Genomic DNA, 52,705 nt, shown 5'->3' with positions numbered 1-52,705 from the left:
GCGGCCGGCGAAGCCGGCGCGGCAGAGCGAGGTACGCGCGAAGCGTTGAAGCACAACGAGGCATTACGTCCTGTCGGCACCAATTCTCTCGTGCGTGCTAGCGTTGCCGCGCCGGCTTCGCCGGCCGCGGCATGCCGGTCGCGCGTGCCACTACCGCTCCATACTCGCCCCCGACCCAAGACATAGTCTTGGGTCGGTGCCTTAGTTCCCGTACTTGCCGATCAGCTTGTTCGTGATCGCGTTCGAGCGGGCGGCCTCGCGGAACGGGAACGCACCGCGGCGCCGCTTCCGAGCGCCGGTGGCCGGGTTGTACGAGAAGAGACCGAACTTCGGATAGTAGCCGCTCGACCACTCGAAGTTGTCGGTGAGCGACCAGTGATAGTAGCCGCGCACGTCGGCGACGCCGTCGGCGATCGCCTGCTGCAGCACGGCCAGGTGGTCGTACGTGTACTGCGCACGCTTCTCGTCGGTCGCATCGGCGATGCCGTTCTCGGTGATGTAGATCGGCACGCCGAGCGTACCGGCATACGTCAGAAGCTCGCGAAGGCCCTGCGGGTAGATCTCCCAGCCGAAGTCCGTGCACGTCGTGGGACAGGGGGAACCGCCGGGGTTCTGCGGTGTCTGGTACGAGAGGATCGGAATGAAATCGAACAGCGGCACGAGCGGCGTCAGGGGGAATCCCGTCCCCAGGACCTGGGCACGCAGATAGTAGTTGATGCCGAGGAAGTCGCAGCGCCCGACCAGATCCGGCCGCGCGGCTTCGCCCGGATCGGCCGTGTCGCCGTCGAGGTTCGCGTCGAAGTTTCCGGAGACGACCGCGTTCGGGAAGATGCGATTGAAGAGGTAGTCCGCGTGTGCAGCGCCCGTCACGTCCTTCGCGGCGGGGCTCACGGGCGCGAACGCCACCATGTTGTGAACGACGCCGACGCGCGCCGCGACGCCGTCGCCGTCGGCGTCGATCGTGTCGTAGGCGTGCACCGCGTCGTACCCGCGTGCGTGCGCCTCGACGAGGTTCGGGATCACCTGCAGAGTGGCCGCGAAATTGAATACGCCGGGCGGGAAGTTGCCGCCGACGCCCGCTGCGTTCACGTAGCCGCTCACGATCACGACCAGGGGCTCGTTGAGCGTCACCCAGACGTCGACCAGGTCGCCGAACTTCCAGGCCGCGAAGGCGCAGAACTTCGCGAACTCGTCGACGGTCGACGGGTCGAGCCATCCAGCGGCCGCGAGGCCCGGCGGCACCGGCCCGGTGAACGGGTCCACGGACAGGAAGGCGTCGCGCACCGCCGGCGCGTCGTGGATCCAGGTCGGCAGGCTGAAGTGGTTGAGGGTCACCATGGGCTCGAGCTTCTGCGCCCACAGCGCGGTGAAGACCTCGCGGTAATGCGCCACCGCATCCTGGTCGGCGAGCGCGTCGAGCTGCGCCAGGACCGCGGGCGTGATGCCGCCGGAGATGTCGACCGAGGCGGTCGACGCCGGGAAGATACGGCTCCACTCGATCCCCATGCGGAAGGCGTTGCCGCGCAGCTTGCGCCGCACGAGCTTCGCGTCCTTCGCGAACAGCCGCCAGAATCCCGGTCCGTTCTCCGGGACGTCGCCGCTCACGCGATGGTCGGCGACGTTCTGCGCGTCGTGGGCCCACACCCACCAGTCCGTGTTGGGATCGTTCGGCGCACCGACGCCCATGTCGCTCTGGAACCCGGCGATGGCCGTCCCCCACCGGAACCCGTCCGGAAACGGCAGGCCGGAGGCCCGCGCGGGAGCGACGGCGACCACGCACAGCGCAAGTAGCGAGAGCGACACGCGACGCGTCATGGGCTCGTCGTACGCGCCGCGGCGCGGGGCTGTCAACGTCAAACGACGACGGCGCCGCGCCGCGGGCTCAGCCTTCGAAGCGGCGCATCACCATCGAGGCGTTGGCGCCCCCGAAACCGAACGAGTTCGTGAGCAGCAGTCGCACGTCCGCCTTCCGGGCCTCGTGCGGCACGTAGTCGAGATCACACTCCGGATCGGGATCGTCGAGGTTCGTCGTAGGGGTGATGACGCCGGTCTCGAGCGTCTTGGCGGCGAGCAGCGCTTCCACCGCGCCCGAGGCGCCCACGAGATGCCCGGTCATCGACTTCGGGGCCGTGACGGCGAGCTTCTTCGCGTGGGGGCCGAAGACGCGCTTGATCCCCTGCGTTTCGTTGACGTCACCGGCGGGCGTCGACGTGGCGTGCGCGCTCACGCAGTCGATCTCCTCGGGCCGGACGCCCGCGCTCGCGAGCGCAGCCTCCATGCACGCGGCGACGCCGAGGCCGTCGGGCAGCGGCGCGGCGATGTGAAACGCCTCGCTGCCGGTCGCGTAGCCGAGGATCTCGGCGTAGATCTTCGCGCCGCGCGCCTGCGCGTGGTCGAGCGACTCGACGACGCAGATCGCGGCGCCCTCGGAGAGCACGAAGCCGTCGCGCCCGCGATCGAACGGCCGGCTCGCGCGCGTCGGCTCCTCGTTGCGGCACGAGACGGCGCGCGAGTTCGCGAACCCCGCGATCTCGGTCGGATCGATCAGGGCGTCCGTGCCGCCCGCCAGCACCGCGTCGCACGTGCCCTCACGGATGAGGCGCCAGGCTTCGCCGAGACCGTTCAAGCCCGACGCGCAGGCGTTGCCGATGGTGAAGTTGGGCCCTCGCACGCCGAGGCGGATCGCCACCTGCCCCGCACCGAGGCTGGTCGTGATGGCGGTGATGTAGAACGGGGAGACGGAATCGGGGCCTTCGGCGACGTACTTGGCCACGGTGCGGAAGATCGTCCGCGCGCCGCCGTTGTTGTTGCCGAGCATGACGCCGATCCGCCGCCCCTGCTCCTCGTCGAGCGGCAGGCCGGCGTCGTCGACCGCCATGACCGACGCCGCGACCGCGTAGCGCGCGAAGTCGTCCATGCGCTTCAAGTGCTTGGCGGGGATCCAGCGCTCGGGCGTGAAGCCCCGCACCTCGCCGGCGATGCGGCACTTCTGCTGCGACACGTCGAACATCGTGATCGGGCCGATCCCAGAGCGACCGGCGCAGGCCGACGCCCAGATGTCCTCCACGCCGATCCCGATCGGCGTGACGCCGCCGAGCCCCGTGATCACGACGCGCTTCATCGTCTCGACCTCCTCGCCCGTCTACACGTCGACGTCGTCGACCTTGGGAGCACGCTCCATGATGAGCTGGAATCGCGGCGCCACGTCGCGGCCCATGAGCGTCTGGATCGTCTGCTCGGTCGCGTCGGCGTCGGCGATCCCGACCCGGAGGAGCGAGCGGCTCGCCGGAGCGAGGGTCGTCTCTTTCAGGGTCTGGGGGTTCATCTCGCCGAGGCCCTTGAAGCGCTGCACCTGGACCTTGTCGCGCTTTCCGTTGAGTGAGGCAAGAATGCGTTCCCGCTCCGCGTCATCGCGCGCCCACCGCGTGTCCTTGCCGATGTCGAGGCGGTAGAGCGGCGGCTGCGCGATGTAGACGTAGCCCTGCCGGATCAGCTCCGGGAGGTGGCGATAGAAGAACGTCAGCAGGAGCGTGCAGATGTGGTTGCCGTCCGAATCGGCGTCCATCAGGAGACAGATCTTGTGATAGCGGAGCTTGCCCGGATCGAAATCCTTTCCTGCGCCGCAGCCGAGCGCCGAGACGATGTCGGCGAGCTCCTTGTTCGTGAGCACCTTGGCCGTGGACGCCTGCTCGGTGTTGAGCACCTTGCCGCGCAGCGGCAGGATCGCCTGGAAGGCGCGATCGCGTCCCTGCTTCGCCGATCCGCCGGCGGAGTCGCCCTCGACCAGGAACAGCTCGCACTCCGACGGATCGGTCGAGCTGCAGTCGGCGAGCTTGCCCGGCAGGTTGAGGCGGTGCGACACCGCCCCCTTGCGCTGCACCTGCTGCGCCGCCGCGCGCGAGGCCGTGCGCGCCTTCGCGGCCAGGATCACGCGCTGCGCGATCGCGTCGCCGGCGCTGCGGTTCGCGTTCAGCATGTTCTCGAGCGCCGTCCGCACGATGCCGTCGATCACGGGCGTGACCTCGGCGTTGTTGAGACGCTCCTTGGTCTGGCCCTGGAACTGCGGCTGCGCGATCTTGAGCGCGAGCAGCGCCACCAGCCCCTCGCGGATGTCCTCGACCGCCACGGTGAGACCGCGCGGTACGAGGTTGTGCATCGTGAGGTAGTTCCGGACCGCCTTGGCGATCCCGCCGCGGAAGCCGTTCTCGTGCGCGCCGCCCGACGTGGTCGGGATGCCGTTCACGTACGACTGCATCCGCTCGCTCGTGTCCTCGGTCCACGCCAGCGCGCACTCGAGGTGCAGGTCGTCCTGCTGCTTGTGGATCGTGAACAGGTCGCCGCCGATCGGCAGCTGCTTCGCGTCGTTCACGATCTTGGCGAGGTAGGCCTTGAGACCATCCTCGTAGTGCCAGGTCGACGTCGTCCCCGCCGCCTCGTCGACGAACTCGATCGTGAGACCACCGTGCAAGTAGGCACGGGCTTCCAGGCGCTCGGCGATGAGCTTCGGATCGAACGTGGTGTGCGGGAAGATCTGGGGGTCGGGCTTGAAGTAGATGGACGTCCCGGTGCCGCGCGCCGGACCGATCTTCTTCAAGGCGCCGGTCGCCTTGCCGCGCGCGAAGCTCTGCTCCCACTCGGCGCCGTCGCGCTTCACCCGCGCCGTCAGCTTCTCGGCGAGCGCGTTCACGACCGAGGCGCCGACGCCGTGCAGACCGCCCGAGTGGTAGTAGTTCTTGGCCTCGAACTTGCCGCCGGCGTGGAGCGTCGTGAGGATCAGCTCGAGCGCGGGCTTCTTGTGCTGCTTGTGCTTGTCGATCGGGATGCCCCGCCCGTTGTCGACGACGGTGCACGCGGTGCCGCCCTTGTGCAGCGTTACGCGGATGCGATCGGCATGGCCGTTCATGGCCTCGTCGACCGAGTTGTCGACGATCTCCCACAGGAGATGGTGGAGGCCCGCCGCGTCGACCCCGCCGATGTACATGCCCGGTCGCCGGCGCACCGGCTCGAGGCCCTCCAGGACCAGGATGTCCTTCGCGGTATACGTCGCCGCCATGTCTACTCCTCCACCCGCTTCACCGCGGCCACCCCACCGCGCTTCACGACCTTCTGGCCCTTCCCCGCCCGGCGTCCGGCCGGAACGTCCGTCACGGCGAACCTCCGCTCGTTGCCCTCGGGCGTGACGGCGAGGAAGTCGTCCTTCTCCGCGAGCGCGAGTGCGCCGACGACGCGCGCATCGCTGCCGGGCTTGAGGAGCGTCACGCCGCGGCCGGGCCCGGAGAGCTCCGCCACGTCGACCAGGGGGAAGCGCAGCATCTTGCCGCTCGACGCGGCCACCACGACGACCTTGCCCGCGACCGGCTCGACCGAGACGATCTCGTCGCCGTCGCCGACGCGCGCGACCCGCCGCCCCGAGCGCGTCGTCTCCGAGAGATCGGGCGTCGCGCGGAAGCCGAAGCCGCGCGCCGTCGCGACCAGGATCGGACCCGGCGCCGCCGCGCCGCCCAGACCGGGCAGAAGGGCCTGGCCGCTCGTCGCCTCCGCCGCCGCGACGTCGCGCTTCAGCTGCGCCGCCACCACCCGCTCGCCGTCGCCGAACTTGAGCAGCGACTGCACGGGCTCGCCGTAGCCGGTCGTCGCCGGGACGTCGGCGACGCGCAGCACGTAGACCGACCCGTGGGTCGAGTAGAGCACGAGGTGGTCGCGCGTCGTGCCGGCGAGCACGGCTTGCACCGCGTCGCCCTCGCGCAGGCGCGCCGACGATGGATCCTTCAGCTCGCGCACGCGCCGCAGCCACCCGTCGCGCGACAGGAGCACGGTCGTCTCCTCGTGCACGATGTAGGCCTCGGCGTTGTATTCGAGCTCCTCGGCGCGGCCGACCTGCGTGCGGCGCTTGTCGCCGAACTTCTCGGCGATGCGCTCGAGGTCCTCGCGGATCACCTTCCAGCGCGCCTTCGGGCTCTTGAGGAGCGCTTCGATCTCCTTCAGCCGGGCGCGCTTGGCGCCGCGCTCTTCGAGGATCTTCGAGATCTCGAGGCGCGCGAGCTGGTAGAGCCGGATCTCGAGGATCGCGTCGGCCTGCACCTGGTCGAGATCGAAGCCCTTCATCAGGGCCTGCGCGGCGTCCTGGCGCGACTCGGCCTTGCGGATCATGCGAATGGCGCGGTCGAGGTCGTCGTAGATCCTGGCGAGGGCGTCCAGGATGTGCAGGCGCTCCAGGAGCTTCTTGCGCTCGTGCTCGAGGCGCCGCGTGACGACGACCATGCGATGGTCGAGGAAGTGACGGCAGAGGTCGCGCAGCGTGACGCGCGCCGGCTGCCCGACGGCCGGGTTCGTGCTGGGGAGCAGGCACGTGAGGTTCACGTTGAAGTTCGTCTGCAGGGCGGTGTGCTTGTAGAGGTAGGCCATCGCGGCTTCGGGTGACGCCTCGGCCTTCAGCTCGAGCACGATGCGCACGTCGCCTGTCGACTCGTCGCGCACGTCCGTCACGAGGGGGAGCTTGCGCGCCACGATCTCGTTCGCGATCGCCTCGACGAGCTCGGCCTTGTTCACCGTGTACGGGATCGAGGTGACGACGATCTGGCGCCGGCCGCGCGCGAGGCTCTCGATCTTGTACTCGCCGCGCAGCCGGATCGGCCCCTGGCCGCTCTCGTAGATTTCGCGCAGCTCGCGCTTGGTGTTCAGCACCTCGCCGCCGGTCGGAAAGTCGGGCGCCTTCACGTGCTTCAGGAGGTCCTTCACGGCGATGTCCGGCTCGTCGATCATGGCCGTGAGCGCGGCCACCACCTCGCGCAGGTTGTGCGGCGGGATGTTCGTCGCCATGCCCACGGCGATGCCCGTCGAGCCGTTCATGAGGAGCTGCGGGATGGCCGACGGCAGCACGATCGGCTCGTCCAACATCGCGTCGAACGTGGCGCGGAAGGGGACGGTGTCGGCCCCGAGGTCCTCGAGGAGCTCCTCGGCGAGGGCGGTGAGGCGCGCCTCGGTGTAGCGGTAGGCGGCCGCGCCGTCGCCGTCGAGCGAGCCGAAGTTCCCCTCGCCATGCACGAGCGGGTAGCGGAGCGAGAAGTCCTGTGCCATGCGGACCATGGCCTCGTAGGCGGCCTGATCCCCGTGCGGGTGGTACTTGCCGAGCACCTCCCCGACGATGGCGGCCGACTTGCGCGGCCGCGCGCCCGCCGTCAGGCGCAGGTTCTGCCACATCGCATAGAGGATGCGGCGTTGAACCGGCTTCAGGCCGTCGCGCACGTCGGGGAGCGCCCGCGACGTGATGACCGACAGCGCGTAGCTGAGATACCGCTCCTCGGCGGCCGCACGAAGATCTGTCTCGAGAGGTGCTGCGATACCCATCGTCCCCTCCACCCCGCAAAAATCGCGCGCATCTTAGCAATTGCCGCAGCGAACGCGAGCCGGTGCGGGGCGATTTCGCACGAGCCTGCCCGGGCGGGCAGCGCTGCACGAAACATCGGGGACGAATTCGGCGTGGACTCTGGATTTTCGCAGGTCGCCGTGGCACCCCCCTTGCTCCCGACACGGGCGTGCAGAACGGGGATACGCCCGTGACGGTCACCGTCCTCCTCCTCGCCGCCGGCCAGAGGGACTCCTCCCGCGCCTCCGTGTCGTCGTCGATCGCCGTCCCGACGGGCGTCCCGCATTGGCAAGACTGGCTCGTCGATGCCGTGACGAGCCGTGCCCGGGAAGGTGCCGTGCGCCTCGGGGCGCAGCTCGCCCCGCAGGGGGCTCTCTCGGACCACCGCTTCGTTCCGCTCGCGGCGGTGATTCCGACGGCGCACGTCACGCACTGACCCGCGCCACGAGTGGCCGCGCCGGACGCGTCGCGCATGCGCGTCCGGCGCGGCTCCTGAGGCGCGTCAGTCCGGCTCGCGCAGCAAGCGCAGGAACGCTTCGCCGTAGCGCGCGAGCTTCGCGGGTCCGACGCCGGGAATCGCGAGCAGGCTCGCGTCGTCGGTCGGACGCGCGGCCGCCATCCGCGTCAGCACGGCGTCGCTGAACACGATGTACGCCGGCACGCCCTCGCCGTCGGCGAGCTGGCGTCGAAGGGCGCGCAGGCGCTGGAAGAGCGCGTCGTCGATCGCCTCGGCGGACGGCGCCGCGGGCCGCAGCGGCAGCTTCGCCGGCCGCACGAGGTCGAGGAACCCCTCGCCCGAGCACGCGTCGCACGCCGTCCCGCACGGCTCGATCGTCTCGTCGAAGTACGCGACCAGCCGCCGCCACCGGCATCCCGCGGCGTCGGCCAGCTCGAACGTCGCGACGCTCCGATCGCGTGCGCTCCGCCGGACCTGCGCGTCCTCGATGCTCTCCTGGAAGCGCTGGTGGCTCACCACGTCGGCCCAGGAATAGAGCAGGATGCAGTCGCTCGGCAGGCCATCGCGTCCGGCGCGCCCCACCTCCTGATAGTAGCTCTCGATCGAGCGCGGCAGCTCGCGGTGGATCACGTAGCGCACGTTCGACTTGTCGATCCCCATGCCGAAGGCGATCGTCGCCACGACCACGTCGACTTCGTCGCGCGCGAACGCGTCCTGGTTGCGGGTGCGGACGTCGTCGTCGAGACCCGCGTGGTACGGCGCCGCCCGCACGCCGGCCGTCCGCAGAAAGTCGGTGAGCGACTCCACGTTGCGCCGGCTGAGCGTGTAGATGATGCCGCTCTCGCCCGCGGCGGCGCGCCGCCGCACGTACGCGAGGAGGTCCTTGCGCGAGCCGCGACCGTCGCCCTTCTTGTGCGCGATCAAGCGGAGGTTCGAGCGGAAGAAGGACCCCTTGAAGCCGTCGGGCTTCACCATGCCGAGCTGGCGGATGATGTCGCCGACGACCCGGCGCGTGGCGGTGGCCGTGAGCGCCAGTATCGGCACGCCGCCGAGCTCGTTCTTGAGCGATGCGAGCCGCCGGTAGGCGGGACGAAAGTCGTGCCCCCACTCCGAGATGCAGTGCGCCTCGTCGACGGCGACCAGCGAGATCCGGACGTCCGCGAGCGCGCCGCGCAGGCTGCCCTCCAGCCCCTCGGGCGCGACGTACACGAGCTCGTACTCGCCGGCGCGGAGCTGTCGCAGGCGATCGCGCCGCGTCTCCCAGTCGAGCGTCGAGTTGAGCACCGTCGCGCGGAAGCCGCTGCGCACGAGCGCATCGACCTGGTCCTTCATGAGCGAGATGAGCGGGCTCACGACCAGCACCGTGCCGGGCAGGATGCGGGCCGGAATCTGGTACGTGAGCGACTTGCCGGCGCCGGTCGGCATGACGCCGATGCAATCGCGTCCCGCGAGCACGGTCGCGATGATCTTCTCCTGACCCGGACGGAAGTCGGTGTAGCCGAAAACGCCGACGAGAACGTCGCGGGGCGTGGCGCGGGGGCTGAGCGGGAGCTGGTCGATCGCGGCCCTATAGCAGCCCGCCGGCCGCGATCCAGTCCCGGTCCGCTACCGCTACGCGGCCGCGCGCGGCCGGGCGCCGCGCACGTTCGCGAGCTGCCAGCGCGCCATGGTCACGACGTCGCCGAAGCTCTCGCCGAGCTTGCGGACGACCGACGGCTCGAATCCCGAGTGCATCTTGCAGTTGTGGCAGCGCACGTCCTCGCGACGCTCCCAGTAGTCCCAGTCGACGCCGGCGAAGAACTCCTTCCAGGACCCGTAGTACCTGTCGCCGATGAGATAGCAGGGCCCCTTCCAGCCGTTCGGCGTGAACGTGGGGTTGCCCCACGGCGTGCACGGGTAGTCGCGCCGGCCGGCGGCGAACTCGAGGAAGAGCGGCGTCGAGGAGATCTTCGGGTACACCCGCGCCAGCTCGAGCACGCGCTGGAACTTCTGATGGATCTCGTCCCGAAACAGGAAGTGCTCGTCGCCTTGGATCGCCTCGTAGTGATAGCCGGGCGAGAGCAGGATGCCGTCGACGTCGAGGTCGGTCAGCAGCGCGCACATGGCGTCGAGCTCGTCGACCGACGTCTCCCGATAGACGGTCGTGTTCGTCTGCACGGCGTAGCCGAGGCGCTTCCCTTCCTTGATCATGTCGATCGCCCGGTCGAAGGTCCCCGGCCGGTCGACGACCTTGTCGTGCGTCTCGCGCATGCCGTCCAGGTGGACGTTCACGGTGAGACGCTTGTGCGGGCGGGCCTTCTTGTAGAAGCGGTCGAGCAGGATCGCGTTCGTGCACATGATGACGTGCTTCTTGCGCGCGACGATGCCGTCGACCAGCTCGACGATCTCGGGATAGACGGTCGGCTCGCCGCCGCACACGGAGACCACGGGCGCGCCGCAGGCGTCCACCGCTTCGAAGCACTTCGTCAGCGGGAGGCGGTTCCGGAGATCGCCCGAGTAGCGCTCCGGCGAGCAGCCGATGCACGCGAGGTTGCAGGTGTGCAGCGGCTCGAGCATGAGCACGATCGGCACGCGCGTCTGGCCCCACCACCAGTTGGTGAGCTGCCACTTCATCATGTCGGTCGCGATGTGGAGCGGAAACCGCATCCGTCCCTCCCTGGGGTTCTCCGTGAGATCACCCGGTCTGCGCCGAAGCCGACCGGCCGGCGGCCGGGGGCACGAGCCCGAATGCTTCGAGGCCGGCGCTGAACAGCAGCGCCACGAACTCGCGCAGCCGGCGCTCGGCCACGCGCTGCTGCCGCGCGAGGCGCAGCGCTGCCGGCCAGTAGTGCGGGCGCGGGGCGATCGTGGCCAGCGCGCGCGGCACGTCGAGGTCACCGGTCGCGGCGTCGATCAGGTTGCCGCCCGGCAGCGCGACGTCGTCGCCGGACTCGTCGAGGATCACCTTCACGAGGGCGCCCCGGATGCCGCGCGCCTGCGCGACCGCGGCGACCCCCGCGCTCTCCATCTCGACGGCGAGCGCGCCGCCACGTCCCGCCCTCGTGCGAAGGTCGCGCGTGCCGAGCACGACCGGGCTCGACGCGACGGGACCGGAGCGGACCGCGATGCCCCGTGCCGCCGCCCAGGCGAGGATCGCCCGCCCCTCCACCGCGAGCTCGCCGCCGACGCGGCCGGCGGAATCGAGCACGACCACGCTCTCGCCGATCACGACGTCGCCGGCGTGCAGGCCACCGGCGAGCGCACCCGCGCATCCGATCGAGAGGAAGAGGTCCGCCCCCGGCGCGCGCTCGGCGGCGAGCCTGGCGCGCTCGGGTCCCATGCCCACCTGCAGGACGGTGACCGAGGCGCCGTCGCCGAGATAGCCCCGCCAGCGACGCGGCTCCGAAGGCTCCACGCCCTGCAGCCCGTCCAGTACCGCCCGCGCCTCCCATGAGAGGGCGGCGAAAACGACCACATCCTCCATTCCGTGCGGCTGACCGGATACTCTAAACCGTTCGGTCAGGCAATCGCCGTTCGCGACTTTCATTGCGTGGCGAACCGCCGGCGGCTACAGGCAACAGCCTGTGTCACGCGAACGCCGCCCCGCCTGGATCATCTGCGTCCTCGCCATGATCGGCGTCGCCGCGATGTCGCTCGCGGCCTGGGTGAGCGGCCTCCCCGTCGTCGTCCCCTCGCTCGGCGCGACGCTCGTCGCGGCCGCCGTCGCGCCCGACGCGCCCGAGAATGCCCCGCTGACGATCGTTGCCGGTCACGCGATCGCCGTCGCGGGTGCTCTCGCCGCGCTGGCGGTCTGCGGGCTCATGGGTCAGCCCTCGGCGCTCGTGGTCGGCGTCACCGCGGCCCGGATGCTGGCCCTTCCGTTTGCGCTCGGCCTCACCCTCTTGGGGATGCTGCTCTCGCGGCGGGTGCACACGCCCGCAGGAGCGACCGCGCTCCTCGTCGCCCTCGGCATCCTCCGGCCGGGGAGCGACGTCGTGGTGCTCCTCCTCGCCGTCGTCTACGTCGCCGCCGTGATCGCGGCGTTCCCGCGCATCGCCGAGCGCCTTTCGGCCGGCGCGCGCGTCACTCCGCGAAGGCGCGCCCGAGCGTCCGCTCGATGAGCGACGCGGTCGCGCGGTCTCCCGCCGCGCGCCGACTCGAGGCGATCGCGCGCAGCGCCATGTCGACGGTCGGGAGCCCCGGCGCGATCGCGTAGGCGCGCAGGTAGGCCGTCGTCTCGTCCTGCGGCCGGCCGGCGAGCAGCGCCATCTGCGCCGTCAGCAGGAGCGCGCGCAGCTCGGCGGACGCGCTGGCACCGGCAATCGGGCCGGGTCCGGGATCGAGGCGCGCCGCCACCCAGGCGAGGTCCTCCCGCGCCAGCTCGTGCTGCCGGAAGTAGGCGGCCGGTGCGGTGAGGTCGAGCCGCGGCCGATCGTCGCTGATCGGCAGGGCGTCGGCGGTCGCGGTCGCGAGCCGGCGGCCGTCGGTCACGTACAGGACCGCGAGATCGCGCGGGCCCACGAGCCCCACCTCGCGCAGCGCGGGCGCGAGCGCCGGATCGCTCATGCGCGCCGCGAGCGCCGTCGCGTCGACGGCCACCGGCTCCCGCCGCCCGACCAGGCCCACGAGCGGCGTCGACGTCCGGTAATAGGCCGACCACAGCTCGACGTCCGGGAACGCACGCACGAACGTCGCCACCACGGCTTCGAGATCGCCGACCGCGAGCTGGTGCAGCGGCAGCCACTGGCAGACGAGGCCACCCGGCGCGAGATGGTTCTCGGCGAGCGCGTAGAACTCGCGCGAGTAGAGCGCGCTCGCGCCCGCCGTCCAGGGCAGGAAGAGATCGGCGACGATCACGTCGTAGCGACGATCCGTGCGCAGGAGAAAGCTCCGCACGTCGTCGGCGACGAGGTGTGCGCGCGGGTTCGCGAGCAGGTCGCCGTTGGTCGCCGCGAAGGCCTGCGCGGCGGTGAGCACCTCGGGCAGGAGCTCGACGCCGTCCGCCTCGACGCCGGGGTGCGCGAGCTCGGCGCCCATCGTGTCGCCCGTGCCGACGCCGACGTGCAGCACGGTGCGCGGATGCGGATGCAGCAGCATGGGTACGTGCGCCTCGCGCTCCTCCAGGAGCAGCCCATCCGTGCCGCCGAGCGAGTAGCGACCGTTGACGCGCAGCCGCCGCGCCCCGTTCGCGTCCTCGCCGACGGTGACCGTCGCCGCGGCACCTTCGCGCTCGAGCACGATGCGCTCGCTCGGCGGAACGCCCGAGCGCCAGGGGGCGAAGGTCGCCGTGTCGGCGACGATCGTGGTCGCGACGGCGAGGCCGAGCGCCGCCCAGCGCATCCGCCGCCGGGCGGCGAGCGCCGACGCGAGGAAGGCGAGCGGCGCCAGGCGCCAGAGGCTTCGCTCGAGACCCAGACGCGGCAGGAAGACGAAGGCGGCCGCGATCGATCCCGCCATGCCGCCCAGCGTATTCGCGGCCAGGACGCGTCCCATGGCGGCGCTCGCCGTCCCGCCACGCACGAGCGCGAGCGTCGCCGGGAACACCGTGCCGAGCAGGATCGCCGACGCGAGCACGACGCTCGTCGCGAGCGCGACCTCGCCCGCGAGCCCGCCGCCGAGGCTCGTGGCGGGGCGAGCACCGAGCGCGGCGCCGACGGCGCCCAGCGGCTCGACCGAGCACGCGACCGCGACGCCGAGCGCGGCGAACGTCCACGCGAGCACCGGCTCGGCCGGCCATCGCGACAGGAGGCGCGTCGCGATCGCCGCACCCGCGACGATCCCCAGCAGCACGACCGCCAGCACGATCGCGAAGCTGTAGACGCTGTTCGAGAGGCTGCCGGCGAGCGCACGCGTCCACAGCACCTCGCCGGCGAGGCCGACGAAGCCGGCCATCGCCGCGAGAACGGCAGGGCGCCACGCGCCGGATGCGGACACTGCGGTCGCCGGCGCCGAACGGTGGGCGTCTGGCACACCTCGTCCGAGCCAGCCTGCGACACCGGCCACCGCCGCGTCCACGGCGGCGATCGCGACGTAGCTGCCGCGCATGCCGAGCGTGCCCAGGAGGACGAACGGCACGGCGAGCGCGCCGGCCGCACCGCCGAGCGTGTTCCAGGCGTAGAGCGCGCCCAGGCCGCGCGCGTCGCGTACGTCGCGGGTGGCGGCGACGACCGGCATGGTCGCGCCGGCGAGCAGCGTCGGCGCGAGCAGCACGGCGAGCGGACATCCGACCCGCACGAGCATGCGCCAGGGCTCCGGCGCCCCCGCCTCGAGTCCGACGACGAGCGGCGCGAGCGACGGACGCAGCACGACGTAGCCGACGAGCGCCAGCGCGAGTCCGGCTTCGATGCGGGCATAGGCCGCGAGGCCGCCGCGCAGGCGGCCGCCGATCGCGGCGCCGGCGGCGAGGCCGCCGAAGGTCGCGGCCAGGACCACCGCGGTCCCCTCGGCCGTCGAGCCGAGGACGAGCGCCCAGTCGCGCGCCCACAGCACCTCCGCCGCGACCAGCGCCGCACCCGAGGCGGCGACGAGCACGGCCAGCACGAGGCGCCGCGCCTGGGCCTACGCCACCTGGCTCGGGCGGCGCTGGCGCTCGGGCCGCACCGGGCCGTGGCGCTCGCCGCGCTCGACCCCGGCGATCCTGCACAGCTCATCGAAGCTCTCGCCGAGGCACTCGACGATCCGCTCGCCGTCGCGCAGCAGCGCCGGATCGAGCGTCACGCCGATCGTGAGCGTGTCGGCGTAGGACAGCATCGCGAACGCGAGCCCGATCCCCTGCGCGAGGGGTACGAGCGGCACCATCGACTCGAGACGCACGCCTTGCGCGTACAGCACCACCGGCGGCCCGGGGACGTTGGTGCAGATCGTGTTCACCGGTGACGACTGCACCTGCAGCCAGCCGATCGCGGTCTGCAGCGCGGGCGGCAGCAACGTCATCAGATCGAGGATGCGCGTCATCCGCGCCGACTCCCCGCTCGCCTTGATCTGCGCCATCGCCGCGCGCACCTGCCGGTAGCGCTCGTGCGGGTCGTAGATCCCGACCGGCAGCGGCGCCACCATCATCGAGATGCGGTTGCCGAGCGCCAGGTGCTCGTCGGCCGTGCGCACGTTCACGGGGCACATGGCCTTCAGCTCGACGCGATCGGGGTTGTGGCCATGCCCCTCGAGGTAGCGGCGGAGCGCACCCGAGATGGTCGCCAGCACGGCGTCGTTCACGGTGCCGCCGAGGCGGTTCTTGATGCTCTTCAGCTCGTGGAGCGGCACCGTGCGCCAGAGCACGCGGCGCAGGATGCTCACGTGGCCGTTGAACGGCGTCGGCGGGACGCGTTCCAGCAGCACGCGCAGCATCTCGCCCACCGCCTCGCTGGTCCGCCCGAGCTCGACCATCGCCTCCTCGGGTTTCGAGAGCAGCGTGCCCAGGACGCGCGCATGGGCCGCGATCGTGCGCGTCCCGTCGCGCAGGCCGCGCCAGAGCTGGCGCGTCGCCGACGGCAACGGCGGCGTCGGCTCGGCCGGCGGCGCCGGGGGAGCAGGCGCGGGCTTCGGGCTGGGATCGAAGAGCACGCCCATCAGCTGCACGCCGGAGACGCCGTCGATCATGCAGTGATGGACCTTACCGAAGAGTGCGCTGCGGTTGCCCTCGAGACCGTCGATCTGGTGCAGCTCCCACAGCGGCCGCTCGCGGTCGAGCGGGCGCGCGAACAGGCGCGAGACGAGCTTGCCGAGCTGCTCGCGATCGCCGGGCGGGCGGAGCTGGTGACGAAAGACGTGCTGGCGGACGTCGAAGCGCGGCGCCGGCTCCCACGTCGGCAGCGCCAGACTGAACGGCACCGGAACGACCCGCTGTGTGTAGCGCGGGATCAGGTGCAGCCGCGAGGCGACGTCGTCGACGAGGCGCGCGAAGTCGAGCGGGCGCTCGGTGATCGACACCGATCCGACGTGCAGGAGCTGTCCCGTGCGCTCGAGGTTGAAGAACGCCGCGTCGAGCGCGGTCATGCGATCGCCGGCCTTCACGTGCCCTCGAGTACGAAGGTGACGAGCAGCGTCGTCCGGTACTCCGCGACCTTGCCGTTCTCCACTGCCGCGTTCTCCTTCAGGACCTCTATGCCGGTGATGTTGCGCAGGGTCTTGTTCGCGCGCTCGAGGGCGTTGCGGACGGCGTCCTCCCAGCTGTGCGGGGACGCGCCGATGATCTGTGTCTGCCGTGCGACCGCCATGATCCGATCCTCTACTCGTCGAGCAGGAAGATGAGCTTCATCTCGACCCGGTATTCGGTGATGAGCCCGCGCTCGACCTTCACGCGCTTGCCCGTGACCTCGAGCCCGGTAATGTTGCGCAGCGTGCGGGCCGCCCGCGCGACCCCGGCCTCGACCGCCTCACGGAACCCGTCGGGGGACGACGTGATCAGCTCGGTCACCCGCGCGATGGCCACACCCAGGCGGCTACCAGAGCTGGCCCGGGGCATTCAAGCCGGCCATACTCGCGCGTCGTGAGAGCGGTCCTGCTGCTGGCCTGGCGCGAGCTGCGGCGCCATCCCATGCGCAGCGCGCTCACCGCCGGCGGGGTCGCCTGCGGCGTGGCCCTCGTGGTCGCGATCCAGGCCGTCAACGCGACGACCCTGGCGGCGTTCACCGACGCCATCGACGACCTTGCCGGAACGGCGGCATTGCAGGTGCGCGGTCAGGGATCGTTCGACGAGGCGGTCGCCGACCGCATCCGCGACGTGCCCGGCGTCGACCACGCCGTCCCCATCCTCACCGAGACGTTCTTCGCCGTGGATCCGCCCGCGGCCGGTGAGGCGCTCGCCGTGTTCGCCGCCGACGTGAGCGACGGCCACGCCATCAAGACACTCCATCTCGTGAGGTCGGGCGATCGGGTGGTCGAGGACCCCCTCGGCTTCCTCGTCGATCCATACAGCATCGTGGTGACCGACACGTTCGCCGCCCGTACGGGGCTGAAAGACGGCGCGCCCCTGCGCCTGCGCACGCCGGTCGGCATCAAGACGTTCGTCGTGCGCGGCGTCCTGCCGCCGGGCGGCGTCGGGCGCGCCTTCGGCGGCAACCTCATCCTCATGGACGTCATCGGCGCGGAGACGGTGCTCGGCCGCGAGCGCCGCATCGACCAGGTCGACGTGACGCTGCGCCCCGGCGTCTCGGCCGACGAAGCGGTGCGGCGCATCGCCGCCGTGCTGGATCCGGGTCTCGAGGCACTGCCGCCGGCGCGGCGCGGCGAGCAGATCGAGCGCTACCTCCGATCGTATCGCACGCTCCTCTCCGGCATCTCGGGGCTGGCCCTCCTGGCCGCGGTGTTCGTCGTCGGCAGCACGGTCGCCACCGCCGTCGCGGCGCGCCGCCGCGAGCTCGGGCTCGCGCGCTCGGTCGGCGCCGCCCGCGCGCAGATCCTGCGCCTCGTGGTCGGCGAGTCCGTGCTCGCGGGCGCGGTCGGGACGGCGCTCGGCATCCCGCTCGGCCTCGTGCTGGCGCGCGCCCTCATCGATCTCGCCAACGAGAGCACGTCGCTCATCTTCGCCATGACGACGTTCACGCGCGGCCTCGACGTGACGGCCGGGACGCTCGCTCTGGGTGCCGTCGCTGGTCTCGGCGCCGCGCTGGTCGCGGGGTGGGCACCCGGACGCGGCGCCGCGGCCGTCTCGCCGCTCGCCGCGGTCCGGCCGCCCGACGCGACAGCCGAACGGCGCTGGCCGGCGCCGCTCGTCGTGGCGGCGCTCGCGGTCGTCACCGCCGTGGCGCTCGCGCTCACCATCCGCACGGACTCCGCGTGGAGCGGCAACGTCGCGGCGATCGCGCTCGACGCCCTCCTCGTCTGTCTCTTCATGCGCGGCGCGGCGCACGTGGCGCGCGGCGTGCTCGGGCCGCTCCGCGAGCGGGTCGGGTTCGCGAGCCGTCTCGCGGTCGATCGCCTGGCGCGCCTGCCGAGCGCGCTCGCGCTCGCGGCCGCCGTGCTCGCGCTCGGCCTCGGGATCATGATCATGGCCGGCACCCTGGCGCGCAGCTTCGAGGAGTCGGTTCTCGACTTCATCCGCCACCAGGTGCGCGCCGACCTCGTGGTCGCATCGACCGCCACCACCGGATGGATCGAATCCCCGGTCGACGAGTCGCTCGCGGCCGAGCTCGCCGCCCTCCCCGGCATCGCGCGCGTCGAGCTGCTGCGATTGGCCGAGCACCGCTTCCGGGGCGAGCGGATCAGCGTCGACTCCCTCGAGCTCGCGGCGTTCGACCCGGGACGCCGGGACGACTTCGTGTTCTCGGCCGGCGATCCCACCGCCGCGCTCGCCGCGGTGCGGGCGGGCACGGGCGTGCTCGTGTCACGCAACTTCGCGCGCCAGTTCGGCGTCGGCGTCGGCAGCACCCTCGACGTCGAGACACCGCACGGCCCGCTCTCGACCTCGGTCGCCGGCGTCGTCGTCGACTACGTCTCGCCCCGCGGCAGCATCGTGATGGCGCGCCCGACGTACCAGCGCTGGTGGGACGACCACACGGCGAATCGCTTCCACGTGTGGCTCGCGCCGGGCGCGAGCCTCGAAACGGTGCGGCGCGCGGTCGCCGCGGGGCCGGGCGGCCGGCTCGGTCTCAAGGTGCTGACGCAGCGCGAGCTCTACGCCTACCACCAGGACGCGGTGCGCCGCGCCTTCCGCTTCACCAAGGCCCTCGAGGTGCTGCCGCTCGTCGTCGCCGCGCTCGGCCTGGCCGAGGCGCTGCTCGCCGTCTCGCTCGACCGGCGTCGCGAGCTGGCGTTGCTGCGCGCGAGCGGCGCGACGCGCGCACAGGTGGCGCGCTCGGTCGTCGCCGAGGCCGCCGGCGTCGGCGTGCTCGGCTGGATCGGCGGCGTCCTCATGGGTCTCGTCCTGTCCCTGCTGTGGGTGCGCGTGAACTTCACCGTACAGCTCGGCTGGGACCTCGACTTCCACTTCGCGACGGCGTCGCTGCCGATCGCGGCGCTGGCGGCCCTCGCCGTGAGCGTGCCGGCGGGGCTCCTCCCCGCCCGCCGGGTGGCCCGGCTGCCCGTCGTCGAAGCGCTGCGCGGCGAGTAACCGCCGCGTGCGGCACGCCGCGGCTCAGCCGTGGTCGAGGTTCGAGACGCTGAACATCGTGTCGCCGACGCCGTGGTCGTACTTCACCTCACGGAAGGCGAAGACGGTCCGCGTGTCGTAGGGCAGCGTCTCGATCTCGGCCTCCATGGCGGTCGCGTACGCCCCGATGCGCTCGTACTTGCGCGGTCGCACGCGCTTGAAGACTTTGCCGTCCTGGTCGAACACGTCGACGCGCCACAGGAGGGAATCGTCTTTCCCGAACCAGAGCACGTACTTCGAGTAGTTCGGGAACTCCTCGTTCTTCGGCACCAGCGTCACGACGTTGCACGCCTTGCCGTCGAGCGTCTCCTCCTTGTCGAAGGTCGCCGTCGCCTCGGCGTCGTTCCACTGCTGGATGCGCACCAGCAGCTCGAGGTCGCGATACGAGAGGTCGGCGCCGAAGAAGTTCTCGTCGCGCTGCGACTCCGCGAGCCGTCGCACGCGGCGCGACGCGGGCGTGAAGATCCACTGCTGGTCGCCGGTGCCGCGCGGCGACAGATGCAGGAAGCGCGTCCCCTGCACGTCCGAGGGACTGGTGAACGAGATGAAGGTCCGATGCTCGCCGCGCGGATCGGTGGTCTCGGTGATCTCCATGACCCGCGTACGCGTCGGCGCCTTGCCTGCGAACGTGTCCATGGTGGCGTCGAGCGTGCGATCCTTCCACGTCGAGAAGCCGTTCTTCTGCTGGGCGGTGTCGATCACCTCGCGACCCGTCACGGCCCACGCGGGTGCGACGGCGAGGAGCGCGAGGGCGAGGACGTACGTGCGCTTCATTCGGCGAACTCCTGGTAGTTGGTGACGCGGAAGCCGTCGGGCTCGCGCCGGACGGTGACGAGCCAGCGACGTTCGAGGCCGTCGGCGTTCTCGACCGTGATCTTGCCCTGATAGAGATACTTCACGCCGCCGTCGGCGTCGGCCTGCTCTTCGAGCAGCGCGTACCGGACGATCGGCTTCATCGTGCTGTCGTCGATCGAAACGCCCTTCACGAGCTCCAGCTCCTGCTCGACCTTCTTGCGAGCGACGCCGCTCGTGAACGGAAGCGCCGCATGGAGGTCGATCGCGACGTAGTGCGCGTCGAGAAACGATTCGGCGGTGCCGCGCGACGTCGACGGATCGGGACGGCACGCGCCGCTCGTCGCGAGTGCGAGCAGGAGTCCAATCGTGGCAAATGTGCGCGGTGTTCTCACCTTGTTCGATCCGGGCGCCGTGATAGCATCGCCGTCATCATGCCGACAAGGACGGCGCGCGCAACGGCCGACGCCGTGGAGGCGTGGGCGTCGTATCTGCGCACGGAGCGCGCGGCGTCGCTGCACACGCTGCGCGCATATCTCGGCGACGTGCGACAGTTTCTCGCGGTCGCGGGTGCGAGCGGTGTGGGCGCGGTGGGCGCTGCCGACGTCCGCCACTGGCTGCGCACGCTCGACGGCGAGGCCGAGCGTACGTCGATCGCGCGGAAGCTCGCCGCGGTGCGCGGCTTCTTCCACTTCCTCGTCACGTCCGGACGCCTGCGCAAGGATCCCACCGCCGGCATCGTGACGCCGAAGACGCGCCGCAAGCTGCCGGCGCATCTCTCCCTCGACGAAGTGGATCGACTCCTCTCGACGCCGGCGGCCGATGCCTTCGGGGGCCTGCGTGATCGCGCGATCCTGGAGCTGCTGTACTCCTCGGGGCTGCGCGTGAGCGAGCTCACCGGGCTCGACTGGACGTCGGTCGACACCGACGCCGAGACCGTGCGCGTGCTCGGCAAGGGCCGCAAGGAGCGGATCGTCCCCGTCGGCCGTCCGGCGCTGCGCGCCCTCGCCGCCTATCGCGCGGCGTGCACGGGCCGCGGCTGGCCGGTGCGCAGTGGCCCCGTCTTCCGCAACGCGCGTGGCGGCCGGCTCACGTCGCGCAGCGTCGCCCGCAGCATGGAGCGGTACGTCGTCGCCAGCGGCACGACCACGAAGGCGACGCCGCACGCGCTCCGCCACACCTTCGCGACGCACCTGCTCGGCGGCGGCGCCGACCTGCGCGCCATCCAGGAGCTGCTCGGCCACGCGAGCCTCTCCACGACGCAACGCTACACGCACGTCGACCTGCGACGCCTGATGGATGCGTATGACCGAGCACATCCCCGTGCCTAGGCTCCGCTCGACCACGATCCTCGCGGTGCGCCACGCGGGCCGCGTCGTCCTCGGCGGCGACGGCCAGGTGACGCTCGGACAGACGGTGGTCAAGCACAACGCCAACAAGGTCCGCCGGCTCTACCAGGATCGCGTCATCGCCGGCTTCGCCGGCGCGGGCGCGGACGCGATCACGCTCTTCGAGCGCTTCGAGCAGAAGCTCGAGAAGGTGAATGGCAACCTGCGGCGCGCCGCCGTCGAGCTGGCGAAGGACTGGCGCACCGACCGCATGCTGCGACGGCTGGAAGCGCTCATGATCGTCGCGGACCGCGACGCGCTGCTCATCGTGTCGGGCACGGGCGACGTGATCGAGCCGGAAGACGGCGTCGCCGCGATCGGCTCGGGCGGCAACTTCGCGCTCGCCGCCGCGCGCGCGCTGGTCCGGCACTCCTCCCTCGGCCCCCGGCAGATCGTCGAGGAGGCCTTGCGCATCGCCGCCGCGATCTGCGTGTACACGAACGACCAGTTGACGATCGAGGAACTGGCCGCGTCGTGAGCACGTCGACCTTCACGCCGCGCGAGATCGTCTCCGAGCTGGACCGCTACATCGTCGGCCAGCGGGCGGCCAAGCGGGCGGTCGCGATCGCTCTCCGCAACCGCTGGCGGCGCATGCAGGTGCCGGAACCGCTGCGCGACGAGATCGCGCCCAAGAACATCATCATGATCGGCCCGACCGGGGTCGGAAAGACCGAGATCTCGCGGCGCCTCGCCAAGCTCGCGCAGGCGCCCTTCATCAAGGTCGAGGCCTCGAAGTTCACCGAGGTCGGGTACGTCGGCCGCGACGTCGAGTCGATCATCCGCGACCTGACGGAGCTCGCGATCAACATGGTGCGCGAGGAGGAGCGCGAGAAGGTGCGCGTGCGGGCGCGCGAGCTCGCCGAGGAGCGCCTGCTCGATCTGCTGCTGCCGCCGCCGCCGTCGATGGCCGTCACGAGCGCGAGCAACGACCACGCCGACACGCGCGAGAAGTTGCGTCAGCTCCTGCGCGACGGCAAGCTCGACGACCGTACCGTCGAGGTGGAGGTGACGAAGGTGGCCGGCGGCCCCGCGATCGAGGTCATGACGCCGCAGGGCCTCGAGGAAATCGAATCGTCGCTGCGCGACATGCTGCAGAACCTCATGCCGAAGCGCTCGAAGAAGACGAAGGTGCCGGTCCGCGAGGCGCGCGAGCTGCTGGCGCAGGAAGAGGCGACGCGGCTCATCGACATGGAGGCCGCGACGAAGGAGGCGCTGCGCCGCGTTGAGCAGTCGGGCATCGTCTTCCTCGACGAGATCGACAAGATCGCGGGGCGCGAGGGGCTGCACGGGCCCGACGTCTCGCGCGAGGGCGTGCAGCGCGACCTGCTGCCGATCGTCGAGGGATCGACGGTGACGACGAAGCACGGCCCGGTGCGTACCGACCACATTCTCTTCATCGCGTCGGGTGCGTTCCACATCGCCAAGCCGTCGGACCTGATCCCCGAGTTCCAGGGGCGCTTCCCGATCCGCGTCGAGCTCGAAGCGCTCACCAAGAACGACTTCGTCCGGATCCTGACCGAGCCCGAGAACGCCCTCACCAAGCAATACGTCGCCCTGCTCGCGACCGAGAACCTGACGCTCACCTTCACCGCCGACGCGGTCGCCGAGATCGCCCGCATCGCAGCCGAGGTGAACGACCGCATGGAGAACATCGGCGCGCGCCGTCTCCACACGGTGCTCGAGCGACTGCTCGATCAGACCTCCTTCGACGCCCCGGAGCTGGGCGGGCGCGAGATCGTCGTCGACGCACCCATGGTGCGCGAGCGGCTCGACGCCATCCTGCAGGATCAGGACCTCAGCCGCTTCATCCTCTGATGCAGGGAAGGAGCACGGTCGCCCGGTGACGCGGGGCGCGGCCTTCCGGCCGTGCTCACGCTGCGCTTCGGTTGACGCCTCAGGATGTCGCGTGTCAGATCCGCATCAGGCCTTGAGCTCATGGCCACCCCTCCTTCCCGCGAAAGTCAGCGTCGTTACGCGACGGTCATGTTCGCCGACGTCTCGGGGTTCACCGCCCTGTCGGGGAAGCTCGATCCCGAGGACGTCACCGACCTGATGAACGAGTGCTTCGGGCTCCTCGAGGAATGCGTGACGAAGCACGGCGGCCACGTCGACAAGTACATCGGCGACTGCATCATGGCGCTCTTCGGCGTCCCGCAGGCGCTCGAACACGCGGCGCGGCAGGCCGTCAACGCGGCGATCGAGATGCGCAACCGCATCGCCCACTTCAACGAGACCGAGCGGCCGCCGGCGGCGATCGGCATCCACATCGGCATCAACTCGGGGCTCGTGCTGGCCGGCGACGTCGGCGGGCAGCACAAGCGCGACTTCACCGTCATGGGCGACACGGTGAACCTCGCCTCGCGCTTGAAGGACGCCTCACCCACCGGCGAGATCTGGGTCGGGCCCCAGACGTACAGCGACGCGCGTCTCGACATCGACTTCGCGCCCGTGAAGGCGATCAGCTTGAAGGGCATCGAGCAGCCCGTGCGGCCGTATCGCGTCACCTCCGTCCGCGCGCGGCGCTACGGTGCCCGGTCCGCGAGCGCGGAGCGAGGGCTCTTCTCGGACCTCGTCGGCCGCGACGCCGAGGTCGGCGAGCTGCAGGCGCGGCTCGCGGCGCTCGCGCAGGGCCGCGGCTGGATCATGAGCGTGGTCGGCGAAGCGGGGCTCGGAAAGTCGCGCCTCGTCCACGAGGCGATCGGACCCGGCCCGCGCAGCGACCTCACGCTGCTCGAGGGCCGCGCGCTCGCGATGGGCGCCAACCTCCGCTTCCACCCGTTCGTCGACCTGCTGCATCAATGGGCCGACATCGCCGAGGAGGACACGCCGGACGATGCGGCGGAGAAGCTCGAGCGCGCGGTGACGGCGGCGCTCGGCGATGGGAGCGCCGACGCGTTCCCGTTCATCGCGACGCTCGCCGGCGTGCGCCTCGACGGGGCGCACGCGGCGCGCTTGAAGGACATCGAGGGCGACGCGCTCGAGCGGCTCATCGCGAAGCACCTGCGCGATCTCCTGGTGGCGCTCGCCGCGGTGCGGCCTTGCGTCGTCGTGATGGAGGACCTGCACTGGGCCGATCAGTCCTCGACCAAGCTCCTGCTCTCCCTGCTCCCCCTCGCCCGCGAGCGACCCATCGTCTTCGTGCTGGCGTATCGTCCCGACTACGCGCGCACGTCCGGCGCCGTCCAGCAGGAGATCACCGGCCGCCTCGCGAGCGAGCACACGATGCTGCGCCTGGCGCCGCTCGACGGCCGCCAGTGCGTCCAGCTCCTGCACAACCTCCTCTCGAGCCAGGACCAGCCGCACCCGGCATGGACGCGCATCCTCGCCAAGGCCGACGGCAACCCGTTCTTCATCGAGGAGGTCATCCGCTCCCTCATCGATCAGGAGGCGATCGTCCGCACGCCCCAGGGCTACCAGGTCACCGACCGGATCGAGAGCGTCGTCGTCCCCGCGACGATCCAGGAAGTCATCATGGCGCGCGTCGACCGGCTGCCCGACAACGCGCGGCAGATCCTGCAGCTCGCCTCCGTGATCGGGCGGCAGGCGCCGTACCGCATTCTCCAGGCCGTCGCGTCGGAAAGCGAGCAGCTCGCGTTCGGCCTCGCCTACTTGCAGCGCTCGCAGCTCCTGGAAGAGGACCGCAGCGGCGACGAGGTCGTGTGGGCCTTCACGCACGCGCTCGCACAGGAGACCGTCTACGAGTCGATCCTGCTGCGCACCCGCAAGGCCGCGCACCTGAAGGTCGCGGAGGCGATCGAGGTCCTCTTCGCGCAGCGCCTCGGCGACGTGCACGGGCAGCTCGCGTATCACTACAGCCGCGGCGAGCATCTGGAGAAGGCGGAGGAGTACTTGTTCAAGGCCGGCGAGGACGCGGCACGCTCGGCCGCGTCCGAGGAGGCGCTGACGCTCTTCCGCGAGGCGTCGCGGATGTTCATCGCCCGTCACGGCGACGGTGGCGACCCGCGGAAGAAGGCCCTGCTCGAGAAGAACATCGCGCTCGCGCTCTTGAACCGCGGCGATCTGAGCGAGTCGATCGCGCACTTCGACCGGGCGCTCGAGTACTTCGGCGAGCGCGTGCCGAAGACGACCGCGCAGTCCTACTCGCGCTTCGTCATGGACTTCATCGCCGTCATCGGGCAGCTCTACCTCGGCCTCAAGCGCCCCCGGCGGGTCGACGACTGGGACCGCGAGCGCCACGTGTGGCAGGTGCTCTTCAACCGGGGCCGGGCCCAGATCACGAGCGACCCGACGCGCCTCTTCTTCGACACGGTGGCCGGCTTCCGGCAGTTGAACCGCATCGACGCTTCGCGGATCGACCAGGCGGGGGCGTTGTACGCGTCGTGCGCGAGCATGTTCTGCTACTCGGGCATCTCGTTCGCCGTCAGCCGGCGGGCGCTCGCCATCGCCCAGGGGCTGATCCGCCCCGACAGCGTGCAGGACCGCTTCACGTGCGCCGCGATGGAGTTCACGCAGGACTACCTCGAGGGGAAGTGGGAGCACGGGCACGTCGTCGACGATGCGCTCGTCGACGAAGCGCTCCGCTACGGGCAGCTCTGGGACGCGAACACGTACCTCGGGCTGCGCTGCGATCAGAGGCTGCGCCGCGGCGAGTTCGCCGAGGCCGGCGCCCTCCTCGATCGGCTGGGCCATCTGCGCGACGACTACGGCTACGCGTTCGCGGGCGCGAACCTCGAGGGCATGCAGGCCGTCCTCTGCGCCGAAGCGCGCCAGCTTCCCGAGGCGCTCGCCGCGATCGAGAGCTATCTCGCCGGACGCCATGAGGACGCGCTGCGCACCTTCGGCCTCGGCACGAAGGCGAAGATCCAGACGCTGCTCGGCGATCTCGACGGCGCCGCGCAGAGTCTCGTGGCGGCCGCCACGATCGTCGGCCGCTCGCGCGAGGTACCGCCGTGGCACCGCAGCGCCTACGCCGCGGCGCGCCTGCGCCACCTCGCGATGCGTGCCGAGGCGGGCGATCCTGCGGCCGCCGCGCAAGCCAAGCAAGCCGTGCGCTACGCCGAGCGGGTCGCCGCCATGGTCGCGCTCCAGCGCACCGAGATCCACCAGCTGGTGGGGCGGCTCCACATGGCGCTCGGACGTCGCCGGGCGGCACTCGCCGCCTTCCGGCGCAGCCTCGACGTCGGCACGGCGCTCGGCGCGGAGCCCGAGATGGCGCGCACCTACGCCGAGCTCGCCCGCGACCTCGGGAGCGACCGTCTGGGGGATCTCGACGCCGCCGCGTGCCGCGCGAAGGCGCAGACCCTGTTCGAGCGGCTCGCGCTCGCCTGGGACGCGACGCGGCTCCGGGACGTCGATCGCGCCGCCTGAGCGCGAGGCGCATTGCGGGCCGCGCGCGGACCATGGTAGCGCCTTCGCATCGGGAAATGACCACCGAGGTGACCGCGCCCGCGAAGCATCCGGTGCTGCACCACCTCGCCCGCTTCATCCTGCGTCCGATGTTCCGCACGTACTTCCGGATGCGCGGTGAAGGGCTCGTGAACCTGCCACGACGTGGACCGTTCCTCCTCGCGCCGAACCACGTCTCGATGCTCGACTGGGCGTTCGTCAGCTACTTCCTGCCCCGTCTCATCCGCTTCGTCGTCGACCACAGCTTCTACGACCTGCCCGTTCTCGGCTTCGGTCTGCGCGTGAACGGCGCGATCCCGATCCGCACGGGACGGCCGGACGCACGCGCGATGCGGATCGCGCACGCCGTGCTCGCGGCCGGCGAGCCGCTCATCGTGTTCCCCGAGGGAGCGATCTCGCGGACCGGCCGCCCGCAGCGCGCCCAGCCGGGGGTCATCAGCCTCGCCGCGGCGACGCGTGCGCCGATCGTGCCGGTCGCGGTGCGCGGGGCGTTCGAAGCCTTCCCGCGCTCGCGGCGCCTGCCGCGGCCGGGGCGCGTGTCCGTCACCTTCGGACGGCCGCTCCCGCCGCCGCCCGTCGCGGGCGACCGCCACGAGCGCCAGGCGCAGGCCGATCGCCTGATGGCGCACATCGCCGACCTCCTCGACCGCCGCGAGCCGGTGAGCCCCTGGTGATGGCGACGGACCTCCGCACCGCCGTCGCGGCCATCCCGCCGGAGTGCTACGCGCGCCCCGCCTGGAAGGGTCTCGCGTACCTCGGGCGCGACCTCGGCATGTACCTGGCGGCGACGGTGCTCCTCGCGGTCACGGATCATCCGGCGCTCGTCCTCCCCCTGTGGCTCCTCGCCGGGCTCGGCACGAGCGCCCTCTTCGTCGTCGGACACGACGCCGCACACGGGGCGCTGTTCGCGAGCCCGCGCCTCTGCGACGTCGTTGCACGCATGGCATTCCTCCCGAGCCTGCACGGGCTCGCGCCGTGGCGGCTCGGCCACAATCGCGTCCACCACGGATTCACGGGACGTGCGGGGATCGACTTCGTGTGGCATCCGCTGACGCCCACGGCCTTCGCCACGCTGTCGCGCCCGGCGCGATGGCTCCACCGGCTCGAGTGGTCGGCCTGGGGTGCCGGCCTCTACTATCTTCGCGCGGTGTGGTGGGCGCGCATGACGCGACTCGTGCCGCCGCGTCGCTTCCGGCGCGAGTTCCATCGCGATCGCGCGCTGGTGGCCGTCGCGGCCGGCGCCGCGAGCCTCCTGGCGCTCGCATGGGGCTGGACGCACACCGGCACCGCCGCCGGCGCTTGCTGGACGTTGGTCAAGACGCTCGTCGTCCCGTGGCTGGTCTTCAACTGGATCATCGGCGTCACGGTCTACGTGCATCACATCGGCCCCGAGATCCCGTGGTACACGGCCGCGACGTGGTCGCGCGGGCGGGGCCAGGTCGACGCGACGGCCGCCTACCGGATTCCGCGCTGGCTCAACTTCTTCTGGCACAACGTGTACGTGCACACGCCGCACCACGTCGATCCGCGCATCCCCTTCTACCACCTGCCGCGCGCGGCGCGGGCGCTCGAGGCCCTCGGCGACGATGCGTTCGCCCCCCGGCCGCTCGCCCTGCGCGACTACGTCGCGATCACGCGGCGCTGCAAGCTCTACGACTTCGATCGCCAGGCGTGGCTCGACTACGCCGCGGCCGGCTGAGCAACCTCACGGGCGGCGGAAGGCGTCGGCCAGCTTCGGATCGAGCCGGACCGCCTCGGCATACGCGGCCATGGCCTCCTCGCGGCGGCCCTGGCGGCCGAGGGCGATGCCGAGATTCAAGTACGCCGCCGCGTCGCGCGGCGCGCGCGCGATCGCCGCACGATAGAGGCGCTCGGCTTCCGCCGAGTCGCCCGCCGCGAGCCGGAGGTTCCCGAGGTCGTACCAGACCCGCGCCGCCGGCGGATCGTAGCGCAGCGTGTGCGCGAAGAGCGTCGCTTCGTCGCGCCAGTCCCGGTTCCGCGCGACGACGAGCGGGGTCCAGACGGCGAGGCACAGGAGCGTCCCCGCGGCGCCGGCGCGCGCCGGCAGGCGGCGCGCGGCGACGGCGGCGACGAGCGGCACGAGGCCGCAGAGCGGGAGATAGAGGAAGTGCTCCGCGGCGAAGAGCGCCCGATCGGCGATGGCCGGATACACGGGCACGATACCCGACACGGGCGCGTAGGTCGCGGCGGCGAGCGCCAGCAGCACCCATCCGCCCGGGGCGCCGCGCGCGGCGAGCGCGAGCGCCAGCGCGACGGCAATGACGGCAGCCCACATCCCGATGGCGACGCCCGCGGACCAGCCGGCCACCGGAACGAAGCGCTCGAGGTGCAGGTCGCTCGGCCACACGAGCAGGCGCAGGTAGTCGAGTGCGGTCGCCGCGATGGCCGGGAGCCGAGCGGCGACGCCGGCGAGGTGCACGCCCGGCCCACCGCCGCCCATCCACAGGACGAGCCACAGCGTCGCGATGCCGAGCGGTACGATCGGTCTCGGCGGCTGCGGGTTCGGGTGCGCTCCGGGTACGAGCAGGACGAGCGGCGCCAGCACCGCCGCCTCCTTGCACCCGAGCGCGAGGGCCACGAGCACGCCGGTCGCGACGGCCCAGCCGTCGAGCATCGTACGCGCACGCCGCCAAGCGAGCAACGCGGCGAGCAGGAACACCGCGCACAAGACGTCCGTGCGCCCCGAGACGTAGGCGACCGCATCGGCCTGCACCGGGTGCGCGACGAACAGGAGCGAGGCCGCCAGCGCGCCCCCCTCCCCGATGGCCATGGCGACCGCGAGCTCCCCCACGAGCACGCCGGTGAGCGCGTGCATCACCAGGTTCGTCGCGTGGAAGCCGGCCGGCGTCGTCCCCCACAGCGCCCGGTCGGCCGCGAAGGACAGCATGACGACCGGACGATAGTAGTCGCCGGTGCGCCGCGTGAGGATCGCGTCCAGCCCGGCCGGCGCGATCGCCGTCAGACGATCGTCCCAGACGAAGTCGTTGCGGAGCGTGTTCCCGTAGCAGGCGGCGGCGAGCGCCAGGGTCGCGGCCGCGCGCCGCCACCCGCTGCGGGTCACTGAATCTTCCGGTCCTGCGGTTTCGCGTCGGACCCGTCGAGGACGCCGTCGTCGTCGGTGTCCGCGTCGGTGGGATCGCTGCCCGCCAGGTACTCGCCGAGCAGCGTGAGGCCGTCCCCGTCGTCGTCCGAGGACGCAGCGTGCGTGGTGTCGCCGAAGTACCAGCGCTCGTAGGCGTCGAGCACGCCGTCACCGTCCGCGTCGCCCGACCCGCCGCCGGTGAGATCCTGGCTCACGTGCAGGATCGGCACGAAGCGCCAGTCGCGCCAGATGGGCTGCAGGCTGGTGAAGTTCGGGTCGATCGTGTCCACCGCGGCGATCGTCCCGGTGATGAGGCCGCTCTGACCGAGCGGGAACATGAACTCGCCGTTCACCGTCGGTCCGACGTCGATGATCTGCTCGTACGTGCCGCGGTTGCCCTGGGGCGTCGGCTCGAACACGAGGCTCGGGAACAAGGCGACCAGCGGATGGCGGTAGTTGCTGTTCGGGCGCGGGCCGTCGGCGGGGATGCCGGCGGTGGCCGCGGTCGAGAACGCGTCGCGGACCGTGACCTCCCAGCCCTGGAGCGTGTCACCGGCGACGAACGCCGGCACGCACGCCTCGTCCTCGCGAACGGTGTCGAGCTGCCCGGCACCGAAGTCGTTGGCGGTGTTGATGCGGCCGACGACCTTCTGGTGCGGCGGCTGGCCGTTCGCCCGGCGCACCCGGTAGCACATGAGGTGCTGCGCCTGGTTGCCGACGGCGCTGCCGTCCTTCGACGCCGCGAGGCAGAGCCGCGAGGGCCGCTTCACGTCGTAGGTGCGCGAGTCGAACTCGCTCGCCACCGTGAGCTGCGTGCCGGGCAGGAGGCCGACCGTCTGCGGCGTCGTGCGGACCTTGTAGCACTTGAAGTCGGCGATGCCGCTCGTCGCCGCCGACGCGGGGGCGTCGAGCGTGACGCCGGTCGGCAAGAGCAGGCGATCGGGCTTCAGCGTGTCGAGCGAGAGCGTCCCGAAGCGATCGCTCACCACGAGCGTCTGGCGGACGTGGGACGGCTGTCCCGGCGACGACGAGGCCCGGTAGCTCTCGAGCCGGGTCGCGGGATCGACCGTCGTCCCGCCGTTGACGCCGCCGGGGCTGCACAGGGCCTTCGGCTTCGTGGCGTCGGAGAGCCGGGTCTCGATCCGATCCGCGAGCGAGATGCCCGCGACGGGCGTGAAGCGAGCCGTGTGCTTCGTCGTCCGCGCCTGGTAGCACAAGAAGGCGTCGAGCGCGCCCTTCCCGTTGAAGTAGTCGCCGCCGTACGCCTGCTGGTACGCGCCGGGCAGATCACCCTCTTTCGAGTCGATGGCGTGCTGGACGAGGTTGAAGCCCCGCCCGCCCGACGGCGTCGGGAGCGCGCCCGCGTACTCGTCGCCGTAGATCGCCGTCGAGAGCTGGTTGATGAGCGAGTTCATGAACGGGACTTCGCCCGCCACCGTCGTCGCCAGCACGGGATCGATGAAGTTGCGCCCGGTCTCGGGCGGCGCATTGTGCGCCTCGAGCGCGGCCAGCACCGAGTCGACGGCGCCGTTGCCGCCGTTGCCGACGCGGTCGACCGCTTCGCGGATGCGCGGCAGCAGGTAGCGGCCGAGCTTGCCCTTGCCGTCGAAGCCGGCGACGTCCTTGTTGAGCTGCCGGCACTTGTTGCGATCCCACGCGTTCTCGGCGCGGAGCTGCTCCAGGATGAACGCGTGCCGGAACTCGCGCCCGAAGCCGTCGCCCGGATCGGCCGTCGCCGCCTTGTTGTTCCAGTTGGAGACGTAGCCCTCGTTGGGGTTGATGGCCTCGGGAATGGCGATGATCTCCTGCACCTCGAAGGTGTCGCCGGGCGCGGGCGTCACGCCCCAGTCGTACTCGATCGTGAGGCCGTTGTTCGTGTTGCTGGCGATCCGGCGCGTCTGCTTGTAGCCCGTGCCGCCGGTGATGATGACGATGAACTCGCTGCCGAGCTGGGTCGGGTTGTGGTAGCGGAAGTTGAGCGACGGCGGCGCGTAGCTCTGGCCCATGAACGGTGCGCCGGCCGCGGTGAGGCCGTTCGGCGACGCCGACGCCACCGTGCCGGTCGCGACCGCGAGCGGGCTCGGCCCGGTGCCGTCGAGCGGGAGGCGCAGATCCTCGCCGCCCTGCCGCTTGCGGGAGAAGCCGGACGACCAGTAGCCGATGTTGCCGGCCGTGCCCGACATGAGGCCGACGCCGTTCCAGGCGAGGTTGTCGGCCCCGAAGAAGTTGTGCGTGGTCGGCATGATCCGGGCGCCGGCGCGGATGTCGAAGATCGACTCGGCGCGCTGGAACTGCGCGAAGCCGAGGACGGTGGTCGTCTCCTCGAGCCACGCGGCGCTGTCGACCGCGGCGGCGGCGATCTGGTGGCCCGGCCGCACCGCGACGTAGACCGAGCTGTTGTTCGGCGCCGTCGTCCACGGCGACGCGACGCTGAGCGTGTTGGCGTTCGGCACGGCGCCGATCTGCCGGATCTGGCCCGTGCCCTGGCCGTCGACGATCGCGACGTAGCCGGAGACGAACGAGGCGTCGAACATGCCGGCGTCGACGAGGGTCGTGAGGGTGCCGCTGTCCGCCGTGCCCTCCTTGTCGCCCAGGAAGTCGATGACGGCGCGCGATCCGTGGTTGCCCCCGCGATCGTGCGAGCGCCAGAACCTGCGGCTGGTGCTGCCGATCGTCCCTTCGAAGATCTCCGTGCGCACGTTGAGCGGGGCGGTCGTCCCCTCGTCGTCGTAGTGGATGACGTCGCTCGACTCGCTCACGATCTGCTCGAGGAACGTGTCGACGATCGGCAGCTGCGCGGTCGTCGTCGTGAACGCGACCGTGTCGGTCTGTCCGATCAGGATCAGCGGCGCGCCGGCGAACTCCATGCTGAGGCCGTGGATCCGATGGTCGCTGCCCTCGGTGCTGCGGTTCTCGGCGAAGTGCATGATGGACGGCACCTGGATGCCGGTCTGCGGGAAGCCGCCGAGCCACGGGTAGCCCGTCGACGACTTGCCGGGGGCGATGATCCAGGCGTAGCTCCCGAGCTTCGGCCAGGCACCGAGCGCCGCCGCCTGCTCGGCGCGCGCCAGGTGCGCGGCCGCGCGCTCCTTCATCGCCGTGACGTAGTCGTAGTGCGGATACTTGTCGGCGACGGCGGCGAGGTGGGTCGGCGTCGCGGAGAGGCTCGCCACCGGGCCGCCGTAGCCCGGCGTCGTCGGATCGGGGACCGACACGGGCGCCAGCGGATCGGTGACGAAGTTCAAGTCGGACCAGATCTCGGTGCCGGCGCTGACGCCGTGCTTGGCGATGAGCGCCTGCAGCTCGCCGAGGCGCGTGTTCTCGTCGAACCCGCCGAGGCCGAAGTTCCGGACCTCGAGGATACCGATGGACACCGCCAGCTCGGGCGTGAACTGGAAGCCCGCGTTCGGCCACTCGCCGCCGGGTGGCGCGTAGAAGGGATCGACCTGATCGGAGAGGTTGTTCTTGTTGCCGAAGAGGTTGTCGCCGATCCCGAGGAAGCTGCGCAGGATGTTCACCTCGATCGGCTCGGGGAGCGTTCCCGCGTAGACCGCGTCGATCGTGTCGTTCACGCCCTTGCAGTACTCGAGGATGGCGTCGCGCTCGCGCGCCGGCAGCTTCTGGAACATGCCGTTCAACTCGGACGACGTGTAGGCGGTCTGGCGCGCCTCGATGTCGCCGTTGAGCGTGGTCGGGTCGAGGAGCGAGAAGGCCTGGTAGAGCGTCCCGCGGCCCACGCGCGCCAGCAGGATCAGCTGCGTCAGGCGATCCTTCGCGATCTCGCGACCGTTCTCCCGCGCCAGCTCGGCGTCGGTGTCGGCGAAGATGTGCGGCAGCCCGTAGGCGGGCTCCCGCACCGTCACCGCGGCGCCGTGGGCGAGGCTCGTAACTCCGATCACCAAGGACATGGCGAGCAGTCGACGTGCCATGGTCGGTTCCCCCTCGGTGCGGAGCTTTCCAAGCCGGGAACCAGGCTGTCAAGGAAAAAGGATCGCCAGCACCCACGACGCGGCGTGCGGGGGGTGGGGCCGAGGGCGCGCTTGCCCGCCGCCATGCGGGGCGCGCGGCCCGGCGCCGCCTTGAGCCACCGGCCGTCGCACGGCATAAGACGCTGGTGACACCCATCGAGAAAGCCGACGTGCTGATCGAGGCGCTGCCCTTCATCCAGCGCTTCGCCGGCAAGGTGCTCGTCATCAAGTACGGCGGGCACGCGATGGAAAACGACGAGCTGAAGGACTCGTTCGCGCAGGACGTGGCCCTCTTGAAGTGCGTGGGGATGCGGCCGGTGATCGTCCACGGCGGGGGGCCGGTGATCGACGCAGCCGTGAAGCAGGCGGGCATCACGCCGCAGTTCGTGCGCGGGCTGCGCGTGACCGACCCGGAGACCATGACGATCGTCGAGCAGGTGCTGGTCGGTAAGATCAACAAGGAGATCGTGGCGCTGCTCAACCGCCACGGCGCACCGGCGGTCGGGCTCTCGGGCAAGGACGGCGAGCTGATCGTTGCGCGCAAGCGCAAGGCCGACGTCGACCTCGGGCTCGTCGGCGACGTCGTCGGCGTCAACCCGAAGGTCATCGAGTCGATCGGCGACTTCGTGCCGGTCGTGGCGCCGACCGCCGCCGATCGGGAAGGGCAGACCTACAACATCAACGCCGACGTCGTAGCGGGCGAGATCGCGGAGGCGCTGCGCGCCGAGAAGCTCATGCTGCTCACCGACGTCGAGGGCGTGAGGGGCCGCGATGGGGACCTCGTCGAGGAGCTGGCGACGGGTGACGCGCGCGCCCTCATCGCCGACGGCACCATCGCGGCGGGCATGATCCCGAAGATCGAGTGCTGCATCGCCGCGCTCGCCGGTGGCGTGCGCCAGGCGCACGTGATCGACGGGCGCGTCCGGCACGCGCTGCTGCTCGAGGTCCTGACCAACCGCGGCGTCGGCACCGAGGTCGTCCGAAGCCCCGCGCCGAAGACCGCGCGACGGCGGCTCGCCCGCGCATGACCAGCGCGGAGATCTTCGCCCGCAACGCCGCCTACGAGATCCAGCTCTACGCACGGCAGGCAGTGGCGATGGCGCGTGCGCAGGGCTGCGTCGTGTGGGACGCCGACGGGAAGCGCTACCTCGACTTCTTCGCCGGCGTCGCCGTGAACAACCTCGGCCACTGCCATCCCGCGGTCGTGGAGGCCATCCGGCGGCAGGCCGGCGAGCTGCTGCACGTCTCCAACCACTACCACACGGCGGTCGAGGGCGAGCTGGCGGAGCTCCTGTGCCGGCACTCGTTCGCCGAGCGCGTGTTCCTGTGCAACAGCGGCGCCGAAGCGAACGAGGCGGCCATGAAGCTCGCGCGACGCTGGGGCGCCGAGCGCGGCGGCGGCCGATTCGAGATCCTGTCGACGCACGGCTCGTTCCACGGGCGGACCTTCGCCACCGTGACGGCGACCGGCCAGGAGAAGTACCATCAGGGCTTCTTCCCGCTCCTGCCCGGCGTGCGCCTCGTGCCGTTCGACGACCTCGCGGCGATGGAGGCGGCAGTCGGCCGGGAGACGATCGCGATCCTGGTCGAGCCGATCCAGGGCGAGGGCGGCGTGGTCGTGCCGCGCCCGGGCTACCTGCGCGGCCTGCGCGAGCTCTGCGATCGCCGGGAGCTCGTCCTCATCCTCGACGAGATACAGACGGGCTTCGGCCGCACGGGACCTCTCTTCGCCTACCAGCGCGAGGACGTGCGTCCCGACATCATGACGCTCGCCAAGGCGCTCGGCGGCGGCGTGCCGATCGGCGCCATGCTGACCACGCAGCGCTTCGCCGACGCGTTCGCGCCCGGCTCGCACGGCACGACCTTCGGCGGCAACCCGCTCGCGTGCGCGGCCGCCGTCGCGGCCGTCCGCACGATCGCCGAGCCGAAGCTCCTCGCCCACGCGACGGAGGTGGGCGCGCTGCTCCGGGCACGGCTCGACGCAATCGCGGCGCGCCACCGGCGCATCCAGGCCGTGCGAGGCGTGGGCCTCATGCAGGGGCTCCTGCTCGACGGCCCGGGCGCCGCCGTCGTCGGCCGCTGTCGCGAGGCCGGCCTCCTCGTCAACTGCACCGCGGATCGGGTGCTCCGCGTGACGCCCCCGCTCGTCGTGACGGCCACCGAGATCGACGAGGGCACGGGCATTCTGGATGCGGCGCTGGAGGCTGCGTGAGCAGCCGACGGGGCACCAAGCGCGACCTTCTGCGCGTGAGCGATCTCACCGGCGCCGAGATCGGTGCCGTCCTCGATCTCGCGGCGCGGCTCAAGAGCGAGCTCAAGGCGGGCAAGGCACATCCGCTCCTCGCCGGGCGCACGCTCGCGATGATCTTCGAGAAGCCGAGCCTGCGCACGCGGGTGACCTTCGAGGTCGGGATGGTGCAGCTCGGCGGCGCGGCCGTCAACCTCGCCGCGGGCGACATCAAGTTCGGCGAGCGCGAGCCGACGCGCGACATCGCGCGCAACCTCGACCGCTGGGTCGACGTCATCCTGGCGCGGACGTTCCTGCACCAGAGCGTGACCGACCTCGCGACCTGGGCTCGGGTTCCGGTCGTGAACGGCCTCTCGGATCTGCACCACCCGTGTCAGGTCCTCGCCGACTGTCTCACGCTGCGCGAGCAACTGGGACGCATCGCCGGCCTGCGCGTCGTCTTCATCGGCGACGGCAACAACATGGTGCACTCGTGGATCGACGCCGCCGCGCGGCTCGACTTCGACGTCGTGGTCGCGTGCCCGGCGGGCTACGAGCCGGATCCCGCGATCACGGCCGAGGCCGGCGCGCGGGTCACGATCACGCACGACGTGGCGGCCGCCGCCAAGGGCGCCGACGTCCTCTATACGGACGTCTGGACGAGCATGGGGCAGGAGGCCGAGGCCGAAGCGCGCCGCCGCGTCTTCAAGAGCTTCCAGATCAACGACGCGCTCATCGCGCTCGCCAAGCCGACGGCGCTCGTCATGCACTGCCTGCCGGCGCACCGCGGCGAGGAGATCACCGACTCCGCCATCGAAGGCCCGCGCTCGGTCGTCTTCGACCAGGCCGAGAACCGCCTCCACGTACAGAAGGCCATTCTCGTCTGGCTCCTGGGCGCTGCCTGACGGCAATAGCACACGACCCCGCGCGTACCTCGCCGGCCGCGTCGGCTTGACCGGCCGCGGCATACCGGTCGGGCGTACCACGAACGCCACACGCTCGGTTTCGCCCCCGACCCGAGATGCATCTCGGGTCGGCAAGACTAGTGCAGCGATTCGATCTCGCCGACGACGGCGATGCCGCCGTTCTCGAAGCGGACGCGGAAGTTGACGTCGGCCGCGTAGGTCGGACCGAGCTGCGCCCGCAGCTCGATCACCGCGGCGGCGGCCCAGAAGCTCGGCGCGGCAGTCGACACGAACCCCGGATCGCGTCCGGGCACGGCCACGCCGAGGCCGTCGTTGGCCGGCGTCACCAGCGCGTGCGACCACGGCACGAAGACGCGGCCGCGGCGGCCGCGGACGTCGATGCCCGCCGGCTGCAGGACGCAGGCGTTGGCGCGCCCGGCGAGCCAGGCCCCGAGCCGCTCGCCCGCTGCGATCCCGACGGCGAGCGCGATGCCGATCCAGCCGGGCACGAGCCCCGCGGCGATCGCCGCGGGCGCGTACGCCCACCACACGAGGCTCGCGAGCGGCGGATCCGCGTGCGGCACGAGCCGCACGACGCCGCCCTCGAGGCGCTCCCACAGCTCGGAGGCGAGCTGCGGCACGACGCGCGCGAGCACCGGCCCCCAGGCCGCGGTGTCGAGGAGCGGGCGGAGCGGAAGAGCCACGGTCCGACCCTCGCCGGCCAGTACGAGCGCGTGGCGCTCCTGCGTGACGCGCTCGATCTGCGACCACGTGATGCGCTTCACGTGCCACCACGGGCCGATCGCCATCACCTCGCTGTCGTCGAGGTGGTAACGGCGCAGGCATTCGAGCGGCGGCGACATGCGGCGCGCGAGGAACCATCCCGCTGTCAAAATCCCGACCACCGCGCCGGCCGGGCCCAGCAGGGGCGCGATCCCGAAGGCGGCCGCCGCCGCGACGCCGATCCACGCCGCCCAGGCGAACGCGAGCCCCGCCCGCGCGCCGCGCATGGTGGCCCACAGCGGTGCCACGGGATTGGTCGAATTCTGATCGTTCATCGGCACGGGAGGAGCGTCACATTCATTGTCGGCGCTTCCCCGCCCGTCCTTGAATGCGACCGATCCTGTGCTAGGGGTGCCGCCCATGGCCGCTCCGGTCCGTCGCATCGTGCTCGCCTACTCGGGCGGGCTCGACACGTCGGTGATCCTGCGATGGTTGAAGGACCGCTACGACGCCGAGGTGATCGCCTACTGCGCCGACCTGGGGCAGGAGGAGGAGCTCGACGGCCTCCCGGAGAAGGCGCGCGCCACGGGCGCCGTCGACTGCGTCATCGAGGACCTGCGCGAGGAGTTCGCCCGCGACTTCGTCTTTCCCATGCTGCGCGGCGGCGCCGTGTACGAGACGAACTACCTCCTCGGGACGTCGATCGCGCGGCCGCTCATCGCGAAGCGCCAGGTGGAGATCGCCCGTGCCCGGCAGGCCGACGCGGTCGCGCACGGCGCCACCGGCAAGGGCAACGACCAGGTGCGCTTCGAGCTGACGTTCGCCGCGCTCGGCCCCGAGCTCACCGTGCTCGCGCCGTGGCGCGATCCGGCGTGGACGTTCCAGGGCCGCACCGACATGATCCAGTACTGCAACACGCACGGGATCCCGGTGACCGCGACGGCCGAGAAGCCCTACTCGACCGATCGCAACCTGCTCCACGTGAGCTACGAGACCGGTATCCTCGAAGATCCCTGGCGCGCGCCGTACGACGACATGTTCCAGCTGACGGTCGCGCCCGAGAAGGCGCCGGACGAGGCCGAGGACGTCCTCGTCGACGTCGAGGGCGGCACGCCCGTCGCCGTGAACGGCGAGCGGCTGTCGCCGGCCGCGCTCCTGAAGAAGCTCAACCTGATGGCGGGCGCGCACGGCATCGGCCGGGTGGACATCGTCGAGAACCGCTACGTCGGCATGAAGTCGCGCGGCGTCTACGAGACGCCCGGCGGCACGGTCCTGCGCGCCGCGATCAACGCCGTCGAGCAGCTCACGATGGACCGCGAGGTGATGCACCTGCGCGACTCGCTCGTGCCGCGCTACGCCGAGATGATCTACTACGGCTACTGGTTCGCGCCCGAGCGCGAGATGCTGCAGGCCGCGCTCGACGAGGCCTCGCGGCCCGTCACCGGTACGGCGCGACTGCGGATGTATCGCGGCAGCGTGCGCGTGACCGGTCGCAAGGCGCCGAAGTCGCTCTACGACCCGAAGATCGCGAGCTTCGACGAGGCCGGCGGCTATCGGCAGGAGGACGCGACCGGCTTCATCCGCCTCTCGGGGCTTCGCCTCCGCATCCGCGCGCTCGTCGAGCGCGGGCGATGAAGGCGTCGCGACCCAAGCGGCGACGCGCGCCGACGAAGGCCTGGGCGGGCCGCTTCGAAGCCCCCACGGCCGACATCGTCGAGCGCTTCACCACCTCGCTCCCGGTCGATCGCCGGCTCTATCCGCACGACATCGCCGGCAGCGTGGCGCACGTGCGTGGCCTCGTGCGCGCGCGGCTCCTCCGCGCGCGCGAGGGACGGCGGCTCCTCGCCGGCCTCGCCACCGTGGGGCGCGAGCTCGACGCGGGGCGCTTTCGCTTCCGCGCCTCCGACGAGGACATCCACATGGCGATCGAGCGCCGGCTGACCGAGCTCGTCGGACCGCTCGGCGGCAAGCTGCATACGGGCCGCAGCCGCAACGATCAGGTGGCGACCGATCTCCGGTTGTGGCTGCGCGCGGAATGCCGGGCGATCGACGCGGGGCTCGCGCGGCTGCAGGGCGCGCTGCGCCAGGTGGCGACCCGCCACCTGGACACGATCCTACCCGGCTACACGCACCTGCAACGCGCGCAACCGGTCCTGCTCGCGCACCACCTGCTCGCCTACCACGAGATGCTCGCGCGCGACCGGGGCCGATTCCGCGACGCCCGTGTGCGTGCCGACGAGCTCCCGCTCGGCGCGGGCGCGCTCGCCGGTGCCGGCTTTCCGATCGACCGCGCCTACGTCGCGCGGCTGCTGGGGTTCCGGCGCGTGACTGCCAACAGCCTCGACGCCGTCGGCGACCGCGACGGCGTCGCCGAATTCCTGGCGGCCGCCGCGATCACGGCCGTCCACCTCTCGCGCCTGGCCGAGGAGCTCGTGCTGTGGTCGAGCGACGAGTTCGGCTTCGTGCGACTGCCCGACGCCTTCGCGACCGGCAGCTCCATGATGCCGCAGAAGAAGAACCCGGACGTGGCGGAGCTGGTGCGCGGCAAGACGGGCCGCGTGGTGGGCGCACTCGTGGCGCTGCTGATGACGCTGAAGGGCCTGCCGCTCGCGTACAATCGCGACCTGCAGGAGGACAAGCCCGCCCTCTTCGACGCGGCGGTGACCGTACGGGACGCGCTCGACGTGCTCGCGGCGATGCTCCCGGCCCTGCGCTTCGACACCCAGCGCATGGCGGGAGCGGCCGACGGCCTCCTGCTCGCGACCGACGTGGCCGACCTCCTGGTCGAGCGCCGGGGTATGCCGTTTCGCCAGGCGCACGAGGTCGTGGGGGTGCTCGTCCGCCATTGCGTCGCCACCGGCGCCGACCTCCGCACGATCGACGCCGCCACGCTGCACCGCTTCTCCAAGGAGCTGACGCCCGACCTCGTGCGCGGGCTCACGCCGTCGCGGTCGGTCGCGCGGCGCGACCTCGTCGGCGGCACGGCGCCGCGCCAGGTGCGCCGGCAGCTCGCCCGCGCCGCGCGCGAGGACGTGCGATGATCCGCGTCGCGCTCGCTGCGGGCGCCCTCGCGCTCGCCGCCGCCTGCGGCGCCAAGGGTCGGACGTATCCACCCGAGCTCGTGCAGCCGAAGCCGCCGACCGATCTGGTCGGGAAGTCGACCGTCGACGGCCTGCGGCTCATGTGGAAGCGTCCTACGTCGTATTCCGGCGGCCAGCGCATGCGGGACCTGGGCGGCTTCGACGTCGAGCGCGCGACGGGCGCCGACGGGATCGACTTCACCAAAGTCGGCACTGTCGAGCTGAACGACCAGACCCGCTTCCGTCAGGAGCGGACCATCGAGTGGGTCGACACGTCGGCGCAGATCGGCACGACCTACCGCTATCGCGTCGTCGCCTACACGCTCGACGGCTACCGCAGCGCGCCCGCAGGACCGCTCACGATTGCGCGCGGTCCGCCGCCGGCCCCGGCTCCGCCCGCAGCGAGCCCCTGAGACCGTCGGCGAGCGCCTCCATGCCGTCCGTCGCCGCCACGAAGAGGACGGCGAAGGCGAGGTGGATCCACATGACGGCGGGGACGAAGCCCACGCCGAAGAGGGCGAGCCCCGCGACCCCGAGCGGGATGCCCAGGAGCCAGACGAGGAAGATCCGGCCGGCGATGCCCTCGGTCCGCCGCCAGCTCTCGCGCACCGCGGTCGGGGCGTCCATCGCCTCGTCGACGACCAAGAAGCCGACGAAGGCGAGGCGCGTGGCGATGAAGAGACCCGGCACGACGAGGAGCACCAGGCCCATGCCGACCAGCGTCACGAACAGCACGTGGGCGAAGATCGTCTGGACGTAGCAGGAGCGGAACGCCTCGAAGAGATGCGCCGGCCGGATGGCCTCACCGCGCGCCGCGCGCAGGTAGACGTAGAGGGCGCCGAACGTGAGCGGAACGGTCACGAGGGTATGGTAGGCGAACGCGAGCGGGACGGCGCCGATCTTGTGGAGGATGCCGCCGGGCGCCGCGATCACCGTCCACAGGAGCGCGGCGAGCAGCAGCTCGGGAAAACGCGACCACAGCGGGCTCCACGCGTACCCGTAGGCTTCCGTGGCCGTCGGTACCTCGGGATCGTACATGGGCGTCTCCTTCCTACTGGGTTGCGACCCGGATCGATCCACCGGACGTGCGCAGGCGAAGCGCCGCGCCGCCGCCGCCGAGGCGCCCGGCGACCCGCTGGCCTCCGCTCGGTCCGTCGAAGGCGAGGTCGCGCGCGACCTCGATCGTGCCTCCCGACGTCTCCGCGTCGAGATCGGCGCCCGCGCCGCGCGGAACGCGCACGACGATGCTGCCGCCGCTGGTCTCGACGTCGCCGGCCGGCGCGCCGGCGAACCCGACGGCGATGGCGCCGCCACTGGTCCGGGCCTCCACCCTGGCGGCCGCGTCGCGCACGTCGATGCTCCCGCCGCTGGTGGCGATCTCGACCGTCCCCGTGACGCGCGAGACGCCGACGGCGCCGCCGCTGGTCACCGCCCGCACGTCGCCGTCGACGTCGGCGACGTCGATCGCGCCGCCGGCGCTCGCCGCGACGACGTGTCCATCGACGCCCCGGACGCGGACCTCGCCGCTGCGGGCCGCGATCGTCACGTCACCGTGTACCTCCCCGACGTCGATCCGCCAGCCGCGCGTGCTGGCCTCGACCGCGTAGCGATCCGGCACCCGGACCTCGACGTCCACGTGCGCGTGCCGAAACGGCCAGAGCGCGTACACGAGGACGCGCGCCGCCGCGTCGCCGGCCGACGTCGGCTCCGCAGTCAGGCGAACGCCCTCGCCTTCGGGGACGAGGTCGAACGCCACGTCCCACGGCCAGCCGCTGGCGCTCGCCTGGACGCGCACGGTGTCCGCGTGGTGCGACGTGACGGCGATCGTCCCGCGCCAGTCGAGGTCGAGGTGGAGGGTGCCACCCGGGGCCGCGCCCACGGTTTTTTCGAAGTCGCTCGCGTGCGCCGGCCGCGACAGGAAGAGCACGCCAAGGACGATCGGGATGACCGCTCCGTTCATCGACACGCCCGCTCGCTTCGTACAGCAAGGGTCGTACCGGGAGAAAGAGGTGCGGAAGAGCGGGCGTGCGTGCAGTCCGCACACTGCCACGACGTGGGGCCGGCGCATGCCCGCACATGCGGCACGCCTTCCCCGGCCTCGGCCCGCGGGATATAAAGCCTCCCCCCGCCATGGCGACGCTGGAATTCACCAAGCTGCACGGCACCGCGAACGACTTCGTGTTCGTGGACGCGCGCCAGGGCTTCCCCGGCGACCCGGCGGCGCTCGCCACCCGCCTGTGCGACCGCCATCACGGCATCGGGGCCGACGGCCTCATCCTGGTCCTGCCGTCCGAGCGGGCCGACGCCCGCATGCGGATCATCAACGCCGACGGCAGCGTCGCGGAAATGTGCGGCAACGGTATTCGCGGCTTCGCGAAGTTCGTGCTCGACCGCGGCCTGGTCCGCGCGAACCCGCTCCGGGTCGAGACCGACGCCGGGGTGAAGACCCTGCGGGCCGAGCTCGAGCGCGGCCGCGTGCGCCGCGTCGCGGTCGACATGGGGACGCCCGAGTGGTCGGGCCACGCGATCCCGGTCGACGCCGACGGCGAGGTCGTCGAGCACCCGCTGGAGATCGCCGGGCGCACCTGGCGGGTCACCTGCCTGTCGATGGGCAATCCGCACTGCGTCGTCTTCCTGGACGACGTGCAGGCGCTGCCGCTCGCCGAGATCGGACCCCAATTCGAGCGCCATCCGTTCTTCCCGAAGCGCGTCAACTCCGAGTTCATCCGTGTGATCGACCGCGGGCGGCTCGAGATGCGCGTGTGGGAGCGTGGCGCCGGCGAGACCATGGCGTGCGGCACGGGCGCCTGTGCGGCGGCGGTGGCGGCCGCGCGGACCGGACGGGCCGAGCGGAGGAGCATCGTCGCGCTCCCCGGTGGCGAGCTCGAGATCGAATGGCGCGACGACGACCACATCGTCATGACCGGCGATGCCGTCGAGGTCTTCGAAGGTCGAATCGAGGTGTGACGATGTTCCCCGGCTGCATGACGGCATTGGTGACCCCCTTCCGCAGCGGGGCGGTCGACCTGGTGGCCCTCGCCGATCTGGTCGAAGCGCAGATCGCCGGCGGCGTGAACGGCCTCGTGCCCTGCGGCTCGACCGGCGAGTCGGCGACGATGTCGCACGAGGAGCACCTCACCGTCGTGCGCGAGGTCGTGCGCGTGGCGCGGGGGCGCGTCCCGGTCGTCGCCGGCACCGGGTCGAACGCGACCGCGGAGGCCATTCGGCTCACGCGCGGCGCCGAGGAAGTCGGCGCCGACGCGGCGCTCTTGATCTCGCCCTACTACAACAAGCCGACCCAGGACGGCATCGTCCAGCACTACGCCGCCATCGCCGAGGCGACGCGCCTGCCGCTCATCGCCTACAACATCCAGGGCCGCACGGCCTCCAACATCACCCCGGAGACGATGGCGCGGCTCGCGCGCATCCCGCGCCTCATCGGCGTGAAGGAGGCGAGCGGATCGCTCCCGCAGGTGCTCGAGATCCTCGAAGCGTGCGGGCCCGAGTTCGCGGTGTGGGCGGGCGACGACGTGATCACGCTGCCGCTCATGGCCGCGGGCGCCATCGGCGTCATCTCGGTTGCGTCGAACGTCGCGCCGGCTCGCATGGTCGAGCTGACGCAGGCGATGCGCGCCGGCGATCTCGCGAAGGCACGCCGGGTCCACCTGAGCCTGATGCCGCTCTTCCGCCACCTGACGCTCGAGGTGAATCCGATTCCCGTGAAAACCGCCCTCGCGATGATGGGACGCTGCACGGACGAGCTCCGCCTGCCGCTGACACCGCTCGCCGCGAAGAACCGGGCCATTCTCGAGACGACGTTACGGGAGCAGGGTCTTGTCTGATCCGACCGGTCTCGTCGTGTGCGGCGCGGCGGGACGCATGGGGCGTCTGCTGGTGGCGCTCGCGGCGGAGCGGCCTGCGCTGCGCGTCGCCGGCGCGATCGAAGCGGCGGGCCATCCGGCGCTCGGGCAGGATGCCGGGGTGCTCGCCGGGATCGCGCCGCTCGGCGTGGCGCTCGGGAGCGATCTCGGAGCCGTCTGCCGGCGCGAGCACGTGGTCCTCGATTTCACCATCCCCGAGGCGACGCTCGCGCACGCGCGGACGGCGGCGGCCGCCGGCGCCGGGCTCGTCATCGGCACCACGGGTCTCACCGCCGAGCAGGATCGCGAGCTGCGCCGCGTGGCCGGCACGACGCGCGCGGTCATCACCGCGAACTACAGCGTCGGCATCACCGTGCTGACGGAGCTGGTCGCGCAGGCCGCGCGTCTGCTCGCAGACGGCTTCGACGCGGAGATCGTCGAGACCCATCATCACCACAAGCGGGACGCCCCGAGCGGGACCGCGCTCGCCCTCGGCCGCGCGCTCGCCGCCGCGCGCGGGCAGGACTTCGACGCCGTGAAGGTGCTCGCGCGCGAAGGCATGGTGGGCGCACGCCGTCCGGGCGAGATCGGCATCGTGGCGCTGCGCTCGGGCGACGTCGTCGGCGATCACACGGTCGTGTTCGGTGGACTCGGTGAGCGTCTCGAGCTCACGCACCGCGCCCAGAGCCGCGAGAGCCTGGTGCGTGGCGCCTTGCGCGCGGCCGAGTGGGTCGCGTCGCGTCCCGCCGGCGTCTACGCCATGCGTGACGTGCTCGGCCTGTGAGCCGCACGCTCTGCGCCCTCCTGCTACTCGCGGCCGCCGGCTGCTCGGTCCCATCGTCGTCGCCGCCGCCGCTACGGGTCGGCACGAGCGGCGACTATCCGCCGTTCTCGCTCCTCGCCGACGGTCAGTACCAGGGCCTCGACCTCGACGTCGCGCGCGCGTTCGCCGCGGACACCAAGCGGCGGCTCGAGATCGTCGAGTTCCGCTGGCCGGGCCTCGAGATCGACTTGACGGCGGGCGGCTTCGACGTCGCCATGTCGGGCGTCACGATGCGTCCCTGGCGGGCGCTCGTCGGCACGTTCGCGCGTCCGGTCGTGGAAGCCGGCGCAGTCGTGCTCGTACGGCCCGACGTCGCGACGAACGCCGCGCACCTGAACCTCCCCGAGCGCCGGATCGGCGTCAATGCGGGCGGCTACCTCGAACGCGTGGCGCGCCGGCTCTTTCCGCGCGCCAAGATCGAGGCGATCCCGAACAACCTGTGGCTTCCGCAGCTCTTCAACGAGAACAAGATCGACGCCATCGTGAGCGACACGATCGAAGCGCCCGCGTTCCGTGCCCGCGTGTCGGCGGCCCTCGTGCTGGGTCCGCTGACGCGCGATCGCAAGGCCTACCTGGCGCGCGACCCCGCGCTCGCCGCCGATCTCGACGCATGGCTGCGCGCGCGCGAGGCCGACGGCTGGCTCGCGGCCGAGCGTGCGCGGTTCCTCGGCCAGCAATGGGCCGCCCCGCGCACCGCCGCCACCTCCGATCTCGACGCCCTGCTGGCGCAGATCGACCTGCGACTGGCGTTCATGCCCGCCGTCGCCCTCGCCAAGGAGCAACTGGGACTGCCGACGGTGGCGCCGGAGCAGGAGGAACGGGTCCGCGCTCAGGCGCAGGAGCGCGCCCAATTGCTGGAGGTTTCGCCTGCGAAGGTGGACGGGCTCTTCCTCGCGCTGATCCACGCTGCCCACACGATCCAGGACGCGGTGCGGACCCTGCCGCCGGCGGAGCGACCCGCCGTCGAAGCGATGGACCTCGACGAGGCGCGCGCGGCGCTCTCCCGCGTGTCGGACCAGATCGTGGCGCGCGCCGCCGAGCTCGCGCACGACCAGATCCCCGCGCCCCAGCCGTCCGCCGACGCGATCGCGAACGCGCTCGACCCGACGGTCACGCCGGCGCCCGACCGTCTCGCAATCGCGCAGGCCGTCGTCGCGCTCATCGCACCGGAATAGAATTGCACTTTGTAAAAGGACGTATGTTCCGGTAGAAGCGGCGCCGAGCGTCATGCCCCACGCGGGTATGGCAAAAACCAAAGCAAAGTCCTTGGCTTGGAGGACTCTCTCGCGCCAGGAGGCAGCTCGGACCCGAACGTGCCTCATCGTGTCTACATCGGCATCGGCTCGAACCTCGGCGACCGCCGGGCCAACACGATCGAGGCCGTCGAGCGCGTGAGGGGCCTGCCCACCACGAAGGTCGTTCGCTCCTCGTCGCTCTACGAGTCGGAGCCGCACGGCGACGCCAAGACCTGGTTCGTCAACAGCGTCATCGAGCTCGACACGGATCTCACGCCCGACCAGTTGCTCAAGCGCTTGAAGGCAATCGAGGACGCGATGGGCCGCAAGCGCGTCAAGGGCAAGCGCTGGGGATCGCGCATCATCGATCTCGACATCCTGCTCTACGACAAGGACTCGATCGAGAAGCGTACCCTCAAGATTCCGCATCGGGAAATGCACAAGCGGCGGTTCGTGCTGATGCCGCTCGCCGAGCTGGCGCCGCAGGTGGTCCACCCGCAGCTCGGGCAATCGGTCTCCGCGCTGCTCGCCACCGTCAAGGACACGAAGCGCGTGACGCTGCTGCCCCGCGCCGCGCCGGCGACCGCCCCCTCGCCGCGCTAGGAACGGTCCGCAGCGAGCGCAGCCGTGACGCTCTTCGCGCCCGCCTCGACCGCCGCGAGCGGCGCCGCGAGTCCCGCGGCCGGATCGCCGTCGGGCGGTCGTCGCCGCGCCTCGTCCACGCTCTCCACGTAGCGCCGATAGGCCGCCACCAGATCCTCGAAGGCGACGAGGGAGCGCGGCTTCGCCTGTCCGTCGGCGAGGTGCCGCTCGGCATCCGACGCGAACGCCTGTGCCCGCTCGAGCGGATACGTCAGCTCCGGAAACGTCTCGGCGGTGAAGCGGCCGGTCGCCACCAGGTCGCGCACCTTGCGCGCGACCGCGACCAGCACCTCGGTGTGCACACGCATGCGCCCGGAATAGCGGTGCCAGAAGCAACCGCTCGCGACGAGCGTACAGCAGACGACGATCGTGAGGAGCCGGATTGCCTTGACCCCCCGGGGCGCCGCGCCTAGCATGGCGGGCTTGCGCGGCCTATCGTGACTGCTCCCCGTCTTCCCGCGATCTACTTCGAGAAGCTTCTCGAGGACTCCCCCGACATCATCGTCGCCGTCGACCGCCGCGGTATCATCACCTTCTACAACGACGGCGCGCGACAGACGCTGGGCTACACTCCCGCGGACGTGCTCGGTGCGCACGTGACGCGCTTGTATCCGGACCTCGCCGAGGCGCGCAAGGTGATGACGGCGATGCGCGAGGGCCAGAGCGCGGTCCCCGGACGCGTCCGCAACTTCGAGACGTTCTTCCTGACGAAGGGTGGCGAGCGGATCCCGGTCACGATCTCCGGCTCGCTGATCCACGACGACCGTGGCCAGGAGACGGGCTCGATCGGGTTCGCGAAGGACCTGCGCGAGATCCGGCGGCACGACCAGCTCGTCACGCTGGCCGAGGTCGCGGTCGGCCTCGCGCACGAGATCAACAATCCGCTCGAGGTGATCGTCAACAACCTGAACCTGCTCACGACCTACATCGAGCGGGTGAGCAACGACGAGGACTTCATCGTCGAGAGCGAACGCCTGGACTCGACCCATGCGGCGGTGAACCGCATCCACCAGATCGTCGCGACGCTCACGCAGCAGGCCCAGGGCACCGAATACACGACGCGCGAGTACCTGCACGGCACGCAGATGATCGACCTGCGCGCCTGCGCGCCCGGTGTGCGACCCGCGAGCACGCGCGACCTGCGCCGCGATCCCGAGCTCGACGGCATCAAGCTCCTCGTGGTCGACGACGACCTCGGCGTCTGCCAGTCGCTGCGCGACCTCCTGACGCAGGAGGGCTGCGACGTGGTCGTCGCCACCGGGGGGCGCGAGGCGCTCGCGAAGCTCGAGCGCGAACGGGTCGATCTCGTCCTGTCCGACGTGGTCATGCCCGACCTCGACGGCCACGAGGTCTTCCAGCGCGTGCGCGAGCGATGGCCCGACGTCCCCGTCGTACTGATGACTGCGTTCCACTTCGACAAGGACCACATCATCAAGCGCAGCAAGCTCGAGGGGCTCGAGGACGTGCTCTACAAGAAGCCGATCGACCCGCCGAAGCTGCGCGAGATCATCAAGCGGCACGCGCGACGCCGCGCCGACGCCGCGTCGTAGCCGGCCGCGGGGTGGACTCCCCGGGACGCCGACGCTAAGACTCCGCCCCGTGGCAATCCGTATTACCCGTGTCTATACGCGACGCGGCGATCAGGGCGAGACCGATCTCGTGGGCGGCGTGCGCGTGCCGAAGGACCACGCGCGCATCGACGCCTACGGCGCGGTCGACGAGCTGAACGCCGCCATCGGCGTCGCGCGAGCGTTCAACGAGGCGGCCCTGCGCCGCCATCGGGTCTGCCGCGAGCTCGACGGCATCCTGCGCAAGCTGCAGAGCGAGCTGTTCGACGTGGGCGCCGAGCTCGCGACGCCGCCGGCGGCGTGGATGCCCGGCATGTTCAAGGTGGGCGACGCCGAGGTGACGGCGCTCGAGCAGTGCATGGACCGCTGCCAGAAAGACCTGGCGCCGCTCAAGTCGTTCATCTTGCCGGGCGGCGGCCAGACGAGCGCGCTCCTGCACGTCGCCCGCACGGTGTGCCGTCGCGCCGAGCGCGACGTCCTGCGCCTCATGCGCATCGAGGACGTGGGCGACGGCCCGCTGCGCTACCTGAACCGCCTCTCGGACCTGCTCTTCGTGCTCTCGCGCTGGGTGGGCCACCACCTGGGCGAGCGCGAGTACCTCTGGGAGCGGCCGCTCGAGCGCGAGGCCGCGCTGGGCCGGACGCGCGCCGCAGGAGCCCGCAAGGTCGCGGCGAGCGCCGGCGCGAGGAGACGTCGATGAGCGAAGCGCTCTACATGAAGCAGCTCGAGATCGGGCCGATGCAGAACTACGTCTATCTCTTCGGCGATCCGCAGACGCACGAAGCGGCGGTCGTCGACGCCGCATGGGACATCGACGCGATCCTCGAGACCGCACGCGCCGACGGCTACACGATCACGAAGAACCTCGTGACCCACTTCCATCCCGACCACCTCGGCGGCGATCTCATGGGACACCAGATCACCGGGGCGGTCGAGCTTGCCGGCAAGGCGGGCGTCAAGACCTGGATCCACAAGTCCGAGGTGCCGTTCGTCCATCGCGTGTGCGGACTGTCGGACTCCGACATCGTCGCCGTCGAGGCCGGCGACACGACCGACGTCGGCCGCATCCGCACGACCTTCGTGCACACGCCGGGGCACACGCCGGGATCCCAGTGCTTCCTGGTCGGCAACACGTGCATCTCGGGCGACACGCTCTTCATCGGCTCGTGCGGCCGCGTCGACCTGCCCGGATCGAACGCGGAGGACATGTACCGGAGCCTGACGCAGGTCCTGGCCGCGCTCCCCGACCAGACCGTCCTCCTGCCCGGCCACAACTATGCCGACCGCCCGCGCTCGACGATCGGCGACGAGAAGCGCACGAACGCCATGATGCGCTTCAAGAACCTGAAAGACTTCCTCTCGCTCATGAGCCCGCTGCGGGTCTGAGCGCATCCCCTGCAAGGAGTCGTCCCATGCCGAGAGCCTTCGCGATCAGCGCCACCGACATCGCCGCCGAGCACAAGCGCACGGGCGGCGACCACGACAAGTTCGACTTCGCGAACGTTTTGAAGCTCGACACGCTCCAGCTCCGGCCGATGGGGCCGCGCGACGTCCACCTGCGCATCCTCGCGGTCTCGGCCGAGCACAACGTCGACCACGCGGTCCTCGCCGACACGGTCAACATCGCCGAGCTGCGCGGCGGCAAGATCTATCCGGGCAACAGCGCCGTCGGCGAGGTGATCGCCGCCGGGGCCGATGTGACGTCGGTCAAGGTCGGCGACGTCGTCGTCACCCACTGCAACGGCGAGCCCGACGTGTACGGTTTCGCGCTGCGCATCTGGGCCTACGATCAGCCGGACTCGATCGGCTGGTACGGCGAGGAAGCCATGGTCGGCGAGTGGCAGGTGATCAAGGCGCCGCTGCAGTGCGGCCTCAATCTCTGGGAGATCGCCGCGCTGCCGCTGCGGGCGCCGACGGCGTATCACCTGTGGCGCCGTGCGATCGGCATCTACCGCCTGAAGGTGCCCGTCGAGCGGCGCGCGACGGTGAACGTCCTCGGCTTCGGCGGCGGCGTCTCCGAGCTCTTCCTCATGCTCGCCAAGCGCGAGGGGCATCGCGCGTTCTTCTGCTCGGGCAGCCCGGAGCGGCGCGAGTTCCTCGCCAAGATGGGCATCGAGCCGATCGACCAGAAGCAGTACAACCGCTTCAAGTCGCGCGACGACGTGAAGAACTTCAACGGGCAGGTGAAGAAGCTGACCGGCGGCGAGGGCATGCACCTCGTGTGCGACATGCTGCGCGGGCCCGTCTTCGAGGCCGGCATTGCGGCGGCGGCGCGCGAGGGCGTGAACGTCAGCGCCGGCTGGCAGCTCGCGCGCGAGTGCACGTACAACTCCGCGAACCTCTCCGTGCGCCAGATCACGCTCGACCACACGCACTACGAGACCATCGACGGCTGCCGGGCCGCGACCGAGCTCTACGGCACGGTCTTCAAGCCGACGGTGCACAAGGAGATCTACAAGTTCGAGGATCTGCCGCGCTGCATGCACGAGATGTTCCTCAACACGCAGACGGGCATCCCGATCGTCCGCGTCGCGCAGACGATGCCGAAGGCGGTCGAGGGCCTCGTCCGATAGGAGTCGCGTCCATGCTCGAGGAAGAAGACCTCCGCAAGATCGTCCAGGCCGTCCGCGCGATCTTCAACGCCGAGCAGTCGGTGACGGGCGAGATCGGCGAGCGCTGGCACGGCGGACAGCTCGTCATGAAGCCCGGCAAAGCAGGCACGCAGGAGAAGGCGGTGCCGATCGATGGGTTCTTCCGCAAGATCGTCGGCGTGCGCGACAAGCTCCGCGTCCTCGAGCAACGCATCAACACGCACCCGAAGCTCGACGACGCGGATCGCCTGCAGCTCCAGGAGTACATCACGAAGGCGTACGGCAGCCTCACGACCTTCAACGTCCTGTTCGCGGACCCGGCGGACCGCTTCGTCGGCACGGGCGGCAAGGACGACGAGTGACGGCGGTGCGGCGGTGGACGATGCGTATCGGCTCGAGCAGACCCAGATCATCCCGCGCCCGCTGGCCGAGGTCTTCGCGTTCTTCTCGGACGCCTACAACCTGGAGGCGATCACGCCGCCCTTCCTGCGCTTCCGCATCCTGACCCCGAGACCGATCGCGATGGCTCCCGGAACCCTCATCGACTACCAGCTGCAGCTGTTCGGCGTGCCGTTTCGCTGGCGCACGCGCGTGGAGGAGTTCGAGCCCGGCGTCCGCTTCGTCGATGTGCAACTGGACGGCCCGTACGCGCTCTGGCACCACACGCACGAGTTCGAGGCGACGGCCGGCGGCACGCGCATGCGCGACCTCGTTCGCTACGCGCTCCCACTGGGGCCCCTCGGCGCCCTCGCCCACGCGCTCTTCGTGCGGCGGACGCTCGGGCGGATCTTCGCGTACCGTCGCACCCGCATCGCGGAGCTCTTCGCATGATCCGGCCGCTCGACGTCGCCACGTCCTTCACCGCCTCCGTCGTGCGCCTCGGCGCGGGGATGGAGGTGGGCACGCTCGGCGCTCGCCCCGTGCGCACCCTCGAGCTCTACGACTTCGAAGGCTGCCCCTTCTGCCGCAAGGTGCGCGAGGCCCTCTCGATCCTCGACCTCGACGCGATGGTGTACCCGTGTCCGAAGAACGGCCCGCGCTTTCGTCCCGTGGTCGTCCGGCGCGGCGGGAAAGCCATGTTCCCGTATCTCGTCGACCCGAACTCGGGCACCGAGATGTACGAGTCGAGCGACATCGTCCGCTACCTGGTCCAGACCTACGGCGACGGCAGCGTGCCGTGGTCGCTGGCCCTCGGCCCCGCGACCGACGCCATGAGCATGCTCGCATCGGCCGCACGCCTCGGCGCCGGCGTCAGCTACCGCCGCGCGCGCGAGCCCAGGGTGCCGCTCGAGCTGTGGAGCTTCGAGGCGTCGCCCTTCTGCCGCATCGCGCGCGAGGCGCTCACGACGCTGGAGCTGCCCTACCTGCTCCACAACGTCGCCAAGGGCAGCGCCAAGCGCGACACGTTCGTGCGCCGCGCCGGCAAGATGCAGGTGCCCTACCTGGTCGACCCGAACACCAGCGTCGCGATGTACGAGTCGGCGGACATCGTGCGATACTTGGAGACGACGTACGCGCTGTAGGTCCGCGCGGGAGCACGCGCCC

At 71.3% G+C, this 52,705-nt stretch carries 46 protein-coding genes; 27 read left to right on the top strand and 19 right to left on the bottom strand.

The annotated features are described in order from the left end of the window. Nucleotides 1-201: 201 nt before the first annotated feature. The 4 genes from VMS22_14065 to VMS22_14050 form a co-directional block, all read right to left on the bottom strand. The gene (locus VMS22_14065) at nucleotides 202-1,815 is read right to left on the bottom strand and encodes a glycoside hydrolase family 1 protein (GenBank protein ID HXJ35153.1); all 1,614 of its coding nucleotides are present in this window, start codon (nucleotides 1,813-1,815) and stop codon (nucleotides 202-204) included. A 67-nt stretch (nucleotides 1,816-1,882) separates the two neighbouring features. Then, nucleotides 1,883-3,121: a beta-ketoacyl-ACP synthase II gene (fabF, locus tag VMS22_14060; protein HXJ35152.1), complete on the bottom strand. Its 1,239-nt coding sequence runs from the start codon at nucleotides 3,119-3,121 to the stop codon at nucleotides 1,883-1,885. 21 nt (nucleotides 3,122-3,142) lie between these two features. Then, the gene (locus VMS22_14055) at nucleotides 3,143-5,053 is read right to left on the bottom strand and encodes a DNA topoisomerase IV subunit B (protein HXJ35151.1); all 1,911 of its coding nucleotides are present in this window, start codon (nucleotides 5,051-5,053) and stop codon (nucleotides 3,143-3,145) included. Between the two features lie 2 nt (nucleotides 5,054-5,055). After that, on the bottom strand, nucleotides 5,056-7,347 hold the full coding sequence (locus VMS22_14050; GenBank protein HXJ35150.1) for a DNA topoisomerase IV subunit A: 2,292 nt from the start codon (nucleotides 7,345-7,347) through the stop codon (nucleotides 5,056-5,058). 209 nt (nucleotides 7,348-7,556) lie between these two features. Between VMS22_14050 and VMS22_14045 the strand changes: the two genes are divergently transcribed. Next, a complete protein-coding gene (locus tag VMS22_14045) occupies nucleotides 7,557-7,802 on the top strand; it encodes a hypothetical protein (GenBank protein ID HXJ35149.1) in 246 nt (81 codons plus the stop codon). Nucleotides 7,803-7,868: 66 nt separating this feature from the next. Here the strand turns inward: VMS22_14045 and VMS22_14040 are convergent, their stop codons facing one another. Genes VMS22_14040 through VMS22_14030 form a run of 3 tightly spaced genes read right to left on the bottom strand, consistent with a single transcriptional unit; the run spans nucleotide 7,869 to nucleotide 11,286 of the window. Beyond that, nucleotides 7,869-9,383: an ATP-dependent DNA helicase RecQ gene (locus VMS22_14040; protein HXJ35148.1), complete on the bottom strand. Its 1,515-nt coding sequence runs from the start codon at nucleotides 9,381-9,383 to the stop codon at nucleotides 7,869-7,871. Between the two features lie 51 nt (nucleotides 9,384-9,434). Continuing rightward, a complete protein-coding gene (hpnH, locus tag VMS22_14035; GenBank protein ID HXJ35147.1) occupies nucleotides 9,435-10,469 on the bottom strand; it encodes an adenosyl-hopene transferase HpnH in 1,035 nt (344 codons plus the stop codon). A gap of 28 nt (nucleotides 10,470-10,497) precedes the next feature. Then, nucleotides 10,498-11,286, bottom strand: coding sequence for a hypothetical protein (locus VMS22_14030; protein HXJ35146.1), 789 nt, complete (start codon nucleotides 11,284-11,286; stop codon nucleotides 10,498-10,500). A gap of 100 nt (nucleotides 11,287-11,386) precedes the next feature. On the opposite strand from VMS22_14030, the gene VMS22_14025 reads away from it, so the two are divergent. Continuing rightward, nucleotides 11,387-11,923, top strand: coding sequence for an HPP family protein (locus tag VMS22_14025; protein ID HXJ35145.1), 537 nt, complete (start codon nucleotides 11,387-11,389; stop codon nucleotides 11,921-11,923). On the opposite strand, the gene VMS22_14020 is transcribed toward VMS22_14025, so the two are convergent. From VMS22_14020 to VMS22_14005, 4 genes are read right to left on the bottom strand one after another with little or no spacing between them, the layout of a single operon-like run. Continuing rightward, nucleotides 11,886-14,342, bottom strand: a complete 2,457-nt coding sequence (locus VMS22_14020; protein ID HXJ35144.1) for a fused MFS/spermidine synthase — start codon at nucleotides 14,340-14,342, stop codon at nucleotides 11,886-11,888. The genes VMS22_14025 and VMS22_14020 overlap by 38 nt on opposite strands. Nucleotides 14,343-14,360: 18 nt before the next feature. Next, complete coding sequence (locus VMS22_14015) at nucleotides 14,361-15,812, bottom strand: wax ester/triacylglycerol synthase family O-acyltransferase (GenBank protein HXJ35143.1); 1,452 nt, start codon at nucleotides 15,810-15,812, stop codon at nucleotides 14,361-14,363. Then, nucleotides 15,809-16,015, bottom strand: a complete 207-nt coding sequence (locus VMS22_14010) for a dodecin family protein (GenBank protein HXJ35142.1) — start codon at nucleotides 16,013-16,015, stop codon at nucleotides 15,809-15,811. Before VMS22_14010 ends, VMS22_14015 begins: the two co-directional genes overlap by 4 nt. Nucleotides 16,016-16,026: 11 nt before the next feature. Further along, complete coding sequence (locus VMS22_14005; protein HXJ35141.1) at nucleotides 16,027-16,230, bottom strand: dodecin family protein; 204 nt, start codon at nucleotides 16,228-16,230, stop codon at nucleotides 16,027-16,029. Nucleotides 16,231-16,287: 57 nt separating this feature from the next. On the opposite strand from VMS22_14005, the gene VMS22_14000 reads away from it, so the two are divergent. Beyond that, on the top strand, nucleotides 16,288-18,849 hold the full coding sequence (locus VMS22_14000; GenBank protein HXJ35140.1) for an FtsX-like permease family protein: 2,562 nt from the start codon (nucleotides 16,288-16,290) through the stop codon (nucleotides 18,847-18,849). A 24-nt stretch (nucleotides 18,850-18,873) separates the two neighbouring features. Here VMS22_14000 and VMS22_13995 read toward each other — a convergent pair whose 3' ends face one another. Together VMS22_13995 and VMS22_13990 are read right to left on the bottom strand one after the other, a co-directional pair. Continuing rightward, entirely contained in the window at nucleotides 18,874-19,662 is a 789-nt protein-coding gene (locus VMS22_13995) for an outer membrane lipoprotein-sorting protein (GenBank protein HXJ35139.1), read from the bottom strand. Beyond that, on the bottom strand, nucleotides 19,659-20,075 hold the full coding sequence (locus VMS22_13990) for a hypothetical protein (protein HXJ35138.1): 417 nt from the start codon (nucleotides 20,073-20,075) through the stop codon (nucleotides 19,659-19,661). Before VMS22_13990 ends, VMS22_13995 begins: the two co-directional genes overlap by 4 nt. Nucleotides 20,076-20,114: 39 nt before the next feature. Between VMS22_13990 and VMS22_13985 the strand changes: the two genes are divergently transcribed. The 6 genes from VMS22_13985 (at nucleotide 20,115) to VMS22_13960 (ending at nucleotide 28,134) form a co-directional block, all read left to right on the top strand. Beyond that, on the top strand, nucleotides 20,115-21,011 hold the full coding sequence (locus VMS22_13985) for a tyrosine recombinase XerC (protein ID HXJ35137.1): 897 nt from the start codon (nucleotides 20,115-20,117) through the stop codon (nucleotides 21,009-21,011). Beyond that, nucleotides 20,986-21,546 (top strand): ATP-dependent protease subunit HslV, encoded by a 561-nt coding sequence (hslV, locus tag VMS22_13980; GenBank protein HXJ35136.1) that lies wholly within the window; start codon nucleotides 20,986-20,988, stop codon nucleotides 21,544-21,546. Before VMS22_13985 ends, hslV begins: the two co-directional genes overlap by 26 nt. Continuing rightward, the gene (hslU, locus tag VMS22_13975) at nucleotides 21,543-22,883 is read left to right on the top strand and encodes an ATP-dependent protease ATPase subunit HslU (GenBank protein HXJ35135.1); all 1,341 of its coding nucleotides are present in this window, start codon (nucleotides 21,543-21,545) and stop codon (nucleotides 22,881-22,883) included. Before hslV ends, hslU begins: the two co-directional genes overlap by 4 nt. Before the next feature lie 84 nt (nucleotides 22,884-22,967). Beyond that, nucleotides 22,968-26,396, top strand: coding sequence for an adenylate/guanylate cyclase domain-containing protein (locus VMS22_13970; GenBank protein HXJ35134.1), 3,429 nt, complete (start codon nucleotides 22,968-22,970; stop codon nucleotides 26,394-26,396). Nucleotides 26,397-26,452: 56 nt separating this feature from the next. Next, nucleotides 26,453-27,109, top strand: a complete 657-nt coding sequence (locus VMS22_13965; GenBank protein HXJ35133.1) for a lysophospholipid acyltransferase family protein — start codon at nucleotides 26,453-26,455, stop codon at nucleotides 27,107-27,109. After that, nucleotides 27,109-28,134, top strand: a complete 1,026-nt coding sequence (locus tag VMS22_13960; protein ID HXJ35132.1) for a fatty acid desaturase — start codon at nucleotides 27,109-27,111, stop codon at nucleotides 28,132-28,134. The genes VMS22_13965 and VMS22_13960 overlap by 1 nt, the downstream gene beginning before the upstream one ends. Nucleotides 28,135-28,140: 6 nt before the next feature. Here the strand turns inward: VMS22_13960 and VMS22_13955 are convergent, their stop codons facing one another. After that, nucleotides 28,141-29,517 (bottom strand): tetratricopeptide repeat protein, encoded by a 1,377-nt coding sequence (locus VMS22_13955; GenBank protein HXJ35131.1) that lies wholly within the window; start codon nucleotides 29,515-29,517, stop codon nucleotides 28,141-28,143. Then, nucleotides 29,514-33,467 (bottom strand): penicillin acylase family protein, encoded by a 3,954-nt coding sequence (locus tag VMS22_13950; protein HXJ35130.1) that lies wholly within the window; start codon nucleotides 33,465-33,467, stop codon nucleotides 29,514-29,516. Before VMS22_13950 ends, VMS22_13955 begins: the two co-directional genes overlap by 4 nt. 182 nt (nucleotides 33,468-33,649) lie before the next feature. Here VMS22_13950 and argB point away from each other — a divergent pair, with 182 nt between their 5' ends. From argB to argF, 3 genes are read left to right on the top strand one after another with little or no spacing between them, the layout of a single operon-like run. Further along, the gene (gene argB / locus VMS22_13945) at nucleotides 33,650-34,534 is read left to right on the top strand and encodes an acetylglutamate kinase (protein ID HXJ35129.1); all 885 of its coding nucleotides are present in this window, start codon (nucleotides 33,650-33,652) and stop codon (nucleotides 34,532-34,534) included. Continuing rightward, on the top strand, nucleotides 34,531-35,718 hold the full coding sequence (locus VMS22_13940; protein HXJ35128.1) for an acetylornithine transaminase: 1,188 nt from the start codon (nucleotides 34,531-34,533) through the stop codon (nucleotides 35,716-35,718). The genes argB and VMS22_13940 overlap by 4 nt, the downstream gene beginning before the upstream one ends. Continuing rightward, nucleotides 35,715-36,638 carry an ornithine carbamoyltransferase gene (argF, locus tag VMS22_13935; GenBank protein ID HXJ35127.1) on the top strand — a complete coding sequence of 308 codons (924 nt, stop codon included), beginning with the start codon at nucleotides 35,715-35,717 and terminating at the stop codon, nucleotides 36,636-36,638. The genes VMS22_13940 and argF overlap by 4 nt, the downstream gene beginning before the upstream one ends. A 137-nt stretch (nucleotides 36,639-36,775) precedes the next feature. Here argF and VMS22_13930 read toward each other — a convergent pair whose 3' ends face one another. Continuing rightward, nucleotides 36,776-37,696, bottom strand: coding sequence for a hypothetical protein (locus VMS22_13930; GenBank protein HXJ35126.1), 921 nt, complete (start codon nucleotides 37,694-37,696; stop codon nucleotides 36,776-36,778). Between the two features lie 85 nt (nucleotides 37,697-37,781). On the opposite strand from VMS22_13930, the gene VMS22_13925 reads away from it, so the two are divergent. Genes VMS22_13925 through VMS22_13915 form a run of 3 tightly spaced genes read left to right on the top strand, consistent with a single transcriptional unit; the run spans nucleotide 37,782 to nucleotide 40,854 of the window. Next, on the top strand, nucleotides 37,782-38,996 hold the full coding sequence (locus VMS22_13925; GenBank protein ID HXJ35125.1) for an argininosuccinate synthase: 1,215 nt from the start codon (nucleotides 37,782-37,784) through the stop codon (nucleotides 38,994-38,996). Next, entirely contained in the window at nucleotides 38,993-40,402 is a 1,410-nt protein-coding gene (gene argH / locus VMS22_13920; GenBank protein ID HXJ35124.1) for an argininosuccinate lyase, read from the top strand. Before VMS22_13925 ends, argH begins: the two co-directional genes overlap by 4 nt. Next, nucleotides 40,399-40,854 (top strand): hypothetical protein, encoded by a 456-nt coding sequence (locus tag VMS22_13915; GenBank protein ID HXJ35123.1) that lies wholly within the window; start codon nucleotides 40,399-40,401, stop codon nucleotides 40,852-40,854. Before argH ends, VMS22_13915 begins: the two co-directional genes overlap by 4 nt. On the opposite strand, the gene VMS22_13910 is transcribed toward VMS22_13915, so the two are convergent. Both VMS22_13910 and VMS22_13905 read right to left on the bottom strand, forming a co-directional pair. Further along, complete coding sequence (locus VMS22_13910; protein HXJ35122.1) at nucleotides 40,799-41,479, bottom strand: hypothetical protein; 681 nt, start codon at nucleotides 41,477-41,479, stop codon at nucleotides 40,799-40,801. The genes VMS22_13915 and VMS22_13910 overlap by 56 nt on opposite strands. Before the next feature lie 13 nt (nucleotides 41,480-41,492). Further along, the gene (locus tag VMS22_13905) at nucleotides 41,493-42,401 is read right to left on the bottom strand and encodes a hypothetical protein (protein ID HXJ35121.1); all 909 of its coding nucleotides are present in this window, start codon (nucleotides 42,399-42,401) and stop codon (nucleotides 41,493-41,495) included. Between the two features lie 179 nt (nucleotides 42,402-42,580). Between VMS22_13905 and dapF the strand changes: the two genes are divergently transcribed. The 5 genes from dapF to folK all read left to right on the top strand — a co-directional run bounded on the left by dapF (nucleotide 42,581) and on the right by folK (nucleotide 46,962). Next, complete coding sequence (dapF, locus tag VMS22_13900) at nucleotides 42,581-43,408, top strand: diaminopimelate epimerase (protein HXJ35120.1); 828 nt, start codon at nucleotides 42,581-42,583, stop codon at nucleotides 43,406-43,408. Between the two features lie 2 nt (nucleotides 43,409-43,410). Continuing rightward, on the top strand, nucleotides 43,411-44,283 hold the full coding sequence (gene dapA, locus VMS22_13895) for a 4-hydroxy-tetrahydrodipicolinate synthase (GenBank protein HXJ35119.1): 873 nt from the start codon (nucleotides 43,411-43,413) through the stop codon (nucleotides 44,281-44,283). After that, the gene (gene dapB, locus VMS22_13890; GenBank protein ID HXJ35118.1) at nucleotides 44,276-45,085 is read left to right on the top strand and encodes a 4-hydroxy-tetrahydrodipicolinate reductase; all 810 of its coding nucleotides are present in this window, start codon (nucleotides 44,276-44,278) and stop codon (nucleotides 45,083-45,085) included. Before dapA ends, dapB begins: the two co-directional genes overlap by 8 nt. Further along, complete coding sequence (locus tag VMS22_13885; protein ID HXJ35117.1) at nucleotides 45,082-46,299, top strand: transporter substrate-binding domain-containing protein; 1,218 nt, start codon at nucleotides 45,082-45,084, stop codon at nucleotides 46,297-46,299. Before dapB ends, VMS22_13885 begins: the two co-directional genes overlap by 4 nt. A gap of 138 nt (nucleotides 46,300-46,437) precedes the next feature. Next, complete coding sequence (gene folK, locus VMS22_13880; GenBank protein ID HXJ35116.1) at nucleotides 46,438-46,962, top strand: 2-amino-4-hydroxy-6-hydroxymethyldihydropteridine diphosphokinase; 525 nt, start codon at nucleotides 46,438-46,440, stop codon at nucleotides 46,960-46,962. On the opposite strand, the gene VMS22_13875 is transcribed toward folK, so the two are convergent. Continuing rightward, on the bottom strand, nucleotides 46,959-47,309 hold the full coding sequence (locus VMS22_13875) for a hypothetical protein (GenBank protein ID HXJ35115.1): 351 nt from the start codon (nucleotides 47,307-47,309) through the stop codon (nucleotides 46,959-46,961). The genes folK and VMS22_13875 overlap by 4 nt on opposite strands. A gap of 129 nt (nucleotides 47,310-47,438) precedes the next feature. Here VMS22_13875 and VMS22_13870 point away from each other — a divergent pair, with 129 nt between their 5' ends. The 7 genes from VMS22_13870 to VMS22_13840 are packed head-to-tail and all read left to right on the top strand — an operon-like array spanning nucleotide 47,439 to nucleotide 52,683. Continuing rightward, nucleotides 47,439-48,551, top strand: a complete 1,113-nt coding sequence (locus tag VMS22_13870) for a response regulator (protein ID HXJ35114.1) — start codon at nucleotides 47,439-47,441, stop codon at nucleotides 48,549-48,551. 49 nt (nucleotides 48,552-48,600) lie between these two features. After that, the gene (locus VMS22_13865) at nucleotides 48,601-49,269 is read left to right on the top strand and encodes a cob(I)yrinic acid a,c-diamide adenosyltransferase (GenBank protein ID HXJ35113.1); all 669 of its coding nucleotides are present in this window, start codon (nucleotides 48,601-48,603) and stop codon (nucleotides 49,267-49,269) included. After that, nucleotides 49,266-49,955 carry an MBL fold metallo-hydrolase gene (locus VMS22_13860; GenBank protein ID HXJ35112.1) on the top strand — a complete coding sequence of 230 codons (690 nt, stop codon included), beginning with the start codon at nucleotides 49,266-49,268 and terminating at the stop codon, nucleotides 49,953-49,955. Before VMS22_13865 ends, VMS22_13860 begins: the two co-directional genes overlap by 4 nt. Nucleotides 49,956-49,981: 26 nt before the next feature. Further along, nucleotides 49,982-51,142: a zinc-binding dehydrogenase gene (locus VMS22_13855; GenBank protein HXJ35111.1), complete on the top strand. Its 1,161-nt coding sequence runs from the start codon at nucleotides 49,982-49,984 to the stop codon at nucleotides 51,140-51,142. 11 nt (nucleotides 51,143-51,153) lie between these two features. After that, a complete protein-coding gene (locus VMS22_13850; protein ID HXJ35110.1) occupies nucleotides 51,154-51,522 on the top strand; it encodes a hypothetical protein in 369 nt (122 codons plus the stop codon). Between the two features lie 13 nt (nucleotides 51,523-51,535). Beyond that, entirely contained in the window at nucleotides 51,536-51,991 is a 456-nt protein-coding gene (locus VMS22_13845) for an SRPBCC family protein (protein ID HXJ35109.1), read from the top strand. Further along, the gene (locus VMS22_13840) at nucleotides 51,988-52,683 is read left to right on the top strand and encodes a glutathione S-transferase N-terminal domain-containing protein (protein ID HXJ35108.1); all 696 of its coding nucleotides are present in this window, start codon (nucleotides 51,988-51,990) and stop codon (nucleotides 52,681-52,683) included. The genes VMS22_13845 and VMS22_13840 overlap by 4 nt, the downstream gene beginning before the upstream one ends. Nucleotides 52,684-52,705: the final 22 nt, after the last annotated feature.

This window comes from Candidatus Eisenbacteria bacterium, assembly GCA_035577985.1.
Classification (GTDB): Bacteria; Desulfobacterota; Binatia; order DP-6; family DP-6; genus DATJZY01.
Note: the sequence above shows the minus strand (reverse complement) of the source record. Positions and strands in the feature narration are given on the sequence as shown.

What these genes read in the sequence shown, in the direction of transcription:
- VMS22_14030 (HXJ35146.1), bottom strand. Translation starts at nt 11,286, where the DNA reads ATGGAGGATGTGGTCGTTTTCGCCGCCCTCTCATGGGAGGCGCGGGCG.
- VMS22_13875 (HXJ35115.1), bottom strand. Translation starts at nt 47,309, where the DNA reads ATGCGTGTGCACACCGAGGTGCTGGTCGCGGTCGCGCGCAAGGTGCGC.
- VMS22_14055 (HXJ35151.1), bottom strand. Translation starts at nt 5,053, where the DNA reads ATGGCGGCGACGTATACCGCGAAGGACATCCTGGTCCTGGAGGGCCTC.
- VMS22_13850 (HXJ35110.1), top strand. Translation starts at nt 51,154, where the DNA reads ATGCTCGAGGAAGAAGACCTCCGCAAGATCGTCCAGGCCGTCCGCGCG.
- VMS22_13910 (HXJ35122.1), bottom strand. Translation starts at nt 41,479, where the DNA reads ATGTACGATCCCGAGGTACCGACGGCCACGGAAGCCTACGGGTACGCG.
- VMS22_14065 (HXJ35153.1), bottom strand. Translation starts at nt 1,815, where the DNA reads ATGACGCGTCGCGTGTCGCTCTCGCTACTTGCGCTGTGCGTGGTCGCC.
- fabF (HXJ35152.1), bottom strand. Translation starts at nt 3,121, where the DNA reads ATGAAGCGCGTCGTGATCACGGGGCTCGGCGGCGTCACGCCGATCGGG.
- VMS22_14050 (HXJ35150.1), bottom strand. Translation starts at nt 7,347, where the DNA reads ATGGGTATCGCAGCACCTCTCGAGACAGATCTTCGTGCGGCCGCCGAG.
- VMS22_13860 (HXJ35112.1), top strand. Translation starts at nt 49,266, where the DNA reads ATGAGCGAAGCGCTCTACATGAAGCAGCTCGAGATCGGGCCGATGCAG.
- dapA (HXJ35119.1), top strand. Translation starts at nt 43,411, where the DNA reads ATGTTCCCCGGCTGCATGACGGCATTGGTGACCCCCTTCCGCAGCGGG.
- VMS22_13950 (HXJ35130.1), bottom strand. Translation starts at nt 33,467, where the DNA reads ATGGCACGTCGACTGCTCGCCATGTCCTTGGTGATCGGAGTTACGAGC.
- VMS22_13970 (HXJ35134.1), top strand. Translation starts at nt 22,968, where the DNA reads ATGTCGCGTGTCAGATCCGCATCAGGCCTTGAGCTCATGGCCACCCCT.
- VMS22_13905 (HXJ35121.1), bottom strand. Translation starts at nt 42,401, where the DNA reads ATGAACGGAGCGGTCATCCCGATCGTCCTTGGCGTGCTCTTCCTGTCG.
- hslV (HXJ35136.1), top strand. Translation starts at nt 20,986, where the DNA reads ATGACCGAGCACATCCCCGTGCCTAGGCTCCGCTCGACCACGATCCTC.
- VMS22_13985 (HXJ35137.1), top strand. Translation starts at nt 20,115, where the DNA reads ATGCCGACAAGGACGGCGCGCGCAACGGCCGACGCCGTGGAGGCGTGG.
- VMS22_13940 (HXJ35128.1), top strand. Translation starts at nt 34,531, where the DNA reads ATGACCAGCGCGGAGATCTTCGCCCGCAACGCCGCCTACGAGATCCAG.
- VMS22_13965 (HXJ35133.1), top strand. Translation starts at nt 26,453, where the DNA reads ATGACCACCGAGGTGACCGCGCCCGCGAAGCATCCGGTGCTGCACCAC.
- hpnH (HXJ35147.1), bottom strand. Translation starts at nt 10,469, where the DNA reads ATGCGGTTTCCGCTCCACATCGCGACCGACATGATGAAGTGGCAGCTC.
- VMS22_14010 (HXJ35142.1), bottom strand. Translation starts at nt 16,015, where the DNA reads ATGGCGGTCGCACGGCAGACACAGATCATCGGCGCGTCCCCGCACAGC.
- VMS22_13915 (HXJ35123.1), top strand. Translation starts at nt 40,399, where the DNA reads ATGATCCGCGTCGCGCTCGCTGCGGGCGCCCTCGCGCTCGCCGCCGCC.
- VMS22_13855 (HXJ35111.1), top strand. Translation starts at nt 49,982, where the DNA reads ATGCCGAGAGCCTTCGCGATCAGCGCCACCGACATCGCCGCCGAGCAC.
- VMS22_13930 (HXJ35126.1), bottom strand. Translation starts at nt 37,696, where the DNA reads ATGAACGATCAGAATTCGACCAATCCCGTGGCACCGCTGTGGGCCACC.
- argH (HXJ35124.1), top strand. Translation starts at nt 38,993, where the DNA reads ATGAAGGCGTCGCGACCCAAGCGGCGACGCGCGCCGACGAAGGCCTGG.
- VMS22_13995 (HXJ35139.1), bottom strand. Translation starts at nt 19,662, where the DNA reads ATGAAGCGCACGTACGTCCTCGCCCTCGCGCTCCTCGCCGTCGCACCC.
- VMS22_13925 (HXJ35125.1), top strand. Translation starts at nt 37,782, where the DNA reads ATGGCCGCTCCGGTCCGTCGCATCGTGCTCGCCTACTCGGGCGGGCTC.
- VMS22_13960 (HXJ35132.1), top strand. Translation starts at nt 27,109, where the DNA reads ATGGCGACGGACCTCCGCACCGCCGTCGCGGCCATCCCGCCGGAGTGC.
- VMS22_13840 (HXJ35108.1), top strand. Translation starts at nt 51,988, where the DNA reads ATGATCCGGCCGCTCGACGTCGCCACGTCCTTCACCGCCTCCGTCGTG.